The sequence below is a fragment of the Psychroserpens sp. XS_ASV72 genome, assembly GCF_041224425.1.
GTDB lineage: Bacteria > Bacteroidota > Bacteroidia > Flavobacteriales > Flavobacteriaceae > Psychroserpens.
In genome coordinates this window covers 1-57,671 of the sequence record NZ_JBGFGL010000076.1, presented here as the reverse complement: position 1 = coordinate 57,671, position 57,671 = coordinate 1, and the positions used below count along the sequence as shown (strand labels likewise).

Below are 57,671 nucleotides of genomic sequence, written 5' to 3'. Positions count from 1 at the left end.
AATAATAGACAATAATTCAATTGAAATTTTATATATTAGAAAATAAAACTTTATTTGATAAATATTGCAGATATATTTTCATTTTTGAATTAAATATAAGAATAGGTTTAGAAATATTTTCACATTATGATGTTAGATGACACAGATAATACACTACTTCAATTATTACAATCTGATAGTAAGCAAACCAATAAGGAGCTGGCTAACAAGCTTGGGCTTTCGGTTACAGCGGTTTATGAGCGCATAAAAAAATTGGAACGGGAAGGTGTGATTTCCAAATATGTGGCTTTGGTCAATAAAGAAAGTGTGGAACGTAATTTTGTGACCTTTTGCAGTATCAGGTTGGTCCAACATAGCAAGGAGTATGTAGTCAAATTTGAGAGGGAAGTCACTAAACTTGAAGAGGTTTTAGAATGTTATCACATTAGTGGTGACTATGATTACTTGTTAAAAGTTGTGGTGTCAGACATGGAAGAGTTTAGAGCATTTATGGTGAATAAATTAACAACGATCAATCACATCGGAAATACGCACAGTGCTTTTATGATCAATGAGGTAAAGCATACAACAGCTATCCAACTTTAGATTTTAACTATCTTTAGAATATGAAATCAATAGGATATAGGCTTACGGAACTTTTCTTCATCTTTGTTTTGATACCTATTGGTTTTGCGATGGAAATTCCTTTTTGGATCAAGGGCGCAATTGGAGTCTTAGGATTTTTATACATTCTCTTTATCATGTTACGTGTGGAAAGAATCAAGGTTGCATTAGCACCAAATCTAAACTGGAATACATTTTATAAACGCATCTTATTTCAGTTTTTGGGAATTATGGTTGTAACCACTTTGTATGTGTGGATCGTTGATAGGTCGAACTTATTTGTTGTGGTATGGAACAAACCCTTACTTTGGTTGGTAATTCTTTTCGTATATGCTTTCTTTTCGGTGTATCCTCAAGAATTGATTTATCGCACTTTCTTTTTTAAGCGTTATCAAGAGTTGTTTAAAAATCAGAATCTATTTATCCTGATTAATGCAACACTTTTTTCCTTAGGTCATATCTTTTTCAAAAACAGTCTGGTCATGGTGCTCACATTTGTTGGCGGATTGCTTTTTGCCTATACCTTTAAAAAAACTCAATCTACTATTTTGGTGTCTATTGAGCACGCCGTATATGGATGCTGGCTATTCACGGTTGGCATGGGAACTATGCTTGGTTTTCCTTCATGAAGCTACTACTTCTGTTAATTCTATACTAATTAACAAAAAGAGAATAAAAAGAATGATTAGATTAAGTGATGTAAATCAACCAATTAAGAATTTGACATGGATAAGACACTTATCTCTAGACGAACTTTAGTCAAAAGCTCACTTTTCGGAATGCTTGCAGCATCCATACCAAGCATCGTTTATGCCAAGAATATGTTTTCGGACGTATCAGAGGTTCCAAAGCTTTTTCATCGGTATCCTTCTATTGATGATGCGATTGTTAATGAAGTAGTCGGAAAATCCCATTTTGATTTTGACGGACTTAAATCCTTGGTAGACAAACGTCCCGAATTGGCTAGAGCAACTTGGGACTGGAGTTTTGGCGATTGGGAATCTGCGATTGGTGCAGCATCACATGTTGGTCGACGTGATATTGTTCAGTATTTAATCGAAAAAGGTGCTAGACCAACCATGTTCACCTATGCGATGCTTGGTGCTTTTGAGGTGGTTAAGGCGATGATTGAAATGACGCCAAATATTCAAAAACTGTCGGGTCCTCATGGCATAAGTTTATTAGATCACGCCAAGGTTGGCCTAAGAATGAAAGACAACATGACTTCGCAAGAAATATTGAATTCAGAACAATTGATTGATTATTTGGAAGGTTTAGGTAATGCTGGTGGTAAGACTTACCAGTCACTTACAAATGATGAGAAGGAAAAATATTTAGGTGATTATAAATATGGTGATGGTGAAACAGATGGTTTTTCAGTGAAGCTCAATATGCGAAAAATGATTGCTTTGGGTAAACTTGGAAAGTTTGGTGGCGGATTGTTACCGATTGGTGACCATAAGTTTTTATATAATGGCGTGTCTTCGGTTTACATCGCTTTTCAAGTTGAAGATCAAAAGGTCAAGTCGTTGACAATTCATGAACCTGATCTTACTTTGGTGGCTAGAAAAATCTAATTTTTCAGACTTTATAAGACTGCTGATTTTTTATTGAGTTCCCATAAAACATTCGTATTTTTGTAATCGTTTTAGTAAAATCTTGATAAAAATTTTCATATGAAATCATACGATGTAGCTGTCATAGGATCTGGTCCTGGTGGATACGTAGCCGCAATTAGATGTGCACAATTAGGCATGAAAACAGCCATAATTGAAAAATACCCAACGCTTGGTGGAACCTGTTTGAATGTAGGATGTATTCCAAGTAAGGCGCTTTTGTCATCTTCACATCATTATGAGGAGGCTACAAAACACTTTGAAGAGCATGGCATTGAAATTCCAGGCGATATTAAAGTCAATTTAGAAAAAATGATTGCGCGCAAGCAGGCTGTTGTAGATCAAACGACGAGCGGTATCGATTTCTTAATGAAAAAGAACAAGATTGATGTTTATGAAGGTCTTGGAAGTTTCAAAGATGCAACCCACATTAAGATTGATGGCAAGGATGCTGGTGAAATAGAAGCAAAAAATACCATTATCGCTACAGGTTCGAAACCATCAAACTTACCATTTATCAAGCTGGATAAGGAACGTGTCATTACCTCTACGGAAGCACTTAAACTAAAGGAAATTCCAAAGCACATGATCATTATTGGTGGTGGTGTTATCGGTTTAGAATTAGGTCAGGTCTACAGGCGCCTTGGTGCTGAAGTGTCGGTTATTGAATATATGGATCGTATCTTACCAACTATGGACGGATCTCTATCCAAAGAATTGAATAAAGTCTTCAAAAAAGCCAAGTTTGGAATACATGTGTCTCATAAAGTGCAATCGGTTGAGCGTAAAGGTGATGAGGTCATTGTAAAAGCCGAAAACAAAAAAGGTGAAGTAGTTGAGTTCAAAGGCGATTATTGTTTGGTGTCTGTTGGTCGTCGACCATATACCGATGGATTGAACGCTGAAGCTGCAGGCGTAAAAATCAATGATAGAGGACAGGTCGAGGTAAATGACCATTTGCAAACCAATGTAAAAAATATCTATGCGATTGGAGATGTGGTAAAAGGAGCCATGTTAGCCCATAAAGCTGAAGAGGAAGGTGTTTTTGTTGCTGAAACTTTAGCGGGTCAAAAGCCGCATATTGATTACAATTTGATTCCTGGAGTTGTCTACACATGGCCTGAAGTTGCTGCTGTTGGAAAAACGGAAGAAGAATTGAAAGAAAAAGGAGTAGAGTATAAGTCCGGACAATTTCCATTTAGAGCACTTGGAAGAGCAAGAGCAAGTGGCGATATTGATGGGTTTGTTAAAATATTAGCCGATAAAAAAACGGATGAGGTTCTTGGAATCCATATGATTGGTGCGCGTTGTGCCGATCTGATTGCTGAAGCGGTTGTTGCTATGGAATACAGGGCATCTGCCGAAGATATTTCTAGAATGTCGCATGCACATCCAACATTTGCTGAAGCTGTTAAGGAAGCTGCTTTGGCAGCAACCGATGACCGTGCATTACATGTGTAATTTTCGATTGAGGATTCAGCTGAAATAGAAGAATCTAATATTATAAGATCAAGGCGAACTCAATAGGTTCGCTTTTTTTAATTTATTTAATTATGAGTGAACTTACATTAACCACACCAGCATTATTGTTTTCTGCAATCTCATTGATCATGCTTGCCTATACCAATCGTTTTTTGGCTTATGCGGCTGTGATAAGAAATCTACATGATAAATATCTAGAGCGCATGGATGATTCCTTAATTGAACAAATCAAGAACTTAAAGCTACGCTTGAACTTGACACGATGGATGCAAATCTTCGGAATTACGAGTTTATTGCTTTGCGTACTTACCATGTTTTTAATTTATGTAGAATATAAAATATTGGCAGTTTGGATTTTTGGAATTGCTTTGATACTATTGATTTTGTCATTGGCGCTTCTAATCAAGGAAATCCAAATCTCAATTCGTGCTTTGAGTTTACATATCAGTGATATTGAAAGCTATTTAAAAAAGTAAGACTACAATTCCCTAATCAAGTCTACAATTCGTAAACGTTTACTGTAATCACTTTCATTGACATCGCGTACAAAACAATACGCACTAATCTCCTCCCGTTTTACTTTTTCAGAAAGGACTTCAACTGAAAATGGCCCAAATTCCTTGGATTTTTCGATATAATAAAACTCATGTCCGTAGATGAGTTTTGAAACTTTCTTTTTATACTTTTCCTTTAAATAAACTTGAATATCCTCAATGTTATTTAAGTCTTCTTCATGGTTGGCTGTGTTGATGAATAAAGCAAAGTCTTTCTTATCTTGATGATTCAGTACTAAAATATCATCGTCTCGAAAGAAAGCTTTAACGGTTATTATGCCATCTTCGGTTTCCACTGTGAAAACATTGCGTATGCTTAAATCCCATGACGTTTTGATCAGACTGTTTTTTCTTTTTATTTCAAGAATATTGTCCTCCTTAAAGGTGTAAACGGATTTTTTTTTGGAAATACCATTTACCAAAACCCACGCTTTATTAATAAAATGAGCATTGTAATGACGTTTATAGTCAAAAGGTTTAAGGTTGGGAATGAGATTGCGTAGATAATCGTCCATAAAAGTAGGTTTCCTTCAAAAATACGAAATAATAAAATTAACGGTTTTAAAAGTAATTTATTTGATATGCGGTAATAACATGAAAATCAATTACTTTTGCACGATTTTTTGCCTGATTTTGAGTTTGGGCAATCTTTTTAATTGAAAAGATTGTGACTTTATTGAAATGTTTGTGTCAAAATAACAACCTTTAAACTGTCCAATTTTTTGGAACCCATAGAAAGAATAAAAAAACTAACTGACGAAGAACTGGTAAGTGCCATTGTGAAAGACAATGATACATTGCTGTTTGAAGTCCTTTATGATAGATATGCCTCACTGGTATACAATAAATGCTATGGTTTTGCAAAGGATGGAGATGAGGCCAAAGATTTGACTCAAGATGTATTTTTAAAACTGTTTGTCAAATTGGCGAGCTTTAAGGGGAAATCAAAATTTTCAACATGGTTGTATGCTTTTACCTATAACCATTGTGTGAATTATGTGACGAGAAACACGGCTAAAAAAATTGAAAAACAATCTGTAGATTATACAGATATTGAAAATATTTCTGAAGATCCAGATGATTCTGGCTTGATAGATATGCGTTTAGATAAGCTTAAAGAGGCTTTAGAGCTCGTGTCTCCTGAAGAAAAAATGATACTATTGCTAAAATACAAAGACAATCTCAGTATTAAAGAGATTGAAAGTGTTTTAGATATTGGGCAAAGCGCTGTTAAAATGAGAATTAAACGCGCTAAGGATAAATTGATAACGGTATACCATAATGAACTTGTGTGATGGAAAATCCATTTAAAGACATAGACAAGCCTTTACAGTCGGTTCCTCCAGAACTGAAATCAAAGGTGATGAACGACATTGCCATTGCAAAGTTGCTTATGGAATTGGCCGAGCTGTTTTCATATAACTTAGGTGATGTTATAGAAACTGTAATAAGTAAAAGAGATAAAAAATAATAGCTGTTAAAAACTAATAATCAAAATCATGGACAAAGTTAATGAGTATAAAAATATAGCGATGGATTCCCTAACGGCTATGTGGTTGGAAATCACCAAGATTTTCCCAAGCATCATAGGCGCTTTAATCGTATTGTTTATCGGTTGGTTAATAACCAAAATAATGGTAAAGCTTATAAAGAAAGCACTTAAAATGGCAAAAGCTGATAAACTGGATGAAAAGCTTAACGAGATTGAAATCGTTGAAGGAAAGCAACTTAACTTCGATACGGTAAAAGTGGTTTCCACTTTCGTGAAATGGGTGATGTACATCATGATTCTGATCATGGTTTCTGATATTCTGGATTTAAAGATCATTTCAGAACAAATCAGTGATTTCCTAGGGTATTTGCCTAAGCTTTTTGTAGCGCTCATCATTTTTACTCTTGGTCTTTTGTTTGCCAATTTTGTAAAAAAAGGGCTTCAGTCGTTTTTTGAATCCATGGACTTGTCTGGTGCTAAAATCATCAGTCAAGTGGTGTTTTTCTTGTTGTTGATTTTTATTTCAATAACAGCACTTAATCAAGCGGGTGTCAATACGGAAATCATTACAAGTAACTTAACCATGATCTTGGCGGCATTCTTGTTGTCTTTTGCGATTGCATTTGGTTTGGGCGCAAGGGAAGTAGTTGCAGATTTGTTAAGGACTTTCTACACGAGAAAAACGTATGAAGTAGGGAATAAAATTGTTCTCGACGGACAAACTTATGAAATTGATAGTATCAGTAATATTTCGGTAGTATTAAAAAACCAAAACGGAAAAATGGTGGTCCCAATTAAGGATATAGTAGAAAATCAGATAAAAGTTATAGATTAAGTATAATTTAGGGTTAAAGGTTAGTATAATTATATGCCTATAACGATTTGAAGATTTTTTGCTTTCCCTTTCCTTTTTGGAAAGGGATTTTTTTATCGCTTCTTGCGTCGCTTGGCATTTTTATCACCACGCGTTTTAGGTTTTTTGTACTTTGTTGAGATTTTCCTTTTGTAAGAGCCTCCTAAATTGACTTTTTTGTTTTTGTCCTTTTTTTCATGGAACGCTGGCCCAGGAGTGTCTTCCGTTAAGCGTTTTGTCGGATTGTTACGTTCCTTGATTTCTGGACGCTCTTCTCTTATCAGTTGATCAGAAATTTTAACAGCTTCAGGAAATTCTACTATTGGAATTTCCATGTTCATGTAGCTTTCAATAGCACTCAAGGCTTCTTTTTCATTTTCTGTGGAAAAAGTCAAAGCAACACCTTCTTGTTCGGCACGACCTGTACGTCCAATGCGATGCATGTAGTTCTCAGGATAATTCGGTGTGTCAAAATTAACGACATGGCTTATATTGTCAATGTCCAAACCTCTAGCCATAACATCTGTAGCAATTAAAATACGATGTTCACCTGACTCAAATTGCTCAATGCTTCGTAATCTGTAATTTTGTGTTTTGTTAGAATGGATCACACAAGTTTCACCAGGAATACGTTCTTCCAGTTCGTCAAATAACATATCTGCCATTTTCTTGAAGGCGACAAATACCAAGACTTTATTAAATTCTTCAGAAGATTTCAGGAGATATTCCAATAGATTCACTTTCGTGTGGAAGTTTGGAACATTATAGCGCTGCTGCTTAATGTTGTTCAAAGGTGTTCCTGAAACGGCAATGGTAATGCGTTGCGGATTGATAAAAAACGATTGAATCAATTGGTCGACATCTTCGGTCATGGTTGCCGAAAACATAATATTTTGTCGTCTTTCAGGCAGGAGATCAAAAATATTTAAAAGCTGATGCCTGAACCCGAGATCCAACATCACATCAACTTCATCAATCACTAATTTTTGAATGCTTTTCAATTGTAAAACATGGCTAACTGCCAAATCAAATAAACGTCCTGGTGTTGCAACAATAATGTCCTGTCCTTGGGCAACGGCTTGTTTTTGGGTATTGATATTAGTGCCTCCATATACGCCTAAAACCCTAACATTGATATAAGCTGCTAGCTTTTCAATATCATCAACAAGTTGAACTACTAGTTCTCGAGTAGGAACCAAAATCAAAACTCTCGGATTGTCTTGAGTAGAATATTTTAAGTGCCTTAAAATAGGCATCATATAAGCAAAGGTTTTTCCTGTACCAGTTTGCGCAATGCCAACCAAGTCCTTCCCAGAAGCAACAGGATTAAATGCCTGTGCTTGGATGGGAGTGGGTTTAGAAAAACCTAAATCATCCAAGGCATTTTGCAATGGTGTGTTTAAGTTTAAATCTTCAAAACTAAGGACTTCTTCCATATTGCAAATGTAATTCTTTACTTGGGTTTCAAGGCTTTTATTCAGTATTTTTGTGCTTCATTCAAAACTATTGAGAACACTAACGCAGCATCATATTTCAGATTCTGAGGATTTTAAAAGAAAACTTTTAAAGTGGAGTACTCAGTTCCATGAGGTTATCTGGTTAGATTCCAATACTTACGAACAACAATTCTCGAATTTTGACGCTGTATTGGCTGTCGATGCCTTTACAAGTATCCAGACCGATTATCACAATGCTTTTGATCAACTGAAAGAGTATCAAACCATAACAAATGATTGGGTTTTCGGTTATTTATCTTATGATCTTAAGAATGACGTTGAACAGTTAACATCCAATAATTACGATGGATTGAAATTTCCGGAACTGTACTTTTTTCAGCCTAAAAAGGTGTTTTTGTTAAAAGGAAATAATCTTGAGATTCAATATTTGAATATGGTTTCCGATGAATTGGAAGCAGATTTGAAATCCATTTATGACCAAGATTTGAAGGAAACTAACGCTGCTTCAAATCAAGAACACAAAGTAAAGATAAGTCTTCGTATTCATAAGGATGCTTACTTTGAAAAAGTTAATAGCATGCTGGAGCATATTCATAGAGGTGATATTTACGAAGCTAATTTTTGTCAGGAATTTTATGCCGAAAATACCGAAATTAATCCCTTGCATATCTACAACAATCTAAATGCTATTTCTAAAGCGCCTTTCGCTACGTTTTTAAGAGTTAACAATAAGTTCTTGTTGTCTGCATCGCCAGAACGATATATAAAAAAGGAAGGCAGTAAAATTGTATCGCAACCTATAAAGGGTACTGCTAAACGTTCTGAAAATCCAGATGAAGATGCCGTTTTAAAAGCCAATTTATTCACCGATGAAAAAGAGCGTAGTGAAAATATCATGATTGTTGATTTGGTTCGCAACGATCTCTCTAAAACTGCAGTAAAAGGAAGTGTTAAAGTTGAGGAGCTTTGTGTTGTGTATACATTTGAGCAAGTGCATCAGATGATTTCAACAATTACTTCTGAAATTACTAAAGATACACATCCTGTTGAGGTTGTTAAAACGACATTTCCTATGGGAAGCATGACTGGAGCGCCAAAGATTTCAGCAATGGAAATTATTGAAGAACTGGAAGAAACAAAACGCGGATTATATTCTGGAGCCGTAGGTTATTTTAAGCCTGAAGGCGATTTTGATTTTAATGTGGTAATCCGAAGTATTTTATATAATGCAACGCAAAAGTATGTGTCCTATTCGGTAGGTGGTGCTATCACAGCTAAAAGTGATCCCGTTAAGGAATATGAAGAGTGTTTGATAAAGGCAAGGGCAATGCGACAGGTTTTGGAAGATTAATGTCGGTTTTTATTTGAAAAAACACATACCTTTGATTTGTGTTAAGCGAATTCAAGAAACATATTGATGCGTCACTTCCCTTTTTGAAGGAAGGAAAATTGCTAATCGCTATTTCTGGTGGATTGGACAGTGTTGTGCTAACACATCTTTGTAAATCGGCTAACTTAAATATAGCTTTAGCTCATTGCAACTTCAAGTTGAGAGGAGAAGAAAGCGATGCTGATGAAGATTTTGTATTGCAATTAAGTGAAGATCTAAATCTTGAGGTCTTCATAGAGTATTTTGATACGGAAAAATATGCTTCCAAACACAAGCTCTCCATTCAAATGGCAGCTAGGGAGTTGCGTTACCATTGGTTCGATACGATGTTGAACGATTTAGATTTTGATTGCCTTTTAACGGCTCATCATGCTGATGATAACCTAGAAACATTTTTGATTAACTTGACAAGAGGTTCGGGTTTGTCTGGTTTAACAGGTATTCCTGAAGTGAATAATGCAGTGGTTCGTCCGCTATTGCCATTTTCTAGAGCGCAGTTGGAAGCCTATGCAAAGCAAAATGGCTTGCAATGGCGTGAAGACAGTAGCAATGTTTCAGATAAATATCTTAGAAATAAACTACGTCATCATATCATTCCGCAGTTAAAGGAAATAGCACCTGAATTATTGTCTAATTTCAACACGACCATATCCAATTTAAAGGATGCTTCAGATATCGTTGATGATGGTCTTGATGCATTATCTGAAAAGGCTATTTCAGAAATTGATGGACATCAGATCAAATTTAAAATTTCTGAATTTGAAAGATTTAACAATCCAAAAGCTTACTTGTACGAGATGTTCAAGGGTTACGGATTTACAGAATGGAACGATGTTGTAGACTTGTTGACAGCCCAATCTGGAAAACAAATTTTTTCAGATAGTTATCGATTATTGAAAGATCGAGAGCATCTGATTCTAACTGATAAAGCTAACGACGAGGAAGCGGATAATGCGAAAAAGATTTTAATCTCTGACGATGTCAGATCGATTGAAACACCTTTTGGTGTGTTGCTTTTTGATGAAGCCGATTCAGTTATAAAGTCTTCAGAAACAACTGTGTTTGTTGACAAAGATTTGTTGGACTTCCCATTACACATAAGAAAATGGAAAGAAGGTGACATGTTTTATCCTTTAGGAATGAAGGGTAAAAAGAAGTTGAGTAAATATTTTAAAGATGAGAAACTCTCTTTGGTAGCTAAGGAAAAGAGTCGTCTTTTGGTTTCTGATGGCAAGATTGTTTGGGTCATTGGAATGCGTGCAGATGATCGTTTTAAAGTCACCAATTACACAACAAATATTTTAAAAATACAATTAATTGCTACTTAGAGCAAAGTTGATAGCTTACGCAAATGATAATCAAAGGACAAATAGTTGATGTTAAAAACCGACGCATTTTCAAAGGTGAAATTGAAGTTGAGAATGGTAAGATAAAATCTGTTGTAGAGAAAGAACATGATGTTGAACAGTTTATAATGCCTGGCTTTGTTGATGCACATATTCATATTGAAAGCTCAATGTTGGTGCCAAGTGAGTTTGCGCAACTTGCAGTAAACCATGGTACTGTAGCAACAGTTTCCGATCCTCATGAAATTGCTAATGTGCTTGGTGTTGAAGGTGTGGAGTTTATGATTGAAAATGGAAAGCAAACACCTTTTAAGTTTAATTTTGGAGCACCATCATGTGTGCCAGCTACAGCGTTTGAATCGGCTGGCGCTATTATAGATTCGTCAGGGATTAAATATTTATTGTCAAATCCAGATATCAAATATCTCGCCGAGATGATGAACTATCCTGGCGTATTGTTTGATGATGAAGAGGTCTTGCAAAAAATAGCTTGGGCAAAGCATTTTAATAAACCTGTAGATGGTCATGCACCAGGAGTTCTTGGTGATGATATTACCAAATATATTGGTGCTGGAATCTCAACAGATCATGAATGCTTTACCTATGAGGAAGGTTTGGAAAAACTTCAAAAGGGAATGAAAGTGTTGATTCGTGAAGGTAGTGCAGCCAAAAATTTTGAGGCACTCATCGACTTGTTGCCTGAATACTATAATGACATCATGTTCTGTAGCGATGATAAACATCCTGATGATCTTATACTTGGTCATATCAATAGTTTATGTGCAAGGGCTGTAGCAAATGATATTGATGTGTTTAAGGTTTTACAAGCAGCTTGTGTGAATCCTGTTGAGCATTATAATTTAGATGTTGGATTGCTTCAGGAAGGTGATTTCGCCGATTTTATTGTGGTCAAGGATTTGAAAGACTTTGAAGTAATTCTAACTTATATCAATGGAAATTTGGTAAGCGAAAATGGACAATCCAACATACAATCAGTGGGATTTAAGAACTTGAATAATTTCAAGGCAACGAAAAAAACGGCTTCCGATTTTAAAGTTTATTCAGATGCAAAAGAAATACGTGTTATAGAAGCACTTAACGGACAATTGGTTACCAATGAGCACATAGAACAAGTGACTTTGGATACAGGGAATCTAGTTTCAAATGCCAAATCTGATGTTTTGAAAATAGCTGTCGTGAATCGTTATAAAGATGAAAAACCAGCTATTGCTTTTATCAAGAATTTCGGACTTAAAGAAGGTGCTATTGCGTCTTCGGTAGCGCATGATTCCCATAATATTATTGCTGTTGGCGTTTCTGATGAGATGATTAGTAAGGCTGTTAACGAAATTATTGAACATAAAGGCGGAATCACTGCTGTTACCGCATCAGAAGCCAATACTGTTCCTTTGCCAGTGGCTGGTATCATGAGCGATCAAGATGGTGAAACCGTTGGTAAGGCTTATGCCAGCTTAGATAAAAAAGCAAAGCAAATGGGAAGTTCACTTGACGCACCTTACATGACCTTGTCATTTATGGCATTGTTGGTGATCCCATCTTTAAAGTTGAGTGACAAAGGCCTGTTTAACGGAACGTCTTTTGAATTCACGAACCTAAAGTATAGCTAATGCCAATCGTTGAATCGACTTATAAGCCGCCTTTTCAGTTTAAAAATGGATTTGTAGCCACTGTGTATTCGGGTTTATTTCGAAAAGTGAAAGGCGTGGAACAAAATCGAGAGCGTATTGAGACTCGTGATGGTGATTTTTTGGATTTGGATTGGAGCTATGCCACCAGTAAATCAGATGCAGTCATCATTTTATTACATGGCTTGGAAGGACATGCGCAGCGACCATACATAACAGGAACTGCTAAATTGTTTAATACAAATGAGATTGATGCTGTAGCTGTGAATTTTAGAGGCTGCAGTGGTGAGGGTAATCGTTTCTACCATAGCTACCATTCTGGAGCAACTGATGATTTGGATGATGTAGTACAGCATTGTGTTCAAAAAGGCTATTCAAAAATTTATATCAAAGGCATCAGTTTAGGTGGAAATATTACCTTAAAATATTTGGGAGAGGACCGAGAAATTCCATCAGAAATCAAATCGGCAATCGCGATATCTGTACCAGTTCATTTGAATGGGTCTTCAAAGGAACTTCATAAATTAAAGAACAAGGCCTTTGCGATTAGATTCAAAAAACACTTGGTTGACAAACTAAAAGTTAAAATATCTCAATTTCCTGATAGTATTAGTGTTGCAGAAATCAATTCAATTAAAACTTTAAAAGATTTTGACGAGGTTTACACGGCTAAAGCTCACGGATTTAAGGATGCATTAGACTATTATGAGCAATCGAGTAGTCTTCAGTTTTTAAAGAATATCTACGTACCAACACTTCTTATCAATGCGCTTAATGATTCTTTTTTGTCACCAGAATGTTTTCCTGTAAAAGAAGCCAAACACAATCCGAATCTCTATTTGGAAATGCCGAAATTTGGGGGTCATGTTGGGTTTATTCAAAAGGGAAAATTTTACTACAATGAGCAACGAGCTTTGAAATTCGTAATTGGATTATAGATAGTAATTTTGCAGCTTTTGAATTTGTAAATAGTCTATGAACGAAAAAATTTATAAAAAACTAAGCGCTATTAGACTATTAGGAAACCCTTCAACTATAATATTCCAGGCTTTAGGCAATACAAAGTACACAAAGAGCGTAACAATAATGATGGAAATCACATTCATTACAATGCCTTTGCCAACCATATCCGGAATTCGCAGATAGCCAGAACCAAAGACCACAGCGTTAGGAGGTGTAGCGACAGGTAGCATAAATGCACAAGAAGCTGCAACGGCTGCACCTACCATCAACACAAATGGATGTATGTCAACCGTTAATGCCATTGGTGCCAATACGGGCAACAACATGGCTGTGGTGGCTAAGTTAGAGGTGATTTCTGTTAAGAAGTTAATGGCAGCTACTAGTAAAAAGATCAAAAGTATTGTGGTAACACCTTGTAAAGTGGTCATTTGATTGCCAATCCATAATGCCAATCCGCTAATTTCAAAACCTATTGCCAAAGCCATGCCACCACCAAATAACAAAATAATACCCCAAGGCAATTTTGTGGCTTCTTCCCAATTGATAAGTCGTTCTTTTTTGTTTTTTGAAGGAACTAGAAATAATAAAACAGCAAAGAAAACTGCGATTATGGTGTCATCTAATGACGGAAATATACTTTGTAAGATGAACGAACGTGTAATCCAACAAAAAGCTGTTAGAGCGAAAATAAAGGCCACCAGTTTTTCTTCATAGCTGATGTTGCCCAAGTCTTTTAATAAACGTTTAATTTCTTGCCGTCCACCTGGGAATTCCTTTTGTTTGAAAGTAAATGCAAAACGCGTCAAGTATTGCCAACATATGATAAGAAGTATGACCGATATTGGAAATCCAAAAATAAACCATTCTAAAAAGGTAATCTCATAATTATAAATATCTGAAACGACTCCAGCCAATACTAAATTAGGAGGTGTGCCAATAAGGGTTCCAATGCCTCCAATAGAAGCACTATAAGCAATAGCTAGCATAAGTGCTTTCCCAAAGATGAGATTTTCATCTTCTTCGGTTTCTGGATTATCCTTGAGTTGCTTGATGATAGCAATGCCAATTGGTAGCATCATCACAGAAGTAGCCGTATTTGAAATCCACATGGATAAAAATGCCGTAGCAACCATAAAACCTAAAATGATCTTTCTCACATCACTTCCTATGATGTTAATGATGTTCAAGGCTATTCGCTTGTGAAGTTTCCATTTTTCAATCGCTATAGCAATGATAAAACCGCCTAAATATAAGAACACGTATTTATGACCGAAAGCGCTTGTAGTTGTCGACAAATCCAAGCCGCCAGACAAGGGAAATAGAACGATAGGTAAGAGTGCAGTGACTGCAATTGGAATACATTCAGTAATCCACCAAACAGCAATCCAAATCGTGCTTGCTAAAACTGCATTGGCTTGAGTTGACAAGCCTTCGGGTTTAAAAAAAAGAAGTATCAAAATAAACAATAATGGACCTAAAACTAATCCGATACGTTTTGTAATGCTCATGTTTTATGCAATCTAAAAGTCTTGCTAATGTAATGAAATTACAGACTTATTGATTTATATGCTTCCGTAGAAATCAAACTATTAGAATATTTTCTATATTTGAGTAAATATTCTATGTATGTTAAAAAAGGTTTATGGCAGTGCTGTCTTTGGCGTAGAAGCTACTACGATTACTGTGGAGGTCAATGTCGATTCTGGAATTGGCTATCATTTGGTAGGTTTGCCAGACAATGCTATTAAGGAAAGCAATTATAGAATTGCTGCAGCACTTCAAAACAATGGTTATAAGATTCCTGGAAAAAAAATCATCATTAATATGTCTCCTGCCGATTTAAGGAAGGAAGGTTCTGCTTACGATGTAACCTTGGCTGTTGGTATTTTGGTCGCTACAAACCAAATTCAAGCTGAAAATTTAGAGGACTATTTGATAATGGGTGAATTGTCTTTAGATGGAGATCTTCAGCCTATAAAAGGCGCTTTGCCTATTGCTGTGAAAGCAAAAGAGGAAGGCTTCAAAGGCTTTATTCTTCCGAAGCAAAACGCCAATGAGGCAGCTATTGTTGATGGTCTCAAAGTTTATGGAGTAGAGAACATAAAAGAAGTCATTGAATATTTTGATAAAGGGATAGATATTCCACAGACCATAATCAATACCAAAGAAGAATTCTATAAAAACCTTGAGGTTCCTGAGTTTGATTTTAGCGATGTCAAAGGCCAGGAGAGCATTAAACGATGCATGGAGATAGCGGCAGCTGGCGGACATAATATCATCTTGATTGGTCCTCCAGGCGCAGGAAAAACCATGTTGGCAAAGCGATTGCCGAGTATTTTGCCTCCAATGACTTTGGATGAAGCCTTAGAAACCACAAAAATACATTCGGTTGTTGGTCGAGTGAAAGCACATGCTGGACTTATGTCACAACGTCCATTTCGAAGTCCTCATCATACAATTTCTAATGTCGCTTTGGTTGGTGGAGGAAGTTATCCGCAGCCAGGAGAAATCTCTTTATCGCATAATGGCGTTCTGTTTCTAGACGAATTGCCAGAATTTAAAAGAGAGGTTTTGGAAGTGATGCGCCAACCTTTGGAAGATCGAGAGGTAACGATTTCCAGAGCTAAATTCACTGTCACGTATCCGTCATCATTCATGTTGGTGGCAAGTATGAATCCGAGTCCAGGAGGTTATTTCAATGATCCCAATGCACCTGTAACATCCTCTCCAGCTGAAATGCAACGGTATCTCAGCAAGATTTCTGGTCCGTTGTTAGATCGTATAGATATTCATGTTGAGGTCACGCCTGTGCCTTTTGATAAGCTATCAGATGATAGAAGAGGAGAGTCATCTGTTGAGATAAGAAAACGTGTTACTGCTGCTAGAGATATTCAGACACAAAGATTCGAAGAATCTAAAAATGTGCATTACAATGCCCAAATGAATACGAAGTATATAAGGAAGCATTGTAAACTTGACAAAGGCTCGATGGAGTTGCTCAAACACGCTATGGAGCATTTAAATTTATCGGCAAGAGCCTATGATAGAATTTTAAAAGTCTCGAGAACCATTGCAGATTTAGAAGGTGCAGAGCAAATTAATGGAACACACATTTCTGAAGCAATTCAATATCGAAGTATGGATCGGGAAGGTTGGTTAGGGTGATTAGTTGTTCTTTATAAAATAATTAGTATCTCCATCTAAACGGTTCCATGTCATGTCATCGACAGATAATGAATACGGAACACTAGCTAATTCCTGTTGATCGTTCTCTTCAAACTGCATGATGGTGCCGAGTCTAGTTAAGTACATGTATCTATTTTCAGAAATTGGCAAAAGTTCTACCTTAGGCAAATCAATATTCTCACCTTTTCGCTTGTAATAGAATTTATCGTTTTCAATCCAAAATTTTCTTGGACCGTAAGTGCCTTCAAAAGACTTGTGCTGCGCTAATAAATGTTCTTTGTCGTTGTTGCTTACATAGGTAATGTGCGCAAGGATGTTGTTGATGTATTCATGGTTTGGATTTTCCTTCAAGGCAATTTCATAATAGTGCTTAGCGGTATTGTAGTCGCCTTTATCAAATGCCTCTTCGGCTTTAGTTATATGGCTATCTATTTTCCACAACCAGCCGGTGTTTTTTCCATTCCAATAGTAAACATCGCTCTTGATACCTATAGGTTTTCCAAGAGTATCTTTTACTAATTGAAGTAACCATGTTTGATCGCCTACATATCCACCTCCAATAGTGTTTGGTCCAACAGGAATCATGCGTTGCATGCGTTGGTGGGAAACGTATCGAATAAGTCGATTGTCTTCAAGCCAGAATTCCGTAACTTGTTCGTTTGTGTTGGAGATGTACTTTCCTTCAAACTGTTTAAGGTTTTCTATTTTTGGAGTATTGTTTTTGAGGCGTTTAATAATAGTGTCATAAACCTGAAGCCTGTCATTTCTGTAGTTTCCAAATTTCAATTCCTCTAATATTTTTTCGGCTTCTCGAATCTTGCCAGTTAAAATAAGAGGAGCTAACTTCAACTTCTTTATTTCGGGACTAATGACCTCATAAGGCTTTAAAGCTTTGAGTAGCTCTTCTTCGTCACCGTTAACTAAAGTTGCTATGGCTAAATTCATTCCGTTTTCAGCTTTTGGGTCTTTTTCAAACAGTTCTTCCGATTTTTTCAAATAAGACTCAATTTGTTTCGTGTCTCCATAAATTGAAAATAAAACACGATTGTAAAAATCGTTGCTAGGATCTACTTCTAGTTGTAGATTGACTTGTTTTTCGGCTTCTTTGTAGTTATTGTACGCTAAATTTCGTTGAATAAAAACCTCTAATTGTTTTTGGAGAGGCAGTTTGTTTTTTAGAGCAAAAGCTTTATCAATGATATCTTGAGTTTCTAGCTTTCCGTGGTTGTAAAGGCTTTTTCGTTTGGCGTTCTCCAAATAAGCAAGTGCAAAATTCTTATCAATTTCGTATGCCTTGCTGTAATTTCCATTGACAAATGCTTCTAGTGCTGGTAATGAATTGCTCATAAATTCATTAATTGGCAAATCAATATAGTTCAAGCCATTTTGTTCAACAAAACCTGCTTCAGAGGTTATAAAGACACTGATTTCATCTAACAGAGGTAACACGTTGGCGCCTCTAAAAGTTTTTTCTGTTAGAATTTTGCCATTACTGGCTTTTCTGATATAGGTAGTGATTTCGAATCCATCGTTAGTTTTTTTATACCTGCCATCAATGTAAAAATCATAAAACAAAGATGCTTCTCTAATTTTATCAGTGGTAGAAGTAAGTCGCATAAAGTCCGGACTTAAATTTTTGTTTTGCAGCAAGTCTTCCATTAGGATTCTACCAATACCATACTGCATCCAGCTTGTCGTACTGTCTTTAACTTCTTGCTTAAAATCAAAAATTGGAAATCCAACCCTGAACTCTTCCTTGGTAATCGTCTTGGTTTCTACTTCGCCATCAGAATTTTCAAAGGTGATATTTTTAGTAGTGGCTCCAAGATCGCTGTTTCCAAACCCGAAATAAAGCACTAATGCCAGCAAAATAATATTTAGAGGAAAAATAATTTTTTCCCTTAGATAAAGAATTCTCTTGTTGATACGCTCTTGGTTGTGTAAGTAAATGAGTAACGATGGAATAATTCCAACGAAAAACCATAGCAGCACATCAACCCAATAAGGTGAGATGTTGTAGCGATTAAGAATCCAATCAATAAACTGTAAAAACGTCCATGCAGCTACCAAATAGGCTGCCAGAAACTGTAAGGTTCTGAACCATTTTTTCTTTTTCATTGAAGCTTGTCGTGTTTTAAGGCATTACAAACGTATTCGAAGATAATAATATTAATGTAAACATTATAATATAATTCTAAATGCGATCTCAAAAGAAATCCCTTATATTTAAACTCGGTTGTTAATATCTTTAATTATGGTTTTGAGAAAACTTAGCTGTTTGCTTTTATTGATTGTATTCTTCTCTTGTCTCGATTCTGAGGATTCATCACAAAATAAAGAGTTGTCTGTAGAAGCGATGGAAGTTGTTCCTAGACTTAATCTAGAACAAGCAAACAAATTAGCACAATTACCTTTGGATTGTATTCAAACCGAATATCCAAATAAGCTCAATCAAGTTATTGGAGGCGATACCGATTTGAAATCGCCTCAAGAGTTGCATCCAGCGTTTTATGGTTGTTTTGACTGGCATTCGGCAGTACATGGTCATTGGAGTTTGGTGAGCTTGCTTAAGCAATTTCCACAGTTAGCGAATAGGGAAGTTGTTATTGATATGCTTATGGAGAATATGTCTGAGGAGCACATTAAAACCGAAGTTGCTTATTTTTATGGAAAGCACAATGCAACTTACGAGCGAACTTATGGTTGGGCTTGGCTTTTGAAGCTTGCTGAGGAACTTCATACTTGGGAAGATACTAATGCGGAGGTATTAGAGCAAAATCTGAAGCCTTTAACCGATTTAATTGTTGGTAAATACCTTGAGTTCCTTCCAAAGCTTAACTATCCTATCAGAGTTGGGGAACACCCAAACACGGCTTTTGGCTTGTCGTTTGCCTATGATTATGCTAAAGCAGTCGGTCATCAAGAATTGGCCTCACTTATTGAAAAGCGAGCTAAAGATTTTTATAGCAATGATAAGGGTTGTCCGTTATCTTGGGAACCTAGCGGATTTGATTTTTTGTCGCCATGCCTCGAGGAAGCAGCGTTAATGAAACGTGTGTTGGAGCAAGAGGAATTTAAAACTTGGATGTCTGACTTTTTGCCTCAGCTTAAAGATACATCTTTTGAAATTCAGGTTGGTAAGGTTTCCGATAGAACTGATGGAAAGCTTGTGCACTTGGATGGTGTGAATTTTTCTAGAGCCTGGAGTTTGAATAAAATCGCTGAAGATTTACCTCAATACAGTCACTTAAAGAACCTGGCAAATAAGCATATCAATTATTCATTACCTAATATTGTTGGCGATAGTTATGAAGGAGGTCACTGGCTGGGAAGTTTTGCCATTTTTGCTTTAAACTCTGTTAGTCGTGATTAAAAAATGGTTGTCACAAATAGGTCCAGGACCTTTGGTTGCTGCAGCGTTTATTGGACCAGGAACCGTAACGGTTTGTACTTTGGCAGGTGCTAATTTTGGATTTTCATTGCTTTGGTCTTTGGTGTTATCAGTTGTTGCGACAATTGTGCTTCAAGAAATGGCAGCTCGTTTAGGAATCGTGACCCAAAAAGGATTATCTGAAGTCATTCGTTCAGAAATACGTCACCCAATATTTAAATGGCTGTCATTAGTTCTTGTTTTGTCAGCTATTATTATTGGAAATGCTGCTTATGAAGCAGGAAATATCAGTGGAGGAATTTTGGGTCTGGAGACCATTTTTGGAACTCAGAATTTGCATTATGGAAATCGATCGTTCAACCTTTTAAGTGTTGTCATCGGACTTATAGCTTTTGTCATATTATACATTGGAAATTATAAAATATTGGAAAGGACATTAATTGCAATGGTTGTTGTGATGAGTTTAGCTTTTGTGGTTACCGCTTTTTTGACCAAACCAGATATATTTGGTGTTCTTAAAGGAATGTTTGTGCCAAATTTGAATGCTGAAAGCTTGTTTACTGTAATCGCATTGGTTGGTACAACAGTAGTGCCTTACAACTTGTTCTTGCATGCGGCTTTGGTAAAAGAAAAATGGAACAATACAAGTGATTTGAAATACGCTAGAAGAGATACTGTTTTCGCTGTTGTGTTGGGTGGTATTGTCTCAATGTGTATTGTAATCTCCTCTTCGGCAATAAATTCAATTGAAATTCAAAGTGTAGGCGATTTGGCCAAAGGTTTAACGCCTTTATTTGGGCGTTTTGCTACTTATGTGCTCTCTGTGGGATTGTTTGCTGCTGGAATCACCAGTGCTATTACAGCACCTTTAGCTGCTGCTTATGTAGCTTCGGGTTGTTTGGGATGGACATCCGATTTGAAATCAAGGCGATTTCGCATGGTGTGGATGTTCATATTAGGTTTAGGCGTTTTGTTTTCTTCTGTAGGATTTAAATCCATTGAAATCATAAAGTTTGCGCAAGTGGCTAATGGACTTCTATTGCCTGTTATAGCGGGATTTTTATTATGGATTATGAATAGAACTTCGGTTTTGGGTAAATTTAAGAATGGTGTCTTTCAAAATAGTATTGGTTTGGTTATTCTCGGAATAGCGGCCTTCTTAGGTATAAAAAGTATACTGACTGTTTTTAATGTGTTCTGATGAATAGAAAACGAATTGATATTAACTGCGATCTCGGTGAAGGTTTAGGTAATGAAGCGCAGCTCATGCGTTATTTGTCCTCATGCAATGTGGCTTGTGGAGGTCATGCAGGAGATTTAAAGACGATGAAAACTGTTGTAGACTTGGCTAAGCGTTATGGAGTTAAAGTAGGCGCGCATCCTTCTTTTCCAGATAAGTCCAATTTCGGAAGGGTGGAAATAGACATGTCTCCTTCGGAATTAAGTGCTAGCTTAATGTCGCAAATAGAATCTTTAAGAAAAGTGCTTTTTGATTTTAATTTAAACATGCATCATGTAAAACCACATGGCGCACTTTATAATAAAGCTGTAAATGATGTTGAAACAGCTGAAATTATAGTTGATGTGATAAAATCTTTTGATTCTAGATTGGTATTATATGCGCCTTACAGATCTGTGATTTCTGATGTTGCATTAAATAACAACGTTCAGGTGTTTTTTGAAGGATTTGCAGATCGGAATTACAATGAAGATTTAAGTTTGGTGTCTCGTCAAGACTCAGATGCCATTATTTCGGACTCAGAATCTATTTTTAAACACGTTTTTGAGATGGTTCAAATGGGATTTGTTAGGACAAAAAATGGAGTAGAGAAGCCTATCAAAGTAGATACAATTTGCATGCATGGAGATCACAAAAATGCTGTAGAAAATTTAATGTATTTAAGGCGGGAATTAGAGGTTAAAAATATTTAGATTCTTTAAGGTACTAGATGGGTTTTGAATTGACATATCAACCGTATTCTGAGCGTTCAATTTTAATAGAATGGCCACAAAAAATTGACCAAAATATACTGTTTGATATCTTAGATTTTAAAAAAACACTTCAGAATTCAAATATTAAACAAATACTTCAAATAAATAATACATATAGCTCGATATTAGTGTATTATAAATACACTATTGATAATATCTATAATGAAATATCGACCTTAAAATCACAATACGATTCAAAAATATCATCAAAATCAAATGGTATTAAGCGATGGAAAATTCCGGTGTGTTATGATGATCAATTTGCTTCTGATTTAGAGCAAATATTGATTGAAAAACAGTGTTCAAAATCTCAAATTATTAAATGGCATACCAAGCCGATTTACACGGTTTTTTTTATTGGGTTTTTGCCTGGTTTTTTATACTTGGGTGGATTGGATAAACGGTTGTATTTTCAAAGAAAAAATAAGCCAAGAATGAAAGTCGAAAAAGGAGCTGTCGGCATTGGAGATTTTCAAACAGGAATTTATCCCAATTCAAGTCCTGCAGGTTGGAATATTATCGGCAATTCACCTTTAGAATTTTTTAATATGAATGTAAATCCACCTTGTTTTGCTACTGCAGGCGATCAGGTTAAGTTTTATCCTGTGGACTTAGATCAATATTATGACATCAAGAAGAGGGTCATTTCGGGTGAATTTAAATTAGAAATGGAAATAATTCATGGTTGAGGTCTTAAAATCTGGTTTGTATGATACCATTCAAGATCTTGGACGCTTTGGTGTTCAGGAGTATGGTATTCCATTTTCTGGAGCTATGGATATGCTTTCAGCTCAAATGGCAAATAAAATAATAGGAAATAATGCTCATGATGCAGTTCTTGAAATCACATTGATAGGACCATGGCTTAAATTTCACGTCGATTCTATCATAGCGATATGTGGAGCTGATCTTAATGCTATGATAAATGGAATTGGCATCAAATTGAATACTCAAGTAGTTGTGAAGAATGGTGATACCCTTTCTTTCGGAAAGCAGCAAAAAGGATGTAGAACTTATTTGGCTGTTAAAAATGGATTTCAGACAGAAATGGTTATGAATAGTCGAAGTATGTATAAAGATGTTACTCCAACTAGTACTGTCAAAAAGAATGATGTGCTCCCAATTCAGGCGTTTGAGAACAAGACTGGCTTGACAAACTCATCTATCAAGATAAAAGCTATTCATTTTGATTCTGAAATCATTGAAGGCTACAGAGGACAAGAATTTTCTAGACTTTCAGAAACCGAACAAAATTCTTTTTTGAATACTGATTACAGCATATCAAAAGATAGTAATAGAATGGCCTATCAATTTGAGCAACGTATTAGCAACACAATAACACCAATTATTACATCTGCGGTGTTGCCAGGAACAATTCAGTTGACACCATCTGGCCAGCTTATGGTTTTGATGCGTGATTGTCAAACCACTGGAGGCTATCCAAGGATTTTTCAGCTTACGGAAGAATCGATTAATAAGTTGTCCCAAAAGACTGTAGGTCAGAAAATAAGGTTTAAATGTAAAGATTGGTAAGAAAAGACTTAAAAATTTAACTTGTTTTTAGTTTTATGTAAAGAATTTCAATATTTTAGAGCTACTATTAATTAAACTAACCGGTTATGAAAAAACTAGTATTACTTATTTTGGGATTTATTTTAGGTGCCTTGGCCATGTATTTTTATTGTCAAAAGGAAACACCTATTGAAATGTTACCGCCTCCACCAAAAGGAATGATTACACCTGCAGAAGCAACAGTTTTGGATAAAGCTTATAATGAGCGTTATCAATTAATTAGTGATTCTATTGTGACTCGAAAAGGAGGTGATAATCGCTCTTCATGGTATGCATTGGAGGACGTGCAGGATTTTCTTCAAATTGCACAATCTCAAGCAAAAGATTTAGGGTATACCATGAATGGGGTCAGAATTTATTTAGGAGCAAAACCAACTGATAGCCAAGGAGCGGGTTATACCACAGTGTTTATGATGCCTACTGGTTATTTGAATACTTCAGAGGGAAATATGTTTAATTTTATGTTCCAAGGAGGTAAAAATGATATTCCTGGAGGTAATGGATTAGATAATGGTGAAGATGGAGATCCGCCTGGAGCAAATTACCCTCAATAGATGAATTTTGAATGAGTTTTTGTATGAGAATAGATCGCTTATAGCCAAGTCTTTTGAGCTTTTGGCAGCTATTTCAGCGTCAATATATCTTAAAAGGACCAAAAATGAAAAGCTCAGAATATTTGTTTATTACTTATGGTTCACGTTCATAATCGAAACCATAGGTGCTTATAAGCATTTCCTGCAATACAATTATGATTTCGATTGGTTTATAGCATGGAAGAACAGCGTGTTATGCCAAAATATTTGGCTTTATAACATTTATGATTTATTGACTATTGGGCTTTTAGGTGTCTTTTATTCTGATTTAATTAGCAATAAGGTATCAAAACTCGTTATTAGGTTAGTGGTAATCCTATATACAGCATTCACTGTTTTTTACTACTTATTTACAGATGCTTTCTTTGTTAATGGGTTGCCTTATGATCGTATATTGGCCTCAGTAATCACATGTATTTATGTGTTATTGTATTTTAAGGAGTTAATGAGTAGTGATTTTATACTTCAGTATTACAAATTACCATCTTTTTATATAAGCATAGCTTTGTTATTATGGCAATTATGCGCAACACCTTTGTTTATTTATAGTGAATATTTCACACCCTTTAATACAGAATTTGTAAATTTCAGATCATTAGCTTTATTGTATATTAACATATTTACCTATTCATGCATTGCCTTCGGTTTTTGGTACTCGCTCAAGAGGCACAAACAATAGACAAGGAAGAGGTGGCTTTAATTGGCTACGTTATCTTTGCTATGTTGTTACTGTCTGTTATGATCATCTTGTTTTTTGTGACGTTTCAAAAGCGAAAGCATAAGTTATTGCTTGAACAAATAGAACAGCAGAAGCAATTTGATGAGGAAATCTCAAGAACGCAATCTGAAATACAAGAACAAACCTTAAAACATATCGGACGTGAATTACACGATAATGTCGGACAACTGTTAGCGTACGCCAGTATGCAACTCAACATGCTGACTTCTAAAGTTCCTGAGGATTTAAAGGAAAAAGTTGATGATACTTCAAGTATTGTCAAAGATAGTTTGAAAGAAGTGCGTGCGCTTTCAAAATCTCTAAACAATGATGTGATTTTGAATATGGGACTCGAAGATGCCATCACCAATGAATTGGAGCGATTAAAACGAATGAAGTTTTCTTCAGCCGAACTTGTTATCGAAGGGAATCCCTTTACACTCAAAAATGAAAAACATGTCTTGATACTTTACAGAATTCTACAAGAGTTTTTCTCGAATTCAGTCAAATATTCTGAAGCTGAAAACTTAAGAGTAATATTAAAATATCAACCCAATAATTTGCTTATTTCCGCTTCAGATGATGGTAAAGGGTTTGATGTGTCCACAGTACAAAAAGGTTCAGGATTAATTAATATGGAAAGTAGGGCAGAACTCATTGGTGCCGATTTCAAGCTTACTTCTGAAGAGGAAAAAGGCACCGTTTTAAATATCGAATATCCAATCTCCTAACTAACTTTCCATACAGGCATTCCAAATAGGGTCTTCAGCTGGATCAGCTTCAATATCAATTGGTTCTTTGGAAACAGGATGTATGAACTCTAAACGTCTTGCGTGTAGATGAATACTGGCATCTGGATTGCTTCTGTCAAAACCGTATTTCAAATCACCTTTTATAGGAGAACCAATACTTGCCAACTGACATCTAATTTGATGATGTCTTCCGGTTTCTAGATTGATTTCCAAAAGTGTGTAGTTATCAAGGGCTTTTATAGTTTTGTAATGTAAAATTCCCTTTTTACTGCCCTTAATCTCATCTGAATACGCTGTAGATTTGTTGTTCTTCGGATTTTTCTTTAGCCAATGCTTCAAAGTTCCATTTAGAGGTTCAGGAGCTTTTTTAACGACAGCCCAATAGGTTTTATTTGCTTTTTTTTCTGAAAATAATTTGTTGAGTCTAGGTAAAGCTTTACTTGTTTTTGAAAACAGAACAATTCCTGTGGTTGGACGATCCAATCGATGTACAACACCTAAATAGACATTTCCAGGTTTATTGTATTTTTCCTTTAGATAAGACTTTACAACATCACTTAGTGGTTTGTCGCCAGTTTTATCACCTTGCACAATGTCTCCAGCTCTTTTGTTGACAACAATGATGTGATTGTCTTCGTAAAGTACTTGAAGGTTCGTCTTGTTGGAAAGGACTTTATCTTTAGACAAGTTTAGAAGTCTTGATTAGTATTGCTCTTTTTCGTTCGGAAAGTCAACCGATTTCACATCGTCGACATATTGACCTATAGCCTTGGTCATGTCTTCGTAAAGATTCATATAGCGTCTTAGAAACCTTGGGTTGAATTCATGTGTCATTCCAATCATGTCATGAAGTACCAAAACTTGTCCATCAACGCCTGATCCAGCACCAATACCTATTACAGGAATTGAAATACTTTCTGCGACTTCTTGGGCCAGTTTGGCAGGAATTTTTTCTAAAACCAATGCAAAACAGCCACAACGTTCTAGCATTTTTGCGTCTTCTTTTAAACGTTGTGCTTCCTCCTCTTCTTTAGCTCTTACAGTATACGTTCCAAATTTGTAAATAGATTGTGGTGTCAAGCCTAAATGTCCCATTACTGGAATTCCAGCATTCAATATGCGTTTTATAGATTCTTTGACTTCTTTTCCGCCTTCCATTTTAACGGCATGACCTCCAGATTCCTTCATGATTCTAATGGCTGAACGTAAAGCTTCCTTAGGATCACTTTGGTAACTTCCAAAAGGTAAATCAACCACAACCAAAGCTCTATCAATTGCTCTTACCACAGAAGAAGCATGATAAATCATTTGATCTAAGGTGATAGGTAAAGTAGTTTCGTGTCCTGCCATGACATTACTCGCAGAATCACCAACCAAGATGACATCAACACCAGCTTCATCAACAATTTTAGCCATGGTGTAATCATAGGCCGTAAGCATGGATATCTTTTCCTGATTCTGTTTCATTTCCACAAGGGATTTCACGGTAACGCGTTTATAACTTTTCTTTGCGGTGGACATAATTTCAGTTGTTTTAATAGAGTGTAAAAATAGGAATATTATATGATAAGAACGACTAACAGTCGGTTAAATGAACACCTACAGCCAAACCACCTTCAGAGGTTTCTTTGTATTTGGTATTCATGTCTTTGGCAGTTTCCCACATGGTGTTCACAACCTTATCTAACGGAACTTTTACATTGTTATGATCGGTATCTAAAGCTAATTCACAAGCATTAATAGCCTTTATGGCTCCCATGGCATTGCGTTCAATACAAGGCACTTGAACGAGTCCGCCAATTGGATCACAGGTCAATCCTAAATGATGTTCCATAGCAATTTCTGCAGCAATTAAAACTTGTTCAGGTGTGCCACCTGACAATTCACATAAAGCAGCAGCTGCCATAGCGGAAGAAACACCAATTTCAGCTTGACATCCACCCATTGCAGCACTTATGGTAGCGCCTTTTTTGAAAATACTACCAATTTCACCAGCAACCAATAAAAAACGCTTGATATCTTCAAAGTTGCCATCGTGGTTTTCAATGACTAAATAATACATGAGTACCGCAGGAATCACACCAGCACTTCCATTCGTAGGAGCTGTGACCACTCGACCTAATGATGCATTAACTTCATTGACCGCTAAAGCAAAACAACTGACCCACTTTAATATTTGTCTAAATTTAACTTCAGTATCTCTTATGGAATGTAGCCACTCCACAGGTGTATCATAGGGTTTTTCTCCTTTCAGACTTTGATACATATCATAAGCTCTACGCCTTACTTTAAGTCCGCCAGGTAAAGTGCCTTCCGTGTGGCAACCAACATACATACACTCCAGCATGGTGTCCCAGATACGTTTCAGTTCGGCATCAATCGTTGCTTCATCGCGAATGGATTTTTCATTTTCCAAGACAACTCCTGAGATGGGTAGGTTTAGTTGATGACAAAACTTGAGCAGTTCTTCGCCATAAGAGATCGGATAAGGAAACGTACAGTAAAAAATGATTTTATTCGCTTTCGAAACTTTGCGTTCTTCTTGAACTACAAAACCACCACCAATAGAGTAGTAGGTAGATCTATGTCGTCTTCCATTGATATGAGCTGAAAAGGTCAACGCATTGGCATGAAATGGTAAAAATTTTTTATTGAAAATGATATCGGATTGCACATTAAAGTCTAATGGCTTTTCATTATTAAAAGCTAAGATGTTAGTGTTTTTAATGGCATTGATAATGACATCTATGGTATCAACAGGAATCGTCTCAGGATTCGCTCCACTTAAACCTAAAAGTACCGCGTAGTCTGTAGCATGACCTTTTCCTGTTAGGGAAAGGGAGCCATAAAGATCAACCGTGATTTTTTCGACTTTATCAAATTTGTTTTTGTCTTTAAGCTCTTTAATCCAACGTTCTGCCGCTCGCCACGGTCCCAAGGTATGTGAACTTGAAGGCCCAACACCAATTTTGAGCATGTCAAAAACTGAGATACACTCCATCTACGAAATCGTTTTAGTGTGCCAAAGATAGCGTGTTTTAAAACACAATATCATATTTTTTAAAAAACTTTAAACCGTATAATGACATCATGTCATATTTTTTTCCATGGCATAATGATTGACATATTGTTATCGAAATTAAAAATGAACACAACGTTCCTGGAAACAGGAATTTATAAAACTAATAACATATTATGAGTAAGATTATTGGAATCGATTTAGGAACAACCAACTCATGCGTTTCTGTAATGGAAGGGAATGAGCCAGTGGTAATCCCAAACGCTGAAGGTAAAAGAACTACGCCTTCGGTTATTGCCTTTGTGGAAGGTGGAGAAATCAAGGTTGGTGATCCTGCAAAACGACAAGCAGTAACCAATCCAACAAAAACCGTTTATTCTATTAAACGTTTTATGGGTAACAAATATTCTGAATCTAAAAAAGAGGCAGAACGTGTACCTTATAAAGTTGTTAAAGGTGATAACGATACACCTCGTGTAGATATCGAAGGTCGCTTATATACACCTCAGGAATTATCAGCGATGATTCTTCAAAAAATGAAGAAGACTGCTGAAGATTATTTAGGTCAAGATGTCAATCGTGCAGTAATTACTGTGCCAGCATACTTTAATGATTCACAGCGTCAAGCTACAAAGGAAGCAGGTGAGATTGCAGGTTTAAAGGTTGAACGTATCATCAATGAGCCAACTGCTGCAGCTTTAGCTTACGGATTAGATAAAAAAGGACAAGATCAAAAAATCGTTGTATTTGATTTTGGTGGTGGTACACATGATGTATCTATCCTAGAGTTAGGAGATGGTGTATTTGAAGTATTGTCTACAGATGGTGATACACACTTAGGTGGTGACGATGTTGATGAGAAAATCATCAATTGGTTAGCAGAAGAGTTCAAATCTGAAGAAGATATTGATTTAAGAAAAGACCCAATGGCTTTACAGCGTTTGAAAGAAGCTGCTGAAAAGGCTAAGATTGAATTGTCATCGTCTTCTCAAACTGAAATCAACTTGCCTTATGTAACGGCTACAGCTAGTGGACCAAAACACTTGGTGCGTACATTGTCACGTTCTAAATTTGAGCAATTGATTGACGATTTGGTAAAACGTACAATTGAGCCATGTGAATCGGCATTGAAATCTGCAGGATTGTCAAAAAGTGATATTGATGAAATCATTTTGGTAGGTGGTTCAACACGTATACCAGCGGTTCAGTCTGCTGTTGAAAAATTCTTTGGAAAAGCACCAAGCAAAGGTGTGAATCCAGATGAGGTGGTATCTTTAGGTGCTGCTATTCAAGGTGGTGTGTTAACTGGAGATGTGAAAGATGTCTTGTTGTTGGATGTTACGCCTTTATCTCTTGGTATCGAAACTATGGGTAATGTAATGACCAAATTGATTGAGGCTAACACGACTATTCCAACAAAGAAGAGTCAAGTGTTCTCAACAGCGGCAGACAATCAGCCATCGGTTGAAATTCATGTCCTGCAAGGTGAGCGTCCAATGGCAGCAGATAACAAAACGATTGGTCGTTTCCACTTAGATGGTATTCCACCAGCAAAACGTGGTGTACCTCAAATTGAAGTGACATTCGATATTGATGCCAATGGTATTATCAAGGTATCAGCTACAGATAAAGCGACTGGTAAATCACAGGATATCAGAATTGAGGCCTCTTCAGGATTGACTGAGGAAGAAATCCAAAAGATGAAGCAAGAAGCTGAAGCCAATGCAGAAGCTGATGCTAAGGCTAAGGAAACTGCTGAAAAATTGAATCAGGCTGACGCTATGATTTTCCAAACGGAGAATCAGTTAAGTGAGTTTGGTGATAAATTATCAGAAGATAAGAAAAAGCCTATCGAAGAAGCTTTGGAAGAATTGAAAAAAGCTTACGAAACTAAAGACATTGCAGTCATTGAACCTGCTTTGGAAAAGATTAACGAGGCTTGGAAAGTGGCTTCCGAAGAGATGTACAAAGCACAAGCTGAAGCACAACAAGGTGGTGCAGAAGCTCCAGGACCAGATGCAAGTTCTAATGGGCAAGCAGAAGGAAATGATGTAGAAGACGTCGATTTCGAAGAAGTTAAATAAAGAACGTCATGCTGAACTAATTTCAGCATCTCACATAAATTACTTAACATTTTAAAAAGCGCAATCAGAAATGGTTGCGTTTTTTTATTTGAGTTTAATTTTTGATGTAATTATTGATGACCTTTCTTCTTTTTCCAGATGCCAAAGTCGGGATTTCATCTACATAGATAATTTTAACATCAGCATCTTCACCAAAGTGCTGTTTTATTTTTAATAAAAGCGCATTTTCAAACTCAAAAGTCTTAGTGCCAATATTGAGTCTTACCTCATACGCTTTTTCTCCTTGCTGTATGAATTGATATTGTTGAATGTATTGATAAAACTCATTAAAAATAGCATGAGTAATAAAAGACGATACAAATTTACCGTTTGTATCATAAATGACATCCATTTTACGACCTACCACTTGATCTAGGTACATTACATTATCCACCAGTTTGAAGCTAGCTAAATCTCCAGTATCGTATCTAATGATGGGCATGGCATGATTGTGCAGGTCAGTTATGACAACTCTTCCCAATTCACCTTCTTTGGCAGGCGTATCAGATTCTATGTTCAGAATTTCAACATTATAACTCGCATGATTAATCTCGAATAATTTCGAAGCGTTACCAGTTTGTTGTGCTAGCATTCCCATTTCTTCATTTGAATACCTCGAGTAAACAGGGATGCCTAAGCGTTTTTCTAAAGTGTTTTTAGTGAAATCATTTAAAAATTCAGACATGGCAACCACAGAGTTTAAGCTATGGGAATGTATGTTTAGATCGTTTTTCTCTAAATAGTTGGCAATTAATTCCAATACAGAAGCATAACATTGAAGGACACCTTTTTTAGAGTTGTCATGTTGTATTAGATGAATGAATTCTTCAGTGCTTTTTTCATCAAAGTGAGACACATCCCATTGGTACATATTTAGTAGCCAAGCTTGAAAATTACTTTTTTTGTTGTTACTATGCCAAACAATAAGTTTATAGATCTTATTTCCAAAGGTATAATTGGCACGTTCGTAAAAGTAAATGCCATCAGCAGAATTTCTATGGCGTTTGTTTTTATTCTGAAATAGAAAAAAAGAAAGGCCTGTAGATCCACTTGTTGAGACTTTATGGTTTTTGGAATCTTTGAATTTAATTGATTCAAACGCTTGAAAGTGCTCTCTAATTACGGATTTGTTGATGACTGGGAAGTCTTGAATTACTTTAGCACCATGCCATTTTTTGTAATAATCTGATGTAGTTATGGCGTGAGTAATTAACTTATGGATGTAGTCTTCCTTTAAATGAATGGCTTCACTTGAATTTGGATTTTTCTGAATAGTCTTGATTTCCTTGAGATGCTTTTTTACAGGATTGCCTTGCAAATAATCCTTAACCCAAAAGCTTTTATTTCTTAACAAGTTTAGAATCATATACGCTATCGAAATCTTTTATATAAGGATCTATTGTTCTGTTTTTTATGGTATGTATCGGTACTCCAAAAGCAAGCTTTTTGTTTCCGATGGATTTGAGTACCAATGAAGATCCACCAATGGTTGTATAATCACCAATTGATACACCTTGACTAATAGAGGCACTCAAACAAATGGTAGAACAATACCCTATACTAACATTGCCTGCTACAGTAGCACCAGAAGCTAAGGTTGAAAAGTCTGACATTTTAGAATCGTGACCTAAAGAAGCTTTGGTATTTATGACACAAAATTTACCAATCTTAGCATTGGCATTAACAATGGCGCCAGCCATAAGTACAGCACCTTCAGGAACGACAACATCTTCTGCTAGGATTGCATTTGGATGTACAATAGGGACAAACGCGATTTTGGGCGCTATTTTTTTGATGTCTTTGTAAATTCTTAACCTCAAATCATTGTCACCAATGCCGATAGCCATAGCTTCAATGTTGAACTTTTTTATTAAAATTGAAAAAGCGTCTAAATTTCCAATGACTTTATGTCCATATACGGTTGAATTTACTGGTTTATATGAATCAATGAAACCAATTAGATTGTAATCATTATTCTTTTGAATAATATCCACAATCATTTTACCATGGCCAGAAGCACCATAAATAACTATGTTTTTCATTTCTTTAGATCTGACAAATTAATGTTTTAGGGTCAACAATCGAATTGTCAAAGTCGATATGGTTAGATTTCGAAGATATCCAAACAATCATAAATAAAGCAGTATTAACGCTAAACAGTGTGATTTCATCCGTTAAATGTTAAATCTTGTGCTATTTAGGGCTATTTTTACAGTAAATTCTGATTACTAAGTTTTTACACTCTTGTATAAATTATGACATTTAACAGTCCATTTTCAGTACAAAAAAAAACCAAACGTTTAGCTGTAAAGCTTACAACAAAAGGGGAGAATTATGTGCAAAAGGGACATCCATGGGTGTTTTCCGAAAGTATTACAAAAATCAATGTCGATGCTAAAACAGGTGATTTGGCTATAATTTTCGGGAATAAAACCAATAAAATGATGGGTATTGGGTTATATGATGCAGCTTCACCTATTCGAATCAAAATGTTATACCAAGGAACAGCTCCAACCAAAATTGATGCATCTTTTTTCCATCATAAAATTAAAGATGCCTATAAAAAAAGAGAATCCTTATTAAAAACGAACACCAATAGTTATCGATTGCTTTTTGGAGAAAATGATGGATTTCCTTCTTTGATAGCAGATGTATATGCTGATGTTTTAGTAGTTAAGCTTTATTCTGAAATCTGGCTACCATACTTAAAAGACATTATAGAGAACTTGATTGAAATTTCAAATGTGAAAACCGTTGTCATGCGACTGAGTCGAAGTATGCAGCAATTAGAATCACATCAATTTGTAGATGGTCAAGTTGTTTTTGGAAAGCTAGAACAGCCTGTTGTGCAATTTATTGAACACGGAGTCCATTTTTCAGCACATGTCATTAAAGGACATAAAACGGGCTACTTTTTAGATCATCGTGAAAACAGAAGGCAAGTAGGTTTGATGAGTAAAGGTAAAACAGTTTTAGATGTCTTTTCTTATGCTGGTGGATTTTCGGTACATGCTTTAGCAAAGGGAGCAAAACAAGTAACAAGTGTCGATATTAGCGCCCAAGCCTTGGAAATAGCAAAACAAAACGGATTATTGAATTCTTATTCTGGCAAACACATTACCATTGCTGGTGATGCCTTTGAAGTATTAAACAGATTAATTCTTGAGAAGACTACTTATGATATCGTAGTTATTGATCCACCAAGTTTTGCTAAACAGCAAAAAGAAGTCGCACTAGCAAAGAAAAAGTATGCGCAATTAGCTCAGCTGGGAATCCAGTTAACATCCAAAGGCGGAATTTTGGTACTAGCATCCTGCTCTTCAAGGGTTTCAGCAACTGCTTTTTATGATATTAATGCGCAGACATTGCAAGCTTCAAAGCGGGCTTTTGAAACTGTTAATAAGACACAACACGATATGGATCATCCTATTGGTTTTCCTGAAGGGGCCTATCTAAAATGTGGCTATTATCGTTTTTTGGATTGAATGAATTGATAATACCTAGTAAAAGGTATTTTTAATTAAAAGCTAATTTGTAGTTTTAATTATTAATAAAAACCACCTAATTATGAAATTAAAGTTAATCGTATTACTAATTGTATTTTGCTTTAGTAGACCTATTCAAGCCCAAGACTTTAAGGTAAGTGATATAGTGACATTCAAGGTTCCTGTAGCTGTTGGAAATGTTGAAGTTGCAAGTTTCGCAAAAAACGATACAAATTCCCTTTATCTTGAACCGAATATCAAATTCTATATTATTGATTTTAATGATAAAAAGGATTCCGTGAAATTGAGAGCTGTCGATTTTAAATCTATTCGAAAAGATAAAAAGGAAAAGTTAAAACAAAGCAAGGGCACGTTAAAAAGTGAGCTGTATGAAAACAAAGTCTATCAGATTTCTTATAAAGATTTAGTATCCTATGGAAAGATATTTGTTCCAAAAGACAAAATTTCTGTGGGACTTTTAACTTTACCATTTAAGGCTAGACCTCAAGAAGAGTTCGCGTTTGATACAGAGTTTAATCTCAACTCGACCTTGAATATTTTATTTTCAGGACAAAAGAATGTATCGTGGTATTACCAATTCGGAGCAGGAGTAGGAAGTGTTAATTTAAATACAAGTAATGCCAGAGGTCTATCAGATACTGAAGCACAAGATGTGTCGATATTGACTTTTTTTAATGGGGTAATGATAGAATATAAAAAAATACAAATAGGCTTATACGCAGGAGTTGATCATATCAATAATCAAAAAAATTATGATTGGAATAGCAATGGGAATATATGGTTAGGCTTTGGTATAGGGTACAATTTGTTTAAGTTATCTAGTCCAGATGCAGAAAACTCTGATGATTAAAATATTAGAGTTATAAACCCTTGAGTTTTCAAGGGCTTTTTTTATCTTTCTATGGAATCGAAATCTAGATAGATGCAATAGAATAATTATGCCCAATCAAAATGCTATAATTAAAAATATACAACAGCTTATCGAAGCCATTTTGAAAGCCTTAGGTCATGATGTAGCTAAAAAGCGAACTTGGCATCAACACGTTGTTCCTTATCAAAATGGATGGGCTGTAAGACGTGAAGGTAACGAACGTATCACTTCAAAACATCGTAAACAAAGCACAGCAATTAACAAAGCTAAACGATTAGCAAAACGCTACAAAGCAGATGTGGTCATTCATCGAGAGAGTGGCGGGATACGAGATCGGATAAGTTACAGAGATGATTAACCTAAGCACGTACAACAGTCCGTCTTCGTCGAACTATCATAAAAACAAAAACGGATAATACGCCAAAAATTGAAAAGCCAACAAACAGCGGTAATACAGATGTGCTTACATAACTTCCGATATAATTAGCTATTGGTACCGCCATTACTGTAGATACAAAACCATTTATAGCTGAACCTATACCAGCAATATGTCCTAATGGTTCCATGGCTAAGGAGCGTAAATTTCCAAATAGAAATCCAACAGCAAAAAATTGTATTAGAAAAAAACTAATCAACACAGCAATACTTGGATTTTGTCCTGAAAAAAATAGAATAACATACAGCAATGATATGGCAGCATAGGCCAAGGCAGCAGTAAATGCGATATTAAAAGCTCCAAAACGCATAACGAGTCGGCTATTGGTAAACGTGGCAAAGCCTACAGAAAACGCAGTACTTGCAAAAATGTAAGGAAACATATCGCCTAAATGGTACTGCTCCTGAAAAATTTGTTGAGAGGTGCTCAGATAGACCATAAAGGAACCAGTAATAAATCCGGAAACCAAAGTAAACGCTACAGCTTCACGATATCGAATGAACTCTTTGGCTCCTGTAATAAAGATGGCAGGAGTGAACTTAATTTTGTTTTTCGAACTCAAAGTTTCGGGTTGTCTTTTCCAAAACCAAAGCACTATAATCAAACCAATAAAGAGGTTTCCGTTAAAAATGGCTTGCCAATTAAATAAATCCAATAACCATTGGCCCAATGTTGGTGCTACAATTGGTACCAAAATAAAAAACATGACTATGATCGAAAGTACTTTAGCCATTAAGTCTCCACTATAAGTATCACGAGTTATAGCAATGGCAATAGTACGTGGAGATGAAAGTCCAATACCTTGGAAAATCCGTCCAATTATCATCACCTCAAAACTGTTGGTGGTTACACAAACCAGACTCGAAATAACAAATACTGCAAAACCAAAATATACCATAGGCTTGCGGCCAAAGCTGTCCGATAATGGTCCAAAGATTAACTGGCCAAAGCCTAGGCCTAAAAAAATCATGGTTATTAGCAGTTGGTTGTCGCTTGGGTCTGTAACACCCAGAGCCGTTCCAATCTTGGGTAAAGCAGGTAGTAAAGCATCAATTGATAAGGCTACGATAGACATCAAAGAAGCCATGAGTGCAATAAATTCTACTCTGAAATTTGGTTGGTTTTGCATAGCGCAAAGGTATAACGATTTGAAATCTTATTGTTTTTTTAGCTCATAAAGTCTTCTTAAAAAGCATAAAAAAACTCCCATTTAGGGAGTATTTGTTTTTTTGAAAAATTAAAAACATTTATCCTTCCCTTGTATACATAATTTCCAAGGTTTTAAACTCATTTCCATCTGTAATCATATACATCTCAAACTTATGCTCGTTATCACTAACAAGGGTAAGTGTTTGTTTGATTTTCATGTCTTTTCCAGAGATTGGATCTTTCATCATACCATAAAGGGTAAGTATTTTTTCATCTTTAGAAAGTTCACCTTCCATAAAAATAATTCCGGTTCCCATATTGTCAATCCATGTCGAAACAAACTTTTTAGAGGCATTGTCATAACCCATAATGCCTTCGCCAACAAATTCTTGTTCCATCATTCTTCCTGTATTTGTTGAACGTTGGTAACGTCCTTCTAAGATCATTTCATTTGTTGTGACCATCTTAGACTCCATTGGTGGTTGTTTTGGATCCATCCACATCTTAGATTGACCAGACCACGTGCCATCAAATTGAGCAATCCACTTGTGGAATTTGGAAGGTTTCATGTTTGTATTCCAGACTTCCATTTCCTCTTTTGATTGTCCGTTAACATTGGCAATAAATACCATTAAAAGTATTGGTAGAATAAATTTTTTCATCTTGTGCTAGATTGTGATTAATAGGATTTAAAGATATTAAAAATTACAATGGAATATTACCATGTTTTCGTTTTGGTGTGCTTACTTTTTTATTTTTTAACATAGCAAATGCCTTAATAAGCTTACGTCTTGTGTTTCTAGGTAAGATGACTTCATCAATATAACCTCGTTCTGCAGCACTATACGGGTTGGCGAATAATTCGGCATATTCGGCTTCTTTTTCTTTCCATTTAGCTTCTGGATCTTCTGCATTGGAAATATCACGCTTAAATATGATTTCCGCAGCACCTTTAGCTCCCATAACGGCAATTTCAGCATTTGGCCAAGCAAAATTCATATCAGAACCAATATGTTTTGAATTCATGACATCATAGGCACCACCATAAGCTTTTCTTGTAATAACAGTAACCCTTGGAACTGTTGCTTCACTAAAAGCATAGAGCAATTTGGCGCCATGAACAATGATACCATTCCATTCTTGATCTGTTCCGGGAAGAAAGCCAGGAACATCTTCAAAAACTAAAAGAGGAATATTAAAACAGTCACAGAAACGAACAAAACGCGCTGCTTTTTTGGAACTATTAACATCTAAAACACCAGCCAAAAACATAGGCTGATTAGCTACAATACCTATAGATTTGCCGCCTAATCTTGCAAAACCTACAATAATATTTTCTGCATGGTCTTTATGGATTTCATAAAACGAATCTTCATCAATAACATTTTCAATTACCTGATGCATATCGTAAGGCTTGTTCGGATTGTCAGGAACAATATCTGCCAAGCCTTCACGCATTTCTTCTTGAAAATCAAAATCTAAATCTTCAGGGTTTTCACGATTGCTTTGAGGTAAATAACTCAAAAGTTTTTTTACATCTTCTAAGCATTCTACATCATTAGCTGAGGTTTTATGGGCTACTCCAGATTTCGTGGAATGAACACTTGCTCCTCCAAGCTCTTCGCTCGTAACTTCCTCATTCGTAACGGTTTTAACAACATTTGGCCCTGTTACAAACATGTAGCTGGTATCTTGGACCATGATGGTGAAGTCTGTCATTGCTGGAGAATATACTGCGCCTCCAGCACATGGACCCATTATAGCAGAGATTTGTGGAATTACACCAGACGCTTGTACATTTCTGTAAAAAATATCAGCATAACCTCCTAAAGATCGAACACCTTCCTGTATTCTAGCACCACCAGAATCATTAAGGCCTATAATTGGAGCCCCAACATTAACAGCCATGTCCATAATCTTGCAGATTTTTTCAGCATGGGTTTCAGAAAGTGATCCACCAAAAACCGTAAAATCTTGAGCAAAAATATAAACTAATCTGCCATCAACAGTTCCATAGCCTGTGACGACACCGTCGCCATAAAACTTTTGGTCTTCCATTCCAAAATCTTTTGTTCTATGGGTTACCAAAGCACCAATTTCTTCAAAAGACCCTTCGTCTAGAAGATATAATACACGCTCTCTTGCAGTGAGTTTTTTCTTTTTATGTTGTTTGTCTATTCGAGCTTGTCCACCACCAAGTTTGGCTAGTGCTTTTTTGTCGTTAAGTGTTTTTATTTTTGAATCCATAATGTCTAGTTTGGTAATCTTAGTAATTTTTGGTCTTCCAAGTATTGCTTTAATGCAATTTTAGCGGCAATTTCAGCTTCATTCTTATGGCGTTCTTCCAGTAGGCTAGGTGAGTAGTACTTCTTCACAAAATGCGTGTCAAACTTGCCTGTTCTAAATGCCTCATGCTCACAAACAAAACGACCAAAAGGCAGCGTGGTTTCTACACCTTTAACAACATAATTGTCTATGGCTTGTATCATTAGTTCAATAGCTTCAGAGCGTGATTTACCATAGGTAATTAGTTTTGAAAGCATTGGATCATAATAAATTGGAATATCCATCCCTTCTTCAAAACCGTTATCCACACGAATATTTTTACCTACAGGTAATTTGTAAGTTTCTAATTTACCGACACTAGGTAAGAAATCGTTCATTGGGTCTTCAGCGTATACTCGAAGTTCTAAAGCATGACCATTTATCTTCAAATCTTCTTGCTTGATATCTAAGGCTTCACCACGTGCGACCTTGATTTGCAATGCTACTAAATCAACACCAGAAATCAATTCTGAAACAGGATGTTCAACCTGAAGTCTTGTATTCATTTCGAGGAAATAAAAATTGTGGTCAGCATCCAACAAGAACTCTACTGTTCCAGCGCCTAGGTAATCACATGAGCGAGCAACGTTAATAGCAGCTTGTCCCATACGCTCTCGTAATTCTGATGTTAAGACCGCTGAAGGTGCTTCTTCGACCACTTTTTGATGGCGACGTTGAACGGAACATTCACGTTCAAAAAAGTGAAGGATATTACCATGACTATCAGCCATCACTTGAATTTCTATATGGCGAGGTGATGTGACGTATTTTTCAACAAAAACAGAGCCATCTCCAAAAGCTGATTTAGCTTCACTTATGGCACGTTTCATTTGCTCTTCAACATCTTTTTCCTTTTCAACTATACGCATTCCTTTTCCACCACCACCTGCAGCAGCTTTAATCAAAATAGGAAATCCAATGTCTTTAGCAATCTGTACCGCTTCCTTTGGATCTGTAATGGCATGGTCAACACCAGGAACCATAGGAATGTCATAGTCTTTTACAGCATCTTTTGCAGCAAGTTTGTCACCCATCATTTTGATGGCTTTGGAACGCGGACCAATAAAGGTAATATTGTTTTTTTCGACCATTTCGGCAAAATCGGCATTTTCACTTAAAAATCCGTAGCCAGGATGAATACCATCTACATCAAGATCTTTTGCTACTTTTATAATGGTGTCACCCTTCAAATAGGACTGATTTGAAGGCGCAGGCCCAATACATACCGCTTCGTCGGCATATTTTACATGAGGAGCATTACGGTCGGCTTCAGAAAAAATAGCCACCGTTTTAATTCCCATTTGTTTTGCTGTTCGCATGACGCGAATAGCAATTTCACCACGATTGGCAATTAATATTTTTTTCATTTGAAATAGTTTATCTTTTTTATAGAATGGATTAAAATGTAAGCTCTCGACTATTCGAATTCAACTAAAAGTGCATTCTTGTCTACTGTTTCCCCTTGGTTGATATTTACAGATTTGATAATACCTTCACGAGGTGACGTAATTACATTTTCCATTTTCATGGCTTCAAGAATCAACAGAGAATCATCTTCTTTAACTTCCTGACCAACTTTAACATTGATTTCCAATATTAATCCTGGCATTGGCGCTTTGATATTGTTGACTTGTTTGGATGCGCCGACTTCAAAACCTAGTGCCTTGATCTGCTGATCTAAAGTATCATTGATAACAACCGTATAGGTCGTGTTGTTGATACTGACATCATAAGTTTTTTTGTTGAAATCTGAATTAAGGATTTTGGCTTTTACAGTCTTGTTTTGACTTAGTATGTGAAATTGATTGTTTGAGGTTTCAACGACATCCAGTTGTTTTGAATCTTCTTCTGAAATATCAAAACTGAAAGCGTTGTTGACTTGTATTTGATACATAAAATAGAACTTTTTATTGGTGTTTAAAATTAGAAAAAAACACTCTTCTAAAATATGAAAAATATCATGTTATATTGTTATTTTCATTAAGTTTTAAAATGTGAATTCTCTTGGTGTCTCTTAATAGCTTTCCTAGAAAGTATGATGCCGACAATGAGTGATACAAATGCGCCTGTCCAAATTCCAGGGATAAAATCTATAAATAGGAAAAAGTCATAAGCGCCGTGAAATAAGACAGCCAATCCCAATCCCATCAAATTTGTTTTGATACGATAGCCATTAAACTTAGCCTTTCCCATAAAATATCCCATTAATATTCCGAAGGTTGCATGTGCAGGAACAGCTGTGAAAGCTCTAAGCAAGGCTACTCTTGGACCACCTTCAAGCACGTAAAAAATATTTTCAGTAGCAGCAAATCCCATTGATACCATAACGGCATAAACAATGCCATCAAAAGGTTCATTAAAAGCTGTTTTTGGTTGCGCGAAATAGCGAACTATGACATATTTACTGAATTCCTCTACCAAGCCAACAATAAAGAAAGCTCTTATAAATTGTTGGAATACACTGTAGCGATCTGGTTCTGGAAAAAAGATATCAAAACCTAGATACAAAATAGTAGTGATGATAATGCTCACAATAGCACCAAAAACAAAGCTCATCATGAGTAAACCTCTTGGCTCTTTCTCGTACTTGTCTTTAAGATAAATGTAGAGGATGATAATCAAGACTGGTGCAATGGCGAGTAAGAGGTTGTTCATGCCTAAAGATTTATAGTTTTGCTTTAATGGCTTTTAAGACATTTAGATAATAAGGTCTGTTACTGGCTACAAAATGATTGTTCTCTTCACTGTGTTTCAAGAGCACTTCAAATTCAGTAAGAGTTACGAACTTTAAATCCTCAACTTCATCTTTTTGAGGAGTGAAGTCTTCAATACTTAGCGTTGTTTTGCAAATAAAAGTATGATGGAATTCATTATCTGTAATCCCATTGGCATAGGATTGAAAACAGTCAAAAACACCTATTTTATCAAGATTTGGATGAGATATATTTATACCAATTTCTTCCTTAGCTTCTCGAATAGCAGCATTCTCTATGGTTTCTCCAGCATCAACATGACCAGCAACGGAAACATCCCAAAGGAGCGGACAAATAGTTTTTGAAGCTGCGCGTTGCTGCAAAAGAATAGAACCATCAGATCTGTATAACCAAACATGCGCTGTGTTGTGTAAATGTCCTTTACTATGGATTTCAGATTTAGGCACAGAAATTCCAATTGGAATATAGTTCTGATCTACAATGTCTATGAGTTCATCCATATAAAAAAGCCTCAATAAGAGGCATTTTATGATTTATTTAAAATAAGAGAAGGTATCTCCTTTTTTGATTTTCAATAACGTTTCGTAAATCATTCTGATCACATTTTCAACATCGTCTCTATGAACCATTTCTACGGTGGTATGCATGTATCTTAATGGAAGTGATATCAAAGCTGAGGCGACACCACCATTGCTGTAAGCAAAAGCATCCGTATCTGTTCCTGTTGCTCTAGACAAGGCTGAACGTTGAAACGGAATCTTTTTGGCTTCAGCAGTATCTGTAATCAAATCCCGAAGCTTTTGTTGAACCGCAGGCGCATAAGCAATCACAGGACCTTTGCCAAGTTCTAGATGACCTTCTTTTTTCTTGTCGATCATAGGTGTTGTGGTATCATGCGTAACATCTGTGACAATGGCAACATTAGGTTTTATGGTTTCAGTAATCATTTGAGCGCCTCGTAAGCCAATTTCCTCTTGAACGGAATTTGTAATATAAAGACCAAAAGGAAGTTTCTTCTTATCTTCTTTCAGTAATCTTGCCACTTCAGCAATCATAAATCCACCCATTCGGTTATCAAGAGCGCGACAAACAAACTTGTTACCATTCAGAATATGGAATTCATCCGGATAGGTGATGACACATCCAACATGAACGCCTAATTTTTCAACCTCGTCTTTTGAAGTGCATCCACAATCTATAAAGATGTTGTTAGGTTTAGGAGCTTCTTCCTTTGCTCTATTTCTTGTGTGAATGGCAGGCCATCCAAAAACACCCTTCACAATTCCATTTTTAGTATGGATGTTTACAACCTTACTTGGCGCAATTTGATGGTCACTACCACCATTTCTAATCACATAAATCAAGCCGTCATCAGAAATATAATTGACGTACCAGGAAATTTCATCGGCATGTCCTTCAATAACTACTTTGTAATCTGCCTTAGGATTAATAACACCAACAGCAGTTCCGTAAGTGTCTGTAATAAACTCATCAACATATGGTTTAAGGTAATCCATCCATATCTTTTGACCTGTCCATTCATAGCCAGTTGGAGCTGCATTGTTTAAATAAGATTCAAGAAAATCAATTGATTTTTTATTGAGTAAGGTTTTTTTTGCCATTTGAAATAATTTTCCACTAAATTAATAATATTAATACGAATTTAAGGTTTAACAGAATGTAAATATTTAATTTTGAATTGAGAATATTTCTGTCTTTGGAACAGTTTTTGGCAATCCTCTAGCGATGAAATTTATTAAGTATATATGGCTTCTTTTTCCGTGTGTTGTTTTCGGACAATTAGAACCTGTCGTACAAGACAGTACTGAAGTGGAGTATATTTTAATTGAAGGCGATTCCATTCCAAAGAGAGCGATCGATTTAAACGAGGTCTTACTGCTTCAAAGACTTAAGTTTGATAGTAAGGAAGATCGTATTAAATATCTTATTTTAAAGCGAAAAACAATCAAGGTGTACCCTTATGCTAAGCTGGCAGCAGAACGCTTGGTGTCGCTTAATGAACGTTTGGCGACGCTAGATTCCAAACGCGATAAACGTCGCTATGCAAAAATCATACAAAAATATATCGAGGAAGAATTTTCAGCTGAACTTAAAAAATTGACACGTACTGAAGGTCAAATTTTGGTCAAGCTTATCCATAGGCAAACTGGAAGTACAGCTTTTGATTTGATTAAAGAATTGAGAAGTGGGTGGCGAGCATTTTGGTTCAATACCACAGCTAGCTTATTCGATATTTCATTGAAACGTGAATTTGATCCCATCAATGTAAAAGAGGATTTTTTGATAGAAGACATTCTTGAGCGTGCTTTTCAAGATGGTAGGCTTAAACGTCAAGAACCTGCTTTAGAATTTGATTATTATGATTTGACAGACAAATGGGTCAATAACACTACTGATAACCCAACTGAAACCAAAAAACAATAATGCGTATACAATCGCCTCTTGAAGAACGTTTAAATGCTTGGAGCCATGGAATTGGTGCAGCTTTAGGAATAGCTGGACTGGTGTTACTGATTGTCTATTTGGAAAAAAGTACACCTTTTGCACTTTTTAGTGTGATTGTTTACGGTATCTCCATTATCGTTTTGTTTTTGGCGTCAACATTTTACCATGCTGTGGAAGGTGAACGCCGTAAACACTACTTCAGGATTGTAGATCATATCAGTATTTATTTTCTTATTGCTGGCACATATACGCCAGTACTGCTCATTACTTTACCAGATAGTTTAGGTTGGATTCTGTTTTGGGTAGTTTGGGGAATTGCCTCTTTTGGAGTCATATTAAAGTTGTTTTTTACAGGAAAATTTGAAGTGTTTTCAACCTTGCTGTATTTGGTCATGGGTTGGTTAATTGTCTTTGATTTTTCCACTTTGGCAGACCGAATGGCCAATAACGGATTGTTATTGTTGTTTGCTGGTGGATTGTTTTATACCGTTGGAATTATATTTTACGCTATCCAACGCATTCCTTACAATCATGTGATATGGCATTTATTTGTATTAGCTGGAGCTATTTGCCATTTTTTCATGGTGTACTTTTACATTATTTAATCTATTTTAAAAGTACAGATTTCAAATCGTTGTAATTAGAAATTTTGATGGAAACCTTGGGCTTGTCTATTACTTCTAGGATTTGTTTTGGAAGCGGAATTTGAGTTGGAATAACCTCTTCAACAACATCCAAAAATTTTGTAGGATGCGCTGTCTCTAAAAACACAGTATGTGCTTTAGGATGATTTTCCAGATACGTCTTACAGCCTAAATAACCTACAGCACCATGTGGATCAGCAATGTAATTATAGTTTCGATAAAGTGATTTCATGGCTTCTTTAGTTTCATCGTCACTGAAACTATAAGCAGAAAGGTTAGAGGTAAGGGTCTCAAAGTTATGGCCATACAGTTCCTGAATTCTTATGAAATTACTCGGATTGCCAACGTCCATAGCATTACTAATGGTCTGAATGGAGGATTTTGGTTTGTATGTTCCCGTTTTTAAATATTCTGAAACTACATTGTTGGCATTATTGGAAGCAATAAAATGTTTAATAGGTAATCCCAATTGTTGCGCCATAATTCCTGCACAGATGTTTCCGAAATTTCCACTAGGTATGGAAAAAACTATGTTTTTATGAGTTTTGTACAATTGCTTGTAGGCAAAAAGGAAATAGAACATTTGCGGCAGCCATCTTGCAACATTAATGGAGTTAGCCGACGTCAGTTGCATTTTAGAAGTAAGGTCTGTATCTAAAAATGCCTTTTTGACCATATCTTGGCAGTCATCAAAAACGCCATCTACTTCTAAGGCAGTAATGTTTTGTCCAAGTGTAGTTAATTGTTTCTCTTGAATATCACTTACTTTTCCTGAAGGATATAAAATCACAACATTCACACCTTTAACACCTAAAAAGCCATTGGCAACAGCTCCTCCAGTATCACCAGAAGTAGCTACCAAAACAGTGACATCATTTTTGTTTTCAGAATTAAAATAACCTAAGCATCGCGCCATAAATCGCGCGCCAACATCCTTGAAGGCCATGGTTGGGCCGTGAAATAATTCTAAAGTAGAAATATGGTCATCTAGTGTAACCACAGGAAAATCAAAAGAAAGCGTGTCTTCAATAATAGATTTTAGAATCTCTTGAGGAATATCAGACCCAACAAATTCTTTTATAGCATGAAACGCAATTTCAACATCGCTTTTCGAATCAATAGATTCAAAAAAGGATTGAGGTAATTTTTGAATATGCTCTGGGAAATATAATCCCTTATCAGGAGCCAAGCCTTTAATGACGGCATCCTTAAATGTTGTTTTTGGCGCAATATTATTTAAACTGAAATACTTCATTTAGGTCTCGCTATAAGATTTTTATGCCCTCTGTGTTGATTTTAGAAAGATGAAGTTCGAATTCTATTTGTGTTTTAGAATAGAATTGGTGTAAACCATCTTTAACCTTTTCTGCTGTTTCCTGTCCTTTGCACAATGCAAAAACGGAAGGTCCAGATCCTGAAATGCCAAAGCCTAAAGCACCACTATTCAATGCAATTGTTTTCATATCCTCAAAATGGGGAATCAACGCTTTGCGAAAAGGTTCAACCACAACATCTTTAAGGCTCTCTTGCAATAAGTTGTAATCTTCAGTATGTAATGCATGGACAAAACTTCCAACATTAGACCATTGTGTAATGGCATGAGAAAGCAGAATTTCTTTTGGCAATAGCGCTCTAGATTCAGAGGTTTTAATTTCTATTTGAGGATGTAAAATAACGGTATATAAATCTCTAGGAGAAGGTAACTCAATAATATTCAAGGGAGAAACACTTTTCACTAACGTGAATCCACCAAATAGAGCAGGCGCTAAATTGTCAGCATGCTCAGATTGACTTGCCAAGGCTTCGCCTTTCATGGCAAAAGCCGTCAATTCCGTTTTATTGTAAGGACGTTCTAGCAACTCGTTGATTGCAAACACACTTCCAGCTGCACTGGCAGAACTGCTTCCAATTCCACTTCCAGGTTTAATGTGTTTGTAAATTTCAATATCAAATCCGCACTCAGGCTTCGCGTCATTATATAAGGCTAGAGCAGAAACTCCAGCAACATTCAGTTCGGTTTCCAGCGGTAAATCGAAGCCTTCTATTTTAGTAATACGAATGCCTTTATGGTCAGATTTCCGCACGATCATTTCGTCTCCAACACTGTCCAAACAATAGCCAAGTACGTCAAATCCGCAGGAAACATTGGCTACAGTAGCTGGAGAGAATATTTTTATGTATGGTAATGATGCCACTTTTTGATTTGTTATTTGTTTCCGATTTTAATGATATCAGCAAACAATCCTGAAGCTGTAACATCTGCACCAGCACCAGCACCTTTAACGATAAGTGGTTGCTCTGGATAGCGTTCGGTGTAGAACATCACAATATTGTCTTTACCTTCTAGATTATAAAATGGATGCCCTTCAGGAATTTCCCTAAGACCGCATTTGGCTTTACCATTTTTGAACTCCGCAACGTATTTAAGCTGACATTTTTTTGCTTTCGCATTCGCAAAAATAGACTGAAAATGTTCTTCATCAGCTTTTAAGGTCTTGTAAAAGTCATCAACTGATTTGCTTTCGAGGTTGGCTTCAGTAAGAAATGTTTGAATATTGATGTCATCAATTTCCATAGTGCCACCGTTTTCACGAGCTAAAATCAAAATCTTTCTGGCTACATCAATACCACTTAAATCTATTCTTGGATCAGGTTCGGTGTATCCTTCAAATTGGGCACGTTTTACAGTGTCATGAAAGTTGGTTCTGTCACTGAAATTATTAAAGACAAAGTTTAAGCTTCCAGATAAAATGGCTTGAATGCTCGTTACTTTATCGCCAGATGCTACCAAATTTTTTAAAGTATTGATTATTGGCAAACCTGCGCCAACGTTGGTTTCGTATAAGAAAGGTGTGTTGTAACTTAAAGATAAGTCATGAAGCTTTTTGTATGTTTCATAAGCTCCAGAACAAGCGATCTTATTACAAGCAACTACAGCAATGCTATTTTTCAGATAATTGTCATACCAACCAGAAACGGTTTCATCAGCTGTAATATCTACAAAGATGCTGTTACGAAGATTCATTTCAACTACCATATTGAAAAACCCTTTTAAACTTGTTTTGTCAGCATAGTGAAATAACGACGCCCAATTGCTAAGATCAATGCCATTGCTATCAAAGACCATTTTTCTTGAATTGGCCATACCTACAATACGAACATCAATCTTAAGCTTTTTCTTTAGATAGCTATATTGTTGCTCAATTTGATCTATCAGTTTTTCGCCAACATTACCAATACCTACAATAAATACATTGAGCTGCTTGGTTTTAACTTCGAAGAACTGTTCGTGAAGTACATTTAAGGCTTTCTTGACATCGTTTTCATTTATGACTGCTGATATATTTCTTTCAGAAGCACCTTGGGCAATAGCTCTAATATTGATGTTGTTTTTTCCTAAGGTACTAAACATACGTCCGCTAATTCCTTGAAAACTTTTCATCTTATCACCAATTAAGGCAATAATAGACAATCCGGTTTCGACAATTATTGGATCGATTTTGTGAAGTGAAATCTCGTTTTCAAAGTTGGTGTCAATAGCTGCCTTGGCGAGCTTGGCATCATTGACATCGATTCCAAAACAAATGGAATGTTCTGATGAAGCTTGTGTGATGAAAATAATATTGATTTTTTCTTGCGCCAGTGTTTCAAATAAACGCTTTGAAAACCCAGGAATACCAACCATTCCACTTCCTTGTAAAGTCAATAAGGCAATATTGTTGATGTGCGTAATTCCTTTGACAGGATGCTGAAAACGCGCTTCGGTTTCAGAAGACACAATCGTGCCTTTAGCTTCAGGTTTTAACGTGTTTTTAATGTGGATAGGAATATTCAAGTCTAAAACCGGTTGAACCGTTGGAGGATACAAGACTTTGGCGCCAAAATGTGACAATTCCATAGCTTCTTGATAGGACAGTTGCTCAATTGGAAACGCCTGTTTCACCAATTTAGGATTCGCTGTGTACATACCGCTCACATCGGTCCATATTTCAAGTTGTTTTACTTTTAGTGCCGCAGCAACAATGGCTGCAGTAAAATCAGAACCACCTCGACCAAGTGTAGTGATTTCATCATCTTCAGATTTCGATACAAATCCTGGCAGGATCGTAATGTCTTGTTTTGCAGATTTAAAGTAGGTTTTAATATTACTGTTGGTAGCTTTCAACTGAACTTCAGCTTTGGTAAAGTTTGAATTCGTGACGATGAGGTCTTGTGAATTCTTACAAACAGCATACAAACCTCTTGACGACATGGTTTCCGCAATTATATAAGATGATAGTAGTTCTCCAAAACTCACTAATTTATCTGAGGTCTTGGGTGATACTTCGTTTATCAAATATAAACCGTCCAAAAGATCTTTAAGTTCCTGAAGCTTATTTACTAAGGTCTTGATGATATCTTTATTCTTTTTAGGAATTAAAGCTTCAGCAAGTTTTATATGAATACGTTCAATAGATTTATAGGCCTCTTCATAAGACTTGTCTTTGATTTGGGCCAGTTGTCCAGCATACAATAACTTATCGGTTATGCCTCCAACAGCAGAGACGACACCAACCACTTGGTCGGTTTTGGATTGTTCTTCCAAAATTGAAATGACTTGATTGATGTTGTTTGCCGAACCAACGGAAGTACCTCCAAATTTTAAAACTTTCATTCTAGTAGTGTCTGCTGTAGTTTTTATATCAATTTATTATATTCAAAAGTATTACTTTTACTTCTAATAAAAATCCGCATAAGTGAAAATTTTCTCAAAAGAACAAATTTACGAAGGTGATCGTTTAACAGCCGAAAAACAAAACATTAGTTCAACCGAATTAATGGAACGTGCAGGCATCCAAATTTTTAACTGGCTACATGTCAGGATGCAAGGTGCCCAAGTTCCAATCCATGTCTTTTGTGGTATTGGCAATAATGGTGGTGATGGATTAGTAATTGCCAGGCATTTACTGAATCATGGGTATAATGTAAACACATATATAGTGAATTACAGTGATAAGCGTTCTAAGGACTTTTTAGTGAATTATGAGCGCATCAAGGAAACTACCAAAGTGTGGCCAACAATGATGTCTAAGGATACCGATTTACCTCAAATACATCAAGATGACATCATCATTGATGCTGTATTTGGGATTGGACTTAATCGTCCAGCCGCAGAATGGGTTATTGATATATTTCAGCATTTTAAGAATAGCAAAGCATTCACCTTATCTATCGATATTCCTTCAGGAGCATTCACAGATAAAGTTCCTGATAATGAAAATGCAGTCGTGTGGGCAAATCACACATTGAGTTTTCAATCGCCAAAACTCATTTTCTTTCTGCCTGATACAGCTAAATATTCTCTGCAATGGGAAGTGTTGGATATTGGAATTGATAGAGAGTTTTTGTTTAAGACCCAAACCAAAGCAGAGCTTATAGGAAGACATGAGGTGTTACCGCAATACAGGCCAAGAGAGAAATTTTCACATAAAGGTACTTATGGTCATGCATTGATTATTGGAGGACAATATGGAAAAATCGGAGCCGTAGTTCTGAGTTCAAAGGCTGTGCTAGCATCAGGAGCAGGTTTGGTAACTTCCTTCGTTCCAAAGTGTGGATATTCGATATTGCAAACCACTTTGCCTGAAGCTATGGTGGTTTCTGATGTGGAGGAAACGTTTATTTCTAATATATCATTTCCAGAAGACCCAGACGTTATTGGATTAGGAATAGGTGTTGGAACCTTGCCTAAAACTATAACTGCTTTTGAAACGTTCCTTAAAGAAAATAAGAAACCGTTGGTTATTGATGCCGACGGATTGAATATGTTATCCAAGAGTAAAAAACTGCTCAAGCTATTACCAAAACAAACGGTGTTAACACCACATCCCAAAGAGTTGGAACGTTTGATTGGGTCATGGAAAAATGATTTTGACAAGTTGGACAAGGTTAGTACATTTTCTAAGCAATATGATGTTATTGTTGTTATTAAGGGAGCCAATACAATTACCGTTTACCAAGACAAGTATTATGTAAATACAACAGGTAATCCTGGTTTGGCAACAGCAGGTACAGGAGATGTGTTGATGGGAATAATTACAGGCTTAATAGCTCAAGATTACGAACCGTTGGTTGCTGCAATTTTTGGGGTGTATCTACATGGAAGATCTGCAGATATAGCTGTTGAAGATTACGGGTACCAAAGTTTAATGGCAAGTAATGTTATTGATTATTTAGGACAAGCATATATCGATTTATTCAAACCGCCTGAACAAGAGCAACAGCCACAAGAGGGAAAAGAGAAAAAAGAAGGCTAATAAAATAAAAAAGCCACTTAAAAAAGTGGCTTAGTTTTTAAATATAAAACGTTTAAGAATTTAATTTCTCCTCAAGAAGTTCTACTAATTTTGGATTTGAAGGTCGAGGAGCATCTGGACTTACAATGTTTCCATCTGGATCGATAAGGATAAAACGAGGAATACCATTAACCTGGTATGCTCTCACGAAATCAGATTGCCATGCATTGTCTGAAAATAATTGGATGCCTCCTAAGTTCTTATCATCAACCATTTTTTTCCAAGCTTCAAAAGCTTTTTCCTTGGTGCCACTGCGTTTTTCATCATCTACAGAAATACTGACAAATTCAATATTTTGACCATGGAACTGTTCTTCCACCTTTTTCAAGGAAGGAATCTCGCGCTTACATGGACCACACCATGTTGCCCAAATATCTACATAAACATATTTTCCTTTAAGGTCAGATAGGGAAGTAGTTCCTCCTTTATGATTGATGTAATTTTCAAACGTAGGAGAAGGAGATCCTTGTGGTAATTCTTCTCTAAGGGCTATTTTTCCAGATAAATATTTTTCTAAAGAATTAATAGTTCCTTCCATGTTTTTTTGTCCGTTGGCAATATGAAGGGAATCTAGATTTTTGTAATTGTCCTGTAATTTTTGAAATCCTTCCTTGTAAGCTGTAACAGCTTTGTCTAAACGCTCCTTACTAGGTTCTGCAAATAAATCATCTGTAAAATGCTCATTGGACAATAAATACGATTGAATAGCAAAATTATTGATATCTGAGCCATCTCCTTTATAAACCAAAGTATTGTCAAAATCTTCATAATCGGTTTCAAATGAAGACTCAAATCCGTTCTTTAAATAAATAGAACCATATTCGTCTCCATGTTTTATGGAGTAATCTCCATCAGCTATTTTTAAGGTGTCACTAAAAGTACCATCGTCATTAACTTTGATATTTTTTTCATAGTCCTTTCCCATGTAAACTTTCAATGTTTTGCTTTCATGTGGATTTTTTATGGTACCACTTAAGGTTACATAATCTTTAGGTTCTTCTTGACATGCAACGATAGACAACGCGCATAAGATTATAAGTAATTGTTTCATAGGTTGTGATTTATGTTTTCTCAAAAATAAAAGATTCGTCTAACAATATCCATATTTTATTAATTATTAACATTTGTTGCATACAAGATTAGTAATGTTGATTTTTGAAGTGAAAATTTCTCAACATGGATACTGAACATATTATTTCTTCCGAAACTCTAGAGCTTTCAACAATTAGTGATATTCTGTTTTATCAGAAAAAAGTCAAGTTATCGGAAGAGGCGATTCGTAAAATAACCAATTGTCGTGCGTATTTAGATCAAAAGATGCGCACTCAAGACGAACCTATATATGGAATCAATACAGGATTCGGGTCGTTGTGCAATGTTAAGATATCAGGTGATAAATTAACTCATTTGCAGGAAAACCTCGTCATGTCCCATGCTTGCGGAACTGGAGATAAGGTTTCTAAAGAGATCATTAGATTAATGTTGCTTTTAAAGATACAGTCATTAAGTTATGGACATAGTGGTGTGCAATTGGATACCGTAAATAGGCTAATTTATTTTTACAATCATGACATACTTCCTGTTATATACACACAAGGCTCATTAGGTGCTTCTGGAGACTTAGCGCCTTTGGCACATTTGGCTTTGCCATTAATTGGAAAAGGACAAGTTTATTATAAAGATCGTATTTGTGAAGCCGAAGATGTTTTAAAGGAATTACAGCTTGAACCCATAACCTTAAAATCCAAAGAAGGCTTAGCACTTCTGAATGGAACTCAATTTATGAGTGCTTATGGTATCTACTTATTAATTAAGTCCTATAAGTTGTCTTATATGGCAGATTTGATATCAAGTATTTCGTTGGATGCCTTTAATGGTAGAATTGAACCTTTTGATGACCTGGTACATTTAGTAAGGCCGCATAATGGTCAGTTGAAAACGGCTGAAAGGATTCGAGAATTTTTGGAAGGTAGTGAATTGATAGCACAAGAAAAACAGGATGTGCAAGATCCTTATTCGTTTAGATGTATTCCACAAGTCCATGGCGCAACAAAAGATACATTGAACTTTGTGCATAAGGTTTTTAAAACAGAAATTAATTCGGTTACCGACAATCCAAACATTTTTATCCAAGAGGATAAAATTATTTCAGGAGGAAACTTTCATGGACAACCCTTAGCATTGGCATTAGATTATTTGAAGATAGCAATGGCTGAGTTGGGAAACATTTCAGAGCGAAGAATATACCAACTGATTTCAGGAACAAGAGGATTGCCCGCTTTTTTGGTAGACAACCCAGGATTGAATTCAGGATTTATGATTCCTCAATACACAGCAGCTAGTATTGTAAGTGCCAACAAACAATTGGCTACACCCGCTAGTGTCGATAGTATTGTATCGAGTAATGGTCAAGAAGATCATGTTAGCATGGGAGCTAATGCTGCCACGCAAGCTTATACATTAATACAAAATACCGAGCGTGTACTGGCTATTGAATTATTAAATGCTTCCCAGGCTTTAAACTTTAGAAAGCCTAAATTATCATCGCCATTAATTGAATCATTTATAAGTAGTTATAGAGATGAAATCCCATTTGTGGAAGAAGATGGAATTTTTCATAAAATGATAGAATCCTCGTTACATTTCATCGAAGATTTTTGCATCGAAAATGAATTGCTTTTCGATTAAATGCAAAAAAAAATGTTCAAGTGTTTAATCTGTAAAAAAACGTTAAATTTATTTGGCATTCAATATTTTATAATCTACTTTTGAAAGTAAGTTAGGGTGGATTATATTCATTTTGACCACATAAAAAGCAGATTTTAAAACGTCTTTTTTTATGTTCTTACCTAAAATTGTTTGATAGCACAACAATTGATTATTAGCACATTTATTGAATTTTGAATAAGCAATTATTCAAGCATTGAGTAGTCTGTTTATGGATACATATAATAGGCATATCTCATTTGGTCCCCAAACCTATTACTTAAGCAATTTGCTTTTGTTATGTAGACTGGTAAAACAGTTGAAATAAATGTTAAGATAATTTTAATTTAAAACCAAATGTTATGTTTATGAGCAATTTTACCCGAAGTGGTAGTCGAGCCAAAATCTGGCAGTCTATCACGAATTTATCGTGTTGTAGCATTGATCTTATTACCAAACATTCCAATAGCATGAAGGTGTTAGCCTTTATCATGCTATTTATGTTTAGTACAGGTTCAATGTTAGGGCAAGCGGAGCGAAGTACGTTCTTCAACCGTTGCCAAGAAGATGCACCTCCAGGTCCATCTGAAGCAGATGTTGCAAACTTGTATTTAAATCAATGTGGAGACATTCCTGCAGATGTAGTCAAATCTACTCTTATGAGTGGTGATGATTGTGGCTGGGAAGTTGAATACACTTATGATATTAAGTGTGGAAGTTTCGAAGAACAAATCAAAATCAGTTATGTAGGTGGTGATTTACAAGCTCCTACTTTAGTTGACGGAGCAGTTGTTCCTACTGGTGGAGATAACATCAATGCATGTTTCGCTGATGCTCCTCAAGGACCATCTGAAGACGAAATCGCAGCTTTATATGCTGATAACTGTGGTGGAGACATTATCGTTACCAAATACGGTACTCCACAAGGAGATGACTGTTCTTGGACAGCTTTCTACAAATATCAAATTTCTGATGTATGTGGAAATTTTGCTGCTGAACTAGATGTTAATTACAGTGGTGGCGATAGTGAAGCTCCTCAATTATTAGAGCCAGACTCTATACCTCAAGGAGGATCTGAACTAAATTTATGTTACAGTGAAAAGCCATTAGGGCCAACTGAACAAGAGATTGCTGCATTATATACTGATAACTGTGGTTCAGTTACTGTAACTAAAACAAGTGATTCTAAAGGAAGCGATTGTAAATGGTATGCTATTTACAATTATACAATTGTTGACGACTGTAATAATTTTGCAGAGCCAATTCAAATTGTATATTCAGGATCTGATTCTGAAGCTCCGGTTTTAAATGATATACCTAAAGATGCTTTTTACACATGTATTGATCAAGTGCCAGCTGCACCAGATGTAAGCTACACTGATAACTGTGACTCAAATATTAAGATTGAATACGTTGAGGATTTAAGTAATCTTGGTGATTATTGTGATGGTGGTAAAATTGTTAGAACTTGGACTGCTACAGACCAATGTGGTAATACAACATCATTATCTCAACATATAACAGTTCAAGGAGCTCCTGAATCTACTCTTACAGCTCCTGAATTCCCTGATTCACTATCTTGTGAAGAAGCGTATGGTTTTGTTGCTGATGCAGCTACATATTCTAATGGTGTTGATTCTGGTGCTTGTGCAATTTCAGGATCAATCGAAGCTTCTGTACAAAATGATTTCACAGTATGTGGAGGAAAAATCATTATATCATATAGTGGTGAAGATTCTTGTGGAACACCATTAAGTGCTGGACCATTCGAAATCAATGTGACTCCTGCTCCTGCAGCACAATTAGACCCAGTTCAAAATTTTGAATTGTCTTGTGACGATGCAGCTGGTTATGTTGCTCAACCTTTAAACTATTCTAATGGTTTAGATGGTGATTGCTCATTAAATGGTTCTATTGATCCAATCCAAAAAAATCTTTTTGATGCATGTGGTGGAAAAATCACTGTAACTTACGCGGGTGAAGATGCATGTGGTAATTCATTAAGTGCTACTTTTGAAGTTACTGTATTACCAGCTCCAGCTCCAGAATTTGAGCCTATCGAGGTTGAAACTAGCTTATCTTGTGCCGATGCAGAAGGATATGTTGCTAGTGCTTTAAATTATAGCAATGGACAAGAAGGAAGTTGTAGTATTAGCGGAAGCGTTGAACCAGAGCAAATAAATGATTTTGATGCTTGTGGTGGTACTATTACAATAAACTGGAATGGTCAGGATGAGTGTGGAAATCCGCTTTCTGCTTCGACTACAATCCAAGTAATGCCAGCTCCAGCAGCTTCAATTACTACTCCAGAATTCCCAACTAATATAGCTTGTGCTGATGCAGATGCGTATTCCGCTGATGCAGCAACATATTCTAATGGCTTAACTGGATTATGTGAAATTTCAGGTTCATTAGAGGCTTATGTTGTTAAAGAATATGACGCATGTGGTGGAAAAATCACTATTTCTTATGATGGTGAAGATGCTTGTGGACGTCCTTTAAGTGCAGGTCCATATGATATCATTGTTGATCCAGCTCCTGAAGCTACAGTATCAACTCCTGAATTCCCAGCTGATATTATGTGTGCAATGGCGGCAAATTGGACTGCTGATGACGCTACATATTCTAATGGTTTAACTGGTGATTGTGAAATCTCTGGTTCATTAGAAGCTTATGTTTCTAAAGAATATGATTTATGTGGTGGTAAAATTACCATTACTTATGATGGAGAAGATGCTTGTGGTCGTCCATTAAGTGCTGGTCCATTTGAAATTATCGTTAACCCAGCTCCTGAAGCTAGTTTTGACGATGTTGAGCATGAAGAGGTTTCTTGTGCTGAAGCTCAAAACTATGAGCCAACTTCATTGTCTTATTCTAATGGTTTAGACGGAGAGTGTGGTATTAATGGTTCTGTTGAAGGAGTTTTAAGTGGTGAGTTTACTGCTTGTGGTGGATTACTATATGTTGATTGGTCATACACAGACGAGTGTGGTAGAACAATTACTGCTAGAAAGCAAGTAAAAGTTGATCCAGCTCCAGCTCCAACGGTTGATCCTGTTGAAGACTTTACATTAAGTTGTTCTGATGCTGATGCATACCAAGCTCAAGCTTTAGGTTACAGCAATGGACTAGAAGGCGAATGTAATATTTCTGGTTATTTAGAGCCAGTTCAAACAAACAATTTTGATGAGTGCGGTGGAACTATCACTGTAACTTGGGATGGAGAAGATATTTGTGGAAATCCATTAAGTGCTTCTCAAACTATTACAGTTGATCCTGCTCCAATGGCAGAATTCATCAACCCATTACCAAGTATTGAAGTAGCTTGTGATTTAGCTGATGACTATATTGTTACAAACCTTGCTTATTCTAATGGATTAGAAGGTACTTGTGGTATTAACGGTGAAGTAGAAGGTACTTTATCAGGTAGTTATGATGCATGTGGTGGTACTTTATACGTAGATTGGAAATTTATCGACGATTGTGGTCGTGAAATCGATTACAGAAAAACAATTACTGTATTGCCAGCACCAGCTCCAGAAGTTAGTGCTCCAGAATTCTCAGACAAGATCGCATGTGCCGACGCAGCAGGATTCGAAGCTGCAAACGCTACATATACTAATGTGTTATCTGGACTTTGTGAGCTTTCAGGAGAATTGGAGGCGAACGTAGTTAAGGAGTACGATGCCTGTGGAGGACTTATCACGATAAGCTACAACGGAGAGGATGCCTGTGGCAACCCATTGAGCGCAGGACCATACTATATCGAGG

General features: G+C 36.2%; 50 protein-coding genes. 29 read left to right on the top strand and 21 right to left on the bottom strand.

The window, feature by feature from the left end:
* Positions 1–126: 126 nt before the first annotated feature.
* The 5 genes from AB9K26_RS07520 to AB9K26_RS07500 all read left to right on the top strand — a co-directional run bounded on the left by AB9K26_RS07520 (position 127) and on the right by AB9K26_RS07500 (position 4,177).
* Positions 127–585, top strand: a complete 459-nt coding sequence (locus AB9K26_RS07520) for an Lrp/AsnC family transcriptional regulator (RefSeq protein ID WP_369971939.1) — start codon at positions 127–129, stop codon at positions 583–585.
* Between the two features lie 20 nt (positions 586–605).
* Positions 606–1,232, top strand: coding sequence for a type II CAAX prenyl endopeptidase Rce1 family protein (locus tag AB9K26_RS07515; protein WP_369971938.1), 627 nt, complete (start codon positions 606–608; stop codon positions 1,230–1,232).
* Positions 1,233–1,328: 96 nt separating this feature from the next.
* The gene (locus AB9K26_RS07510) at positions 1,329–2,180 is read left to right on the top strand and encodes a hypothetical protein (RefSeq protein WP_369971937.1); all 852 of its coding nucleotides are present in this window, start codon (positions 1,329–1,331) and stop codon (positions 2,178–2,180) included.
* Between the two features lie 99 nt (positions 2,181–2,279).
* Positions 2,280–3,680 (top strand): dihydrolipoyl dehydrogenase, encoded by a 1,401-nt coding sequence (gene lpdA, locus AB9K26_RS07505; RefSeq protein ID WP_369971936.1) that lies wholly within the window; start codon positions 2,280–2,282, stop codon positions 3,678–3,680.
* A 92-nt stretch (positions 3,681–3,772) separates the two neighbouring features.
* A complete protein-coding gene (locus tag AB9K26_RS07500) occupies positions 3,773–4,177 on the top strand; it encodes a DUF2721 domain-containing protein (protein ID WP_369971935.1) in 405 nt (134 codons plus the stop codon).
* Between the two features lie 2 nt (positions 4,178–4,179).
* Here the strand turns inward: AB9K26_RS07500 and AB9K26_RS07495 are convergent, their stop codons facing one another.
* Positions 4,180–4,770 carry a hypothetical protein gene (locus tag AB9K26_RS07495; protein ID WP_369971934.1) on the bottom strand — a complete coding sequence of 197 codons (591 nt, stop codon included), beginning with the start codon at positions 4,768–4,770 and terminating at the stop codon, positions 4,180–4,182.
* 207 nt (positions 4,771–4,977) lie between these two features.
* Between AB9K26_RS07495 and AB9K26_RS07490 the strand changes: the two genes are divergently transcribed.
* The 3 genes from AB9K26_RS07490 to AB9K26_RS07480 are packed head-to-tail and all read left to right on the top strand — an operon-like array spanning position 4,978 to position 6,582.
* Entirely contained in the window at positions 4,978–5,550 is a 573-nt protein-coding gene (locus tag AB9K26_RS07490; RefSeq protein ID WP_369971933.1) for an RNA polymerase sigma factor, read from the top strand.
* Positions 5,550–5,726, top strand: a complete 177-nt coding sequence (locus tag AB9K26_RS07485; protein ID WP_369971932.1) for a hypothetical protein — start codon at positions 5,550–5,552, stop codon at positions 5,724–5,726. The genes AB9K26_RS07490 and AB9K26_RS07485 overlap by 1 nt, the downstream gene beginning before the upstream one ends.
* 28 nt (positions 5,727–5,754) lie before the next feature.
* Positions 5,755–6,582 carry a hypothetical protein gene (locus AB9K26_RS07480; protein WP_369971931.1) on the top strand — a complete coding sequence of 276 codons (828 nt, stop codon included), beginning with the start codon at positions 5,755–5,757 and terminating at the stop codon, positions 6,580–6,582.
* A 92-nt stretch (positions 6,583–6,674) separates the two neighbouring features.
* Here AB9K26_RS07480 and AB9K26_RS07475 read toward each other — a convergent pair whose 3' ends face one another.
* Positions 6,675–8,036 carry a DEAD/DEAH box helicase gene (locus AB9K26_RS07475; protein ID WP_369971930.1) on the bottom strand — a complete coding sequence of 454 codons (1,362 nt, stop codon included), beginning with the start codon at positions 8,034–8,036 and terminating at the stop codon, positions 6,675–6,677.
* Between the two features lie 70 nt (positions 8,037–8,106).
* Between AB9K26_RS07475 and pabB the strand changes: the two genes are divergently transcribed.
* Genes pabB through AB9K26_RS07455 form a run of 4 tightly spaced genes read left to right on the top strand, consistent with a single transcriptional unit; the run spans position 8,107 to position 13,377 of the window.
* Positions 8,107–9,408, top strand: coding sequence for an aminodeoxychorismate synthase component I (gene pabB, locus AB9K26_RS07470; RefSeq protein ID WP_369971929.1), 1,302 nt, complete (start codon positions 8,107–8,109; stop codon positions 9,406–9,408).
* Positions 9,409–9,446: 38 nt separating this feature from the next.
* Positions 9,447–10,775, top strand: coding sequence for a tRNA lysidine(34) synthetase TilS (gene tilS / locus AB9K26_RS07465; protein ID WP_369971928.1), 1,329 nt, complete (start codon positions 9,447–9,449; stop codon positions 10,773–10,775).
* A 23-nt stretch (positions 10,776–10,798) separates the two neighbouring features.
* Positions 10,799–12,421, top strand: a complete 1,623-nt coding sequence (gene ade, locus AB9K26_RS07460; RefSeq protein ID WP_369971927.1) for an adenine deaminase — start codon at positions 10,799–10,801, stop codon at positions 12,419–12,421.
* Positions 12,421–13,377 (top strand): YheT family hydrolase, encoded by a 957-nt coding sequence (locus AB9K26_RS07455; RefSeq protein WP_369971926.1) that lies wholly within the window; start codon positions 12,421–12,423, stop codon positions 13,375–13,377. Before ade ends, AB9K26_RS07455 begins: the two co-directional genes overlap by 1 nt.
* Positions 13,378–13,428: 51 nt before the next feature.
* On the opposite strand, the gene AB9K26_RS07450 is transcribed toward AB9K26_RS07455, so the two are convergent.
* Positions 13,429–14,910, bottom strand: coding sequence for a DASS family sodium-coupled anion symporter (locus tag AB9K26_RS07450; RefSeq protein ID WP_369971925.1), 1,482 nt, complete (start codon positions 14,908–14,910; stop codon positions 13,429–13,431).
* Between the two features lie 118 nt (positions 14,911–15,028).
* Here AB9K26_RS07450 and AB9K26_RS07445 point away from each other — a divergent pair, with 118 nt between their 5' ends.
* Positions 15,029–16,567, top strand: coding sequence for a YifB family Mg chelatase-like AAA ATPase (locus AB9K26_RS07445; RefSeq protein ID WP_369971924.1), 1,539 nt, complete (start codon positions 15,029–15,031; stop codon positions 16,565–16,567).
* On the opposite strand, the gene AB9K26_RS07440 is transcribed toward AB9K26_RS07445, so the two are convergent.
* Positions 16,568–18,706 carry a hypothetical protein gene (locus tag AB9K26_RS07440; protein WP_369971923.1) on the bottom strand — a complete coding sequence of 713 codons (2,139 nt, stop codon included), beginning with the start codon at positions 18,704–18,706 and terminating at the stop codon, positions 16,568–16,570. It abuts the gene before it with no gap.
* A 142-nt stretch (positions 18,707–18,848) separates the two neighbouring features.
* On the opposite strand from AB9K26_RS07440, the gene AB9K26_RS07435 reads away from it, so the two are divergent.
* The 7 genes from AB9K26_RS07435 (at position 18,849) to AB9K26_RS07405 (ending at position 25,585) form a co-directional block, all read left to right on the top strand.
* Positions 18,849–19,961, top strand: coding sequence for a DUF2891 domain-containing protein (locus tag AB9K26_RS07435; RefSeq protein WP_369971922.1), 1,113 nt, complete (start codon positions 18,849–18,851; stop codon positions 19,959–19,961).
* A complete protein-coding gene (locus AB9K26_RS07430; protein ID WP_369971921.1) occupies positions 19,954–21,180 on the top strand; it encodes an Nramp family divalent metal transporter in 1,227 nt (408 codons plus the stop codon). Before AB9K26_RS07435 ends, AB9K26_RS07430 begins: the two co-directional genes overlap by 8 nt.
* Positions 21,180–21,911: a 5-oxoprolinase subunit PxpA gene (gene pxpA, locus AB9K26_RS07425; RefSeq protein WP_369971920.1), complete on the top strand. Its 732-nt coding sequence runs from the start codon at positions 21,180–21,182 to the stop codon at positions 21,909–21,911. Before AB9K26_RS07430 ends, pxpA begins: the two co-directional genes overlap by 1 nt.
* Positions 21,912–21,928: 17 nt before the next feature.
* Complete coding sequence (gene pxpB, locus AB9K26_RS07420) at positions 21,929–22,660, top strand: 5-oxoprolinase subunit PxpB (protein WP_369971919.1); 732 nt, start codon at positions 21,929–21,931, stop codon at positions 22,658–22,660.
* Positions 22,653–23,504 carry a biotin-dependent carboxyltransferase family protein gene (locus AB9K26_RS07415; RefSeq protein ID WP_369971918.1) on the top strand — a complete coding sequence of 284 codons (852 nt, stop codon included), beginning with the start codon at positions 22,653–22,655 and terminating at the stop codon, positions 23,502–23,504. The genes pxpB and AB9K26_RS07415 overlap by 8 nt, the downstream gene beginning before the upstream one ends.
* Positions 23,505–23,590: 86 nt before the next feature.
* Positions 23,591–24,097, top strand: coding sequence for a hypothetical protein (locus tag AB9K26_RS07410; RefSeq protein ID WP_369971917.1), 507 nt, complete (start codon positions 23,591–23,593; stop codon positions 24,095–24,097).
* Positions 24,098–24,766: 669 nt separating this feature from the next.
* Entirely contained in the window at positions 24,767–25,585 is an 819-nt protein-coding gene (locus AB9K26_RS07405; RefSeq protein ID WP_369971916.1) for a sensor histidine kinase, read from the top strand.
* Here the strand turns inward: AB9K26_RS07405 and AB9K26_RS07400 are convergent, their stop codons facing one another.
* From AB9K26_RS07400 to AB9K26_RS07390, 3 genes are read right to left on the bottom strand one after another with little or no spacing between them, the layout of a single operon-like run.
* Positions 25,586–26,293 (bottom strand): RluA family pseudouridine synthase, encoded by a 708-nt coding sequence (locus tag AB9K26_RS07400; protein ID WP_369971915.1) that lies wholly within the window; start codon positions 26,291–26,293, stop codon positions 25,586–25,588. It lies immediately after the preceding gene.
* 15 nt (positions 26,294–26,308) lie between these two features.
* Entirely contained in the window at positions 26,309–27,127 is an 819-nt protein-coding gene (gene panB, locus AB9K26_RS07395) for a 3-methyl-2-oxobutanoate hydroxymethyltransferase (RefSeq protein WP_369971914.1), read from the bottom strand.
* Between the two features lie 55 nt (positions 27,128–27,182).
* Positions 27,183–28,607, bottom strand: coding sequence for an L-serine ammonia-lyase (locus AB9K26_RS07390; RefSeq protein WP_369971913.1), 1,425 nt, complete (start codon positions 28,605–28,607; stop codon positions 27,183–27,185).
* Positions 28,608–28,801: 194 nt separating this feature from the next.
* Between AB9K26_RS07390 and dnaK the strand changes: the two genes are divergently transcribed.
* Positions 28,802–30,709, top strand: a complete 1,908-nt coding sequence (gene dnaK / locus AB9K26_RS07385; RefSeq protein WP_369971912.1) for a molecular chaperone DnaK — start codon at positions 28,802–28,804, stop codon at positions 30,707–30,709.
* Positions 30,710–30,803: 94 nt separating this feature from the next.
* On the opposite strand, the gene AB9K26_RS07380 is transcribed toward dnaK, so the two are convergent.
* On the bottom strand, positions 30,804–32,114 hold the full coding sequence (locus tag AB9K26_RS07380) for a CoF synthetase (protein ID WP_369971911.1): 1,311 nt from the start codon (positions 32,112–32,114) through the stop codon (positions 30,804–30,806).
* Entirely contained in the window at positions 32,089–32,790 is a 702-nt protein-coding gene (locus AB9K26_RS07375; protein ID WP_369971910.1) for an acetyltransferase, read from the bottom strand. The genes AB9K26_RS07380 and AB9K26_RS07375 overlap by 26 nt, the downstream gene beginning before the upstream one ends.
* Before the next feature lie 213 nt (positions 32,791–33,003).
* Between AB9K26_RS07375 and AB9K26_RS07370 the strand changes: the two genes are divergently transcribed.
* The 3 genes from AB9K26_RS07370 (at position 33,004) to AB9K26_RS07360 (ending at position 35,483) form a co-directional block, all read left to right on the top strand.
* Positions 33,004–34,233: a class I SAM-dependent rRNA methyltransferase gene (locus AB9K26_RS07370; RefSeq protein ID WP_369971909.1), complete on the top strand. Its 1,230-nt coding sequence runs from the start codon at positions 33,004–33,006 to the stop codon at positions 34,231–34,233.
* Positions 34,234–34,315: 82 nt separating this feature from the next.
* A complete protein-coding gene (locus AB9K26_RS07365) occupies positions 34,316–35,104 on the top strand; it encodes a hypothetical protein (protein WP_369971908.1) in 789 nt (262 codons plus the stop codon).
* Positions 35,105–35,192: 88 nt separating this feature from the next.
* Positions 35,193–35,483, top strand: a complete 291-nt coding sequence (locus AB9K26_RS07360) for a DUF2188 domain-containing protein (protein ID WP_369971907.1) — start codon at positions 35,193–35,195, stop codon at positions 35,481–35,483.
* Position 35,484: 1 nt separating this feature from the next.
* On the opposite strand, the gene AB9K26_RS07355 is transcribed toward AB9K26_RS07360, so the two are convergent.
* The 8 genes from AB9K26_RS07355 to AB9K26_RS07320 all read right to left on the bottom strand — a co-directional run bounded on the left by AB9K26_RS07355 (position 35,485) and on the right by AB9K26_RS07320 (position 43,371).
* Positions 35,485–36,690 (bottom strand): multidrug effflux MFS transporter, encoded by a 1,206-nt coding sequence (locus tag AB9K26_RS07355; RefSeq protein WP_369971906.1) that lies wholly within the window; start codon positions 36,688–36,690, stop codon positions 35,485–35,487.
* 118 nt (positions 36,691–36,808) lie between these two features.
* The gene (locus tag AB9K26_RS07350; RefSeq protein ID WP_369971905.1) at positions 36,809–37,372 is read right to left on the bottom strand and encodes a DUF1579 domain-containing protein; all 564 of its coding nucleotides are present in this window, start codon (positions 37,370–37,372) and stop codon (positions 36,809–36,811) included.
* 43 nt (positions 37,373–37,415) lie between these two features.
* On the bottom strand, positions 37,416–38,957 hold the full coding sequence (locus AB9K26_RS07345) for an acyl-CoA carboxylase subunit beta (protein ID WP_369971904.1): 1,542 nt from the start codon (positions 38,955–38,957) through the stop codon (positions 37,416–37,418).
* 5 nt (positions 38,958–38,962) lie between these two features.
* Positions 38,963–40,402, bottom strand: coding sequence for an acetyl-CoA carboxylase biotin carboxylase subunit (gene accC, locus AB9K26_RS07340; RefSeq protein ID WP_369971903.1), 1,440 nt, complete (start codon positions 40,400–40,402; stop codon positions 38,963–38,965).
* A 50-nt stretch (positions 40,403–40,452) separates the two neighbouring features.
* Positions 40,453–40,929 (bottom strand): biotin/lipoyl-containing protein, encoded by a 477-nt coding sequence (locus tag AB9K26_RS07335; RefSeq protein WP_369971902.1) that lies wholly within the window; start codon positions 40,927–40,929, stop codon positions 40,453–40,455.
* An 86-nt stretch (positions 40,930–41,015) separates the two neighbouring features.
* On the bottom strand, positions 41,016–41,690 hold the full coding sequence (locus AB9K26_RS07330) for a PrsW family intramembrane metalloprotease (RefSeq protein WP_369971901.1): 675 nt from the start codon (positions 41,688–41,690) through the stop codon (positions 41,016–41,018).
* Between the two features lie 10 nt (positions 41,691–41,700).
* On the bottom strand, positions 41,701–42,264 hold the full coding sequence (locus AB9K26_RS07325) for an NUDIX domain-containing protein (RefSeq protein ID WP_369971900.1): 564 nt from the start codon (positions 42,262–42,264) through the stop codon (positions 41,701–41,703).
* Positions 42,265–42,282: 18 nt separating this feature from the next.
* Positions 42,283–43,371: a M42 family metallopeptidase gene (locus AB9K26_RS07320; protein ID WP_369971899.1), complete on the bottom strand. Its 1,089-nt coding sequence runs from the start codon at positions 43,369–43,371 to the stop codon at positions 42,283–42,285.
* 124 nt (positions 43,372–43,495) lie between these two features.
* Between AB9K26_RS07320 and AB9K26_RS07315 the strand changes: the two genes are divergently transcribed.
* Complete coding sequence (locus AB9K26_RS07315; protein ID WP_369971898.1) at positions 43,496–44,194, top strand: DUF4294 domain-containing protein; 699 nt, start codon at positions 43,496–43,498, stop codon at positions 44,192–44,194.
* Entirely contained in the window at positions 44,194–44,820 is a 627-nt protein-coding gene (locus AB9K26_RS07310) for a hemolysin III family protein (protein ID WP_369971897.1), read from the top strand. The genes AB9K26_RS07315 and AB9K26_RS07310 overlap by 1 nt, the downstream gene beginning before the upstream one ends.
* A 1-nt stretch (position 44,821) precedes the next feature.
* Here AB9K26_RS07310 and thrC read toward each other — a convergent pair whose 3' ends face one another.
* The 3 genes from thrC to thrA are packed head-to-tail and all read right to left on the bottom strand — an operon-like array spanning position 44,822 to position 49,513.
* A complete protein-coding gene (gene thrC, locus AB9K26_RS07305) occupies positions 44,822–46,114 on the bottom strand; it encodes a threonine synthase (protein ID WP_369971896.1) in 1,293 nt (430 codons plus the stop codon).
* A 10-nt stretch (positions 46,115–46,124) separates the two neighbouring features.
* Positions 46,125–47,054 (bottom strand): homoserine kinase, encoded by a 930-nt coding sequence (locus AB9K26_RS07300; protein WP_369971895.1) that lies wholly within the window; start codon positions 47,052–47,054, stop codon positions 46,125–46,127.
* Between the two features lie 11 nt (positions 47,055–47,065).
* The gene (gene thrA, locus AB9K26_RS07295) at positions 47,066–49,513 is read right to left on the bottom strand and encodes a bifunctional aspartate kinase/homoserine dehydrogenase I (RefSeq protein ID WP_369971894.1); all 2,448 of its coding nucleotides are present in this window, start codon (positions 49,511–49,513) and stop codon (positions 47,066–47,068) included.
* 82 nt (positions 49,514–49,595) lie between these two features.
* Between thrA and AB9K26_RS07290 the strand changes: the two genes are divergently transcribed.
* Positions 49,596–51,155, top strand: coding sequence for an NAD(P)H-hydrate dehydratase (locus AB9K26_RS07290; RefSeq protein WP_369971893.1), 1,560 nt, complete (start codon positions 49,596–49,598; stop codon positions 51,153–51,155).
* Between the two features lie 52 nt (positions 51,156–51,207).
* On the opposite strand, the gene AB9K26_RS07285 is transcribed toward AB9K26_RS07290, so the two are convergent.
* Positions 51,208–52,245 carry a TlpA family protein disulfide reductase gene (locus tag AB9K26_RS07285; RefSeq protein ID WP_369971892.1) on the bottom strand — a complete coding sequence of 346 codons (1,038 nt, stop codon included), beginning with the start codon at positions 52,243–52,245 and terminating at the stop codon, positions 51,208–51,210.
* Between the two features lie 125 nt (positions 52,246–52,370).
* Here AB9K26_RS07285 and hutH point away from each other — a divergent pair, with 125 nt between their 5' ends.
* Together hutH and AB9K26_RS07275 are read left to right on the top strand one after the other, a co-directional pair.
* A complete protein-coding gene (hutH, locus tag AB9K26_RS07280) occupies positions 52,371–53,882 on the top strand; it encodes a histidine ammonia-lyase (RefSeq protein ID WP_369971891.1) in 1,512 nt (503 codons plus the stop codon).
* Positions 53,883–54,268: 386 nt separating this feature from the next.
* Positions 54,269–57,671 (top strand): hypothetical protein (locus tag AB9K26_RS07275; RefSeq protein ID WP_369971890.1); only part of this gene is annotated, 3,403 nt, incomplete at its 3' end.

What these genes read in the sequence shown, in the direction of transcription:
- AB9K26_RS07520 (WP_369971939.1), top strand. Translation starts at nt 127, where the DNA reads ATGATGTTAGATGACACAGATAATACACTACTTCAATTATTACAATCT.
- AB9K26_RS07515 (WP_369971938.1), top strand. Translation starts at nt 606, where the DNA reads ATGAAATCAATAGGATATAGGCTTACGGAACTTTTCTTCATCTTTGTT.
- AB9K26_RS07510 (WP_369971937.1), top strand. Translation starts at nt 1,329, where the DNA reads ATGGATAAGACACTTATCTCTAGACGAACTTTAGTCAAAAGCTCACTT.
- lpdA (WP_369971936.1), top strand. Translation starts at nt 2,280, where the DNA reads ATGAAATCATACGATGTAGCTGTCATAGGATCTGGTCCTGGTGGATAC.
- AB9K26_RS07500 (WP_369971935.1), top strand. Translation starts at nt 3,773, where the DNA reads ATGAGTGAACTTACATTAACCACACCAGCATTATTGTTTTCTGCAATC.
- AB9K26_RS07495 (WP_369971934.1), bottom strand. Translation starts at nt 4,770, where the DNA reads ATGGACGATTATCTACGCAATCTCATTCCCAACCTTAAACCTTTTGAC.
- AB9K26_RS07485 (WP_369971932.1), top strand. Translation starts at nt 5,550, where the DNA reads ATGGAAAATCCATTTAAAGACATAGACAAGCCTTTACAGTCGGTTCCT.
- AB9K26_RS07480 (WP_369971931.1), top strand. Translation starts at nt 5,755, where the DNA reads ATGGACAAAGTTAATGAGTATAAAAATATAGCGATGGATTCCCTAACG.
- AB9K26_RS07475 (WP_369971930.1), bottom strand. Translation starts at nt 8,036, where the DNA reads ATGGAAGAAGTCCTTAGTTTTGAAGATTTAAACTTAAACACACCATTG.
- ade (WP_369971927.1), top strand. Translation starts at nt 10,799, where the DNA reads ATGATAATCAAAGGACAAATAGTTGATGTTAAAAACCGACGCATTTTC.
- AB9K26_RS07455 (WP_369971926.1), top strand. Translation starts at nt 12,421, where the DNA reads ATGCCAATCGTTGAATCGACTTATAAGCCGCCTTTTCAGTTTAAAAAT.
- AB9K26_RS07450 (WP_369971925.1), bottom strand. Translation starts at nt 14,910, where the DNA reads ATGAGCATTACAAAACGTATCGGATTAGTTTTAGGTCCATTATTGTTT.
- AB9K26_RS07445 (WP_369971924.1), top strand. Translation starts at nt 15,029, where the DNA reads ATGTTAAAAAAGGTTTATGGCAGTGCTGTCTTTGGCGTAGAAGCTACT.
- AB9K26_RS07440 (WP_369971923.1), bottom strand. Translation starts at nt 18,706, where the DNA reads ATGAAAAAGAAAAAATGGTTCAGAACCTTACAGTTTCTGGCAGCCTAT.
- pxpA (WP_369971920.1), top strand. Translation starts at nt 21,180, where the DNA reads ATGAATAGAAAACGAATTGATATTAACTGCGATCTCGGTGAAGGTTTA.
- pxpB (WP_369971919.1), top strand. Translation starts at nt 21,929, where the DNA reads ATGGGTTTTGAATTGACATATCAACCGTATTCTGAGCGTTCAATTTTA.
- AB9K26_RS07415 (WP_369971918.1), top strand. Translation starts at nt 22,653, where the DNA reads ATGGTTGAGGTCTTAAAATCTGGTTTGTATGATACCATTCAAGATCTT.
- AB9K26_RS07410 (WP_369971917.1), top strand. Translation starts at nt 23,591, where the DNA reads ATGAAAAAACTAGTATTACTTATTTTGGGATTTATTTTAGGTGCCTTG.
- AB9K26_RS07405 (WP_369971916.1), top strand. Translation starts at nt 24,767, where the DNA reads ATGCATTGCCTTCGGTTTTTGGTACTCGCTCAAGAGGCACAAACAATA.
- panB (WP_369971914.1), bottom strand. Translation starts at nt 27,127, where the DNA reads ATGTCCACCGCAAAGAAAAGTTATAAACGCGTTACCGTGAAATCCCTT.
- AB9K26_RS07390 (WP_369971913.1), bottom strand. Translation starts at nt 28,607, where the DNA reads ATGGAGTGTATCTCAGTTTTTGACATGCTCAAAATTGGTGTTGGGCCT.
- dnaK (WP_369971912.1), top strand. Translation starts at nt 28,802, where the DNA reads ATGAGTAAGATTATTGGAATCGATTTAGGAACAACCAACTCATGCGTT.
- AB9K26_RS07380 (WP_369971911.1), bottom strand. Translation starts at nt 32,114, where the DNA reads ATGATTCTAAACTTGTTAAGAAATAAAAGCTTTTGGGTTAAGGATTAT.
- AB9K26_RS07375 (WP_369971910.1), bottom strand. Translation starts at nt 32,790, where the DNA reads ATGAAAAACATAGTTATTTATGGTGCTTCTGGCCATGGTAAAATGATT.
- AB9K26_RS07370 (WP_369971909.1), top strand. Translation starts at nt 33,004, where the DNA reads ATGACATTTAACAGTCCATTTTCAGTACAAAAAAAAACCAAACGTTTA.
- AB9K26_RS07365 (WP_369971908.1), top strand. Translation starts at nt 34,316, where the DNA reads ATGAAATTAAAGTTAATCGTATTACTAATTGTATTTTGCTTTAGTAGA.
- AB9K26_RS07360 (WP_369971907.1), top strand. Translation starts at nt 35,193, where the DNA reads ATGCCCAATCAAAATGCTATAATTAAAAATATACAACAGCTTATCGAA.
- AB9K26_RS07355 (WP_369971906.1), bottom strand. Translation starts at nt 36,690, where the DNA reads ATGCAAAACCAACCAAATTTCAGAGTAGAATTTATTGCACTCATGGCT.
- AB9K26_RS07350 (WP_369971905.1), bottom strand. Translation starts at nt 37,372, where the DNA reads ATGAAAAAATTTATTCTACCAATACTTTTAATGGTATTTATTGCCAAT.
- AB9K26_RS07345 (WP_369971904.1), bottom strand. Translation starts at nt 38,957, where the DNA reads ATGGATTCAAAAATAAAAACACTTAACGACAAAAAAGCACTAGCCAAA.
- accC (WP_369971903.1), bottom strand. Translation starts at nt 40,402, where the DNA reads ATGAAAAAAATATTAATTGCCAATCGTGGTGAAATTGCTATTCGCGTC.
- AB9K26_RS07335 (WP_369971902.1), bottom strand. Translation starts at nt 40,929, where the DNA reads ATGTATCAAATACAAGTCAACAACGCTTTCAGTTTTGATATTTCAGAA.
- AB9K26_RS07330 (WP_369971901.1), bottom strand. Translation starts at nt 41,690, where the DNA reads ATGAACAACCTCTTACTCGCCATTGCACCAGTCTTGATTATCATCCTC.
- AB9K26_RS07320 (WP_369971899.1), bottom strand. Translation starts at nt 43,371, where the DNA reads ATGGCAAAAAAAACCTTACTCAATAAAAAATCAATTGATTTTCTTGAA.
- AB9K26_RS07315 (WP_369971898.1), top strand. Translation starts at nt 43,496, where the DNA reads ATGAAATTTATTAAGTATATATGGCTTCTTTTTCCGTGTGTTGTTTTC.
- AB9K26_RS07310 (WP_369971897.1), top strand. Translation starts at nt 44,194, where the DNA reads ATGCGTATACAATCGCCTCTTGAAGAACGTTTAAATGCTTGGAGCCAT.
- thrC (WP_369971896.1), bottom strand. Translation starts at nt 46,114, where the DNA reads ATGAAGTATTTCAGTTTAAATAATATTGCGCCAAAAACAACATTTAAG.
- thrA (WP_369971894.1), bottom strand. Translation starts at nt 49,513, where the DNA reads ATGAAAGTTTTAAAATTTGGAGGTACTTCCGTTGGTTCGGCAAACAAC.
- AB9K26_RS07285 (WP_369971892.1), bottom strand. Translation starts at nt 52,245, where the DNA reads ATGAAACAATTACTTATAATCTTATGCGCGTTGTCTATCGTTGCATGT.
- hutH (WP_369971891.1), top strand. Translation starts at nt 52,371, where the DNA reads ATGGATACTGAACATATTATTTCTTCCGAAACTCTAGAGCTTTCAACA.